The sequence below is a fragment of the Nonomuraea sp. NPDC049646 genome (assembly GCF_044465525.1).
In the GTDB taxonomy this organism is placed as follows: Bacteria; Actinomycetota; Actinomycetes; order Streptosporangiales; family Streptosporangiaceae; genus Nonomuraea.
In genome coordinates, this window is the sequence record NZ_JBITLU010000021.1 from 56131 (window position 1) to 110166 (window position 54036).

Consider the following 54036-nt stretch of genomic DNA (forward strand, 5'->3'; position numbering starts at 1 on the left):
CGAACACCCTGCGCTACCGGCTGCGCCGGGTCCGCGAGCGCTTCGGCGTCGACCTCGACGACCCCGACACCCGGCTGCTGCTCACGCTCGCCGTCCGGCTGGCCGCCTGACCTGGGGCTCCGGATTTTCCTTGGCCGAGTGGACAAAGCCGCATACGGGCTTTGTCCGCCCGGCTGAAGACTTGGCCTGCGGTCATGGCCGAATCTCGTCTGGCCCCCTCCGAAACTCCCTCTTTCCCGATGCATCCAGGAGCCTTGGACGTGATCCAGAGCAGTGCCACGCTCGCGCCCGCCCCGGCCCGCGGCACCACCGCCGAACGCGCCGCCCACGTGCTGCGCCATGCCGTGCGCGCCGGCGCGCTCGGACCGGGCGAGCCGGTCGCCGGCTTCGTCGACACCGCCGGCGTGCGGGACTCGGTCAGGGCGTTGCACGAGGCGTTCGGCGAGGTCCCGGACGTGCTGCACACCTTCGCCGCCAAGGCCGCGTCGCTGATCCCCGTCCTGCGGCTGCTGGCCGCCTCGGGCATGGGGTGCGAGGTCGCCAGCCCCGGCGAGCTGCGGATCGCGCTGGAGGCCGGGTTCGCGCCGGGCACGATCGTCTTCGACTCCCCCGCCAAGACCCGCGAGGAGCTGCGCCAGGCCCTGTCGCTGGGCGTCGCGGTCAACGCCGACAGCCTGGCCGAGCTGCGCCGCATCGACGAGCTGCGCGCGCCGGACTCCTCCTCGGTGCTGGGATTGCGGGTGAACCCGCAGGTCGGCACCGGCACGATCGGCGCGATGAGCACCGCGACCGCCACCTCCAAGTTCGGCGTCGCGCTGCGCGACCCGGGGGCCCGCGAGGCCGTCGTCCGCGCCTTCGCCGAACGGCCCTGGCTGACCCGGCTGCACGCGCACGTCGGCTCGCAGGGCTGCCCGCTGGAGCTGATCGCGGCGGGCATCGCCGAGACGTACCGGCTGGCCGAGGAGATCAACGCGACGCTCGGGGACCGCCAGATCACCAGCATCGACATCGGCGGCGGCCTGCCGGTGAACTTCGACGGCGACGAGGTGGCCCCCACCTACGCCGACTACGTCGCCACGCTGCGCGCGGCCGTCCCCGGGCTGTTCGACGGCCGGTACGCGCTGGTCACCGAGTTCGGCCGGTCGCTGCTGGCCAAGAACGGCTTCGTCGCGGCGCTGGTGGAGTACACCAAGGACGCGGGCGGGCGGCGGGTGGCGATCACCCACGCGGGCGCGCAGGTCGCCACCCGCACGGTGCTCATGCCGGACGCCTGGCCGCTGCGGGTCGGCGCGTACGGCCCGGCGGGCGACCCCAAGGACGGCCCGCTGCTCGCCCAGGACGTCGCCGGCCCGTGCTGCTTCGCCGGTGACGTGGTCGCGCACGCCAGGGAGCTGCCGGAGCTGGCCGAGGGCGACATCGTCGTGCTGCACGACACCGGCGCCTACTACTTCTCCACCCCGTGGGCCTACAACAGCCTGCCCTATCCGGCGGTGCACGGCTTCACCGTCACGGCGGACGGCGACGTCCGGCTGAGCGAGGTGCGCCCGGCGCAGACCCTGGACGAGATCGCCGCGGCCAGCGGGCTGGCGCAGGCCGACGCGCTGACCGGTCTCCTGGCGGCCACCGCCTGACGCCTGCCGTCCCAACTATGGCGGTATGTCCTGGTTTGCGAGGATTGTTTTCGCGGGTGGGGGTATGTCTACCAGCGAGTATGGAGTTCTCGCTCCATTTCGGGGGAACCTTCCGGGCCGTCGCCCGGAAGGCGCGACAGGCGGCTCTCCGCCTTGAGGGCCGCCGGATCCGGGGGAACCCACATGCGCAAGACGCTCACCGGCCTGGGGATGGCATTCTGCTTGGCGCTGGCCCCGGCCGCCACCGCTGTGGCGGACACGCCCGTCGTCCAGAGCCAGGCGACGCCGAGCCCGCAACCGACCGAGACCAGACACGACGAGGGCGGCGGCAACGGCGGTCTGTGGGGCCTGCTGGGGCTGCTCGGCCTGCTGGGGCTGGCGGGCCTGCGCAAGGGCCGCAACCCGGCGGGGACGGCTGAGCACATGACCACGCGTCCCACGGGAACCACCGGCACCACCGGCACCACCGGCACCACCGGCACCACGGGGACCACGGGGACCGCGACGGGGACCACCGCCAACCCCACCCGCCCGCAGCGTCCGTAACGCAGGACGCGGGCGGTGCCCGGCACGCTCCGGCGCGCCGGGCACCACGCTGCCCGGCCCCCCTGGGGCCGCCACAGCACCGCGCCGCCCGGCCCGCCGTGGTCCGGTTCGCGTGGGTACGGGCCTCAGGCCGGGCGGGTGGCGATGACGGCGGTGGCGTCCAGTTCCTCCGAGACCGTGGCCCGCGCCGGGAGCCCCGCCGCCACCGCGGCCCGGACGGTGGCCGCGGCCTGCCGTTCGCTGGTCTCCACCAGCAGGTGCCCGCCCGGCGCGAGCCAGCCGGACGCCCCCGCGATCACCCGCCGCACCACGTCGAGCCCGTCGCCGCCGCCGTCGAGCGCCATCAGCGGCTCGTGCAGGCGCGCCTCGGGCGGCAGCAGGCCGACCGACTCGGTGGGCACGTAGGGCGGGCTGGCGATCAGGATGCCGACGCGGCCGCGCAGCGAGCCGGGCAGGGCGTCGTACAGGTCGCCCTGGTGGACGTGGCCGCCGGGCAGGTTGAGCCGGGCGCAGCGCACGGCGGCGGGGTCGAGGTCGGCCGCGTGCACCTCGGTCTCCTCCCCCAGCGCCGCCGCGACCGCGGCCCCCATCGCGCCCGTGCCGCAGCACAGGTCGAGCACGACGGGCGGACGGCCGGCCCGCCGGGCCAGCGCGACGGCCTGACGGATGAGGAACTCGGTGCGCGGACGCGGCACGAACACGCCGGGCTCGACGGCGACGCGCAGGCCGCAGAACCGCGCCCAGCCCAGGACGTGCTCGAGCGGCAGCCCGCCGGCCCGGCGCTCGACCATCCCGGCCAGCTCGGCGGGGGTACGGGCGGTGGAGACCAGCAGCTCGGCCTCGTCCTCGGCGAAGACGCAGCCGGCGGCGCGCAGCCGGGTGACGACGGCGGACACGGGGATCGGGGAGGGGGACATGGGGAGCCTTTCGGGATGCCGATGGGCGCTCCCCGCGGTCACCTGGCCCAGGCGGGCCGGACGTGTGCCGGAAGGGAGCCCCAGCCTGACGAAGCGGTAATGGGTCTCACCTCCTGCGGACGATCTCGGCCAGAGACCGTCACAGTACCAGAGCCGATCCGGCCCGACGCGGGCGGCTGCCGGGGATCTCCCCCGGTCACGCGCACGCCGCCACACGGATGATCATGTAGTAAAATGTCCGGGAGCTCGGCCGCGGAGATCGTCCCGGCGAGCAGGAAGCGGCCGCGGGAGCCGCGCGACACCTCCCGCCGATCAGCTGACACAGACGAAGCGCACACCGCTACGGTGTGCGCTTTTTGCTGTGCCCGAAACCGGACCGCAGTGAGAGGAACCAGGCACGCATGCCGCACCACGACGACGACAACAAGATCAGCCTGCCCCGCCAGTTCGCCCGCACCCGGCGCTTCACCCTGGGCGCCCCCTCGGCCTTCACCGTCTCGGCGGACGGCTCCGTCGTGCTGTTCCTGCGCAGCCGCGCCGGCGACGACCCGGTCACCTGCCTCTGGGCCCTGGACGCCGGTTCCGGCGAGGAGCGGCTGGTCGCCGACCCCGCCGCGCTGACCGGCGGCGGCGCCCAGGGCATCGGCTCCTACGCCACGGACGACGCGGCCGGCCTGGCGGTGTTCACCCTGGCGGGCGCGCTGTGGGCGGTGGACGTCCCGACCGGCGCGGCCCGCACGCTGCCGGTGCCCGGCACGCCCGGCGACCCGCGGCCCGACCCGACCGGGCGGCTGGTCGCCTACCTCTCCGGCGGCGCGCTGCGGGTGATCGGCGCGGACGGCGCCGGCGACCGGGCCGTGGCCGAGCCCGACGGGCCGGACGTGCGGTTCGGCGTGGCCGAGTACGCCGCCTCCGCCTCGATGGGCCGCTCCCGCGGCTACTGGTGGTCCCCCGACGGCGCCCGCCTGCTGACGGCCCGGGTGGACGAGGCCCGCGTCGCGCTCTGGCACGTCGGCGACCCCGCCGATCCCGCGCGCCCGCCCAGGGCCGTGCGGTACCCGGCGGCCGGCACCGCCAACGCCGACGTCACCCTCTGGATCGCCAGAGTGGACAGCGGGGTGGACGGCGGGCTGGACGGCGGGCGCGTCGAGGTCTCCTGGGACCGGGCGGCCTTCGAGTACGTGACGGCCGCCGGCTGGGACGCCCACGGCCCCTACCTCTCGGTGCAGAGCAGGGACCAGCGGACGGTCCGGGTGCTGGCCGCCGACCCGGACTCGGGCCGGACGCGGTTGCTGGCCGAGCAGCACGATCCGCACTGGGTGCAGCTCGTCCCGGGCACGCCCGCCCGTACCGGCTCGGGCCGCCTGGTCGCCCACGCCGACCTGGACGGCACGCGGCGGCTCACCGTCGGCGGCGTCCCGGTCACGCCGCCCGGCCTGCACCTGGAGGCGGTTCTCGGCGTGGACGGCCAGGACGTGCTCTTCACCGCCTCCGACGACCCCGCGCAGACCCACCTGTGGCTGCACACCCCGGCGGCGGGCGCCCACCGGCTCAGCGTCGCGCCGGGGGTGCACGGCGGGGTCCGGCGCGCGGGCACCCTCGTCCACGTCACCCGCACCGCCGAGCAGCCGGGCGAGCGCGCCCGCGTGGAACGACCCGCGGCCGGGGCGGCGTCCCCGGCGCGGAGCGGGGTCGAGGTGGCCTCGGTGGCGCAGCGGCCGGTGCTGGCGCTGCGCCGGTTGTCGCTCGTCACCACCGAGCGCGAGCTGCGCAGCCACCTGCACCTGCCCTCCTGGCACCGCCCCGGCGACCCGGCGCTGCCGGTGCTGCTGGACCCGTACGCGGGGCCGGCCGGGCGCCGGGTCACCGACGAGCAGGCGCCGATGATGTTCGTCTCGCAGTGGTTCGCCGAGCAGGGGTTCGCCGTCCTGGTCACCGACGGGGCCGGCACGCCGGGCCGCGGCCCCGGCTGGGAGCGCGAGGTGCACGGCGACATGTTCGGCCCCGTGCTGGCCGACCAGGTGGCCGCCCTGCACGCGGTCGCCGCCCGCCATCCGGAGCTGGACCTGCGCCGGGTCGCGATGCGCGGCTGGTCGTTCGCGGGCACGCTGGCCGTCATGGCGGTGCTGCGGCGTCCGGACGTCTTCCACGCCGCCACCGCCGGGGCCGGCACCAGCGAGCAGCGCCTGTACGACACCCACTGGCGGGAACGCTTCCTCGGCCACCCGGACCGCCACCCCGACCGCTACGACGCCTGCTCCACCCTGGTCGAGGCGCACACTCTGGCCAGGCCCCTGCAGCTCGTCCACGGCCTGTCCGACGACAACGTGTTCCCGGCGGGCACGCTGCGCCTGTCGTCCGCGCTGCTGGCCGCGGGACGCCCGCACGAGGTGCTGCCGCTGTCCGGCGCGTCCCACGCCCCCACCTCGGACGAGGACGTCTTCGAGGGCCTGCTCCTCCTCCAGCTCGATTTCCTCCGCCGCCACCTGAACCGGTAGCGGGCGGCCGTCGCCGGGGGGGGCGCCGATCGCCCCCCGTCAGCGGCGGGCCGGGCGGATGAGCAGGCGGCCGTAGGGGAGGTCGCCGGTCACCTGGACGTGCGGGTGGCCGGGGCGGGGCCGGCCGGGAACCTTGCAGGTCACCCGCCCCCACTCGGACCGCACCCCGTCGGCGTTCGCGGTCGCCCCCGCGGGCAGGACGATGGTGGCGCTGCCGTACGCCAGCAGCAGCTCGATGTCGACGCGCGCGTACGGCACGTGGGCCCGCGACAGGTCCAGCCGCACCCGGCCGTACTTGCTGTCGACGCACAGGCGGCGCGGGACCTCCCAGTCGCCGGTCCTGGTGACCGCGCCGCCGGTGGAGGCCAGCCGGACCACCTCGTCCGGCAGGTCGGCGACGATCGGCGCCAGCTCGCGGGCCGAGGTGGCGGTGAGCGCCAGTTCGAGCCGCCGCTCCAGCTCGCCGGGGTCGAGCCGGCCCTCCGCGTACGCCTGCTGGACCAGCTCGACCGCGCGCTCGCGGTCCGCGCCGAAGACGGCGCTCATCGGCTGACGGCCCTGTTGTACAGCCGCGTGGCCAGCGGCACGAACACGGCCAGCAGCAGCACGGACCACAGCAGCGACACCGGCACGGCGTGCCGCAGCGGCCAGGCGGCGGGCTGGGGCAGGGCGGCGCTGGTGTTGCCGAACAGCTCACGCGCGGCCTGGACGAGCGTGGAGACCGGGTTCCACTCGGCGATCGGCCGCAGCGGGCCGGGCAGGCGCGTGCTGTCGGCGAACGCGTTGGACAGGAACACCAGCGGCAGCGACGTGAGGGTGGCGAGGTTGTTGAACACCTCGGGCGTGCGCAGGGCCAGCGCGACCGTGGCCGTCACCCAGGAGAAGGCGTAGGCGAACAGCAGCAGCATCGCGAACCCGAGCACCGCCTCCGGCGGCGAGCTGTGGACGCGCCAGCCGACCAGCAGGCCGACGAGCGCCATGGTGGCGATGCTGGTGACGTTCATGATCACGTCGCTGACGGTCTGGCCGGTGAGCACCGCCGTGGGGGACATCGGCAGGGTGCGGAACCGGTCGAAGATGCCCTTCTGCAGGTCCTGGGTGAGGGTGTAGCCGGTGATCTGCGCGCTGGTGACGATCGTCATGACGAAGATCCCGGGCAGCAGGTACTCGCCGTAGGACATGCCGGGCAGCTCGATCATGCTGCCGAAGACGTAGGTGAACAGCACCACGAACACGATGGGCAGCATGATCACGCCGCCCAGCAGGTCGGGGGCTCTGCGGATCTTGAGCGCGTTGCGCCTGGCGATGGTCAGGCCGTCGGCGGCGGCCAGCCGGAGGACGTTCATCGGACGGTCTCCTTGCTCTTCTCGGCGGCCTGGCGTCCGGTGAGGGTGAGGAACACGTCGTCGAGGGTGGGCCGGCGCAGCCCGGCGTCGCGTACGGCGATCCGCTCGGCGGCCAGGTGGCCGAGCGCCCGGGTCAGGGCGGCCGCGCCGCCGGTCACCGGGATCGTCATGCGCAGGGCGGCGGCGTCGACCTGCATCTCCCCCAGGGCCAGCGGCGCCAGGGCGCGGGCGGCGTGCTCCAGGCTCGCCGCGCTGGTCACCGAGAGCTGGATGCGGTCGCCGCCGACCTGGTCCTTCAGCTCCTCGGCCGTGCCGCGGGCGATCACCCGCCCGTGGTCGACCACCGCGATGCGGTCGGCGAGCCGGTCGGCCTCCTCCAGGTACTGGGTGGTGAGCAGGACGGTGGCGCCCTCCCGGACGAGCTCGGCGATGACGTCCCACAGGGCGATCCTGGCGCGGGGGTCGAGACCGGTGGTGGGCTCGTCCAGGAACAGCACGGGCGGGTCGGCGACCAGGGCCCCGGCCAGGTCGAGGCGCCGGCGCATGCCGCCGGACCAGCCGCGCACCGGCCGGTCGGCGGCGTCGGCGAGGTCGAAGCGGTCCAGCAGCTCGCGGGCGCGTTCGCGGCTGCGCCGGGCGCCCAGGTGGTAGAGGCGGCCGACCATCTCCAGGTTCTCGGCGCCGGTGAGGTGGTCGTCCACGGCGGCGTACTGGCCGGACGCGCCGATGCGGGCGCGCAGCCTCCGGGCGTCGCGGACGACGTCGAGCCCGGCCACCGTGGCGTGGCCGGCGTCCGGTCGCAGGAGCGTGGTGAGGATCCTCACCGTGGTGGTCTTGCCGGCGCCGTTGGGGCCCAGCAGTCCTAACACCGTCCCCTCCGGGACGGTCAGGTCGACGCCGTCGAGGGCGGACACCTCGCCGTACCTCTTGGTCAGCCCCTCGACCACGATCGCGTCTGGCATGTCGGTCTCCTCGGTCGTCAGGAACGGTGGATGTCGATGTCGCCGTGCGTGGTGTGTGCGTGGATCTCGACGGTCCGGGCCGCGTCGCCGGGGTCGTCGCCGGGGTCGAGGGCGACGTTCACGGTGCCGTAGCGGGAGCTGACGTCGAGCCAGGCGGAGGTGCCCTCGCCGACGCCGACGTCAAGGCCGCCGCCGGTGGTCTCCATGACGACCGTGCCGGACCTCACCTCGCGGATCTCCACGCCGGCGTAGGCGGTCTTGGCGACGACGCCGGCCAGCGGGCGCTCCACGGTGATGTCGCCGTGGGCGCTGTTGAGCCGCAGCTCGCCGGTGACCTCGCCGAGGCGCACGTCGCCGTGGGCGGTCTTGACCGCGGCGGTGCCGTCGATCTCGCCGACGCGGATGTCTCCGTGGTTCGTGGTGATCTCGGCGTGCCCGCGCGCCCTGGTGACGGAGACGGCGCCGTGGGTGCTCCTCAGGCGCAGCCGGCCCGCCTCCTCGACGCGGATGTCGCCGTACGTGCTGGTCGCCGTGACGTCGCCGAGCGGCCCGCGGCACGACAGGCCGCCGGACGTCCTGGCGTCGAGCCGGGACCCGGCCGGCAGCTCGATCGTCACCTCCACCGAGCCCGTGCCGAGCAGCAGCGAGCGCGCCCAGTCGGCGGGCGACTCGACGAGCTTGCCGAGCGAGAGCCCCCAGCCGGGCGCCGGCGCCCCCTGCTCCTTGCCGGCGGCCACCGTGAGCCTGCCGTCGGCGTAATGGACCTGGACGTGCCGGGCGGCCTGGACGTCGGCGTCGTTGTGCTCGTCGCTCGGGCGGACCTCGACCACGGTCTCGGCGCGGTCGCCCGCGACGACGCGGACGGCGGCGGTCGCCAGGTCGAGGACGGCGACGATGGGGCTGGGCGTGTCGAAGGCCGGCATTCCGATCTCCCTGTCATCGGTCGGCATGGTCATCAGCGCACCCAGCCGCTGTAGCGGTTGCCGGTCTGCGGGGCCGGGCGCCGGGTGGCGCGGCGGGTGGCGTCGCCGGGGTCGAGCGCCGCGGAGACGGCGCGGACCAGCCAGGCGTTGACGGACAGCCCGTCGCGCGCGGCGGCCTCCTCGATGCGCGGCTTGAGCGCCTCGGGGACCCGGAGGGAGATCCGGGACGTGCCGCCCTCGTCGGCCTCGGGGGGCGGCGGCGCGGACGGCCGGTCGGCGGGCCCGGCGCTCCCGGGCGTTGCGTCCTGGTCCGGGAACGGGTGGGCGGCGGGCGGTGACGTCACGACGAAGGCGGGGTCGCGTCCGCGCAGCCGCACCTCGACCGAGCCGGGCGCGAGGTCCTGGGTGATCTCGTCGGCGGCGGCCGACAGGGCCTCCAGCAGGGCGAGCCGGGCGGCCGACTCCAGGCTCGCGGCGAAGCGCTCGGCCAGCGCGCGGGCCTCCTCGCCGCCCGTGCCGGCGGCGAGCATGAGCTCGCGCCGGAGTTGATCGACATACGGGGCAAGGTCCATGACGCCATCATGACATGCGAGATGACGCCATCGCAATGCCATGATGACGCCATGATGGCGTCACATGACGCCTCAGGCGGGCGGCGGCCCGGACAGCGCGGTGACCACGCGGTGGCGCAGCAGCTCGTACTGCTCGCGGCACCGGCGCGGCGCGTCCGGGGGACGGTGCTGGAGCTGCGGGTTCACGACGACCTCACCCGGGTGGAACTGGTCGGCGGTGAAGTCGACCTCGGTGCCGCCGGGCAGCACGTTCCAGTAGTGGTGACCGACCTTGACGCCGTCGGCGTGCACCTCGGCCAGGATCAGGTCGCCGCCGAGCAGGTCCTGGACCACCAGCGCGGTGATCCCGCACTGCCCCCTGGCCGGGTTGTCGGGCCGCCACTGCTCGCGCGCGGCGGTGTCGCAGGTGTCGGGCCCCCAGGCGGACAGCAACGCCGGCCGCAACAGTTCCAATATCAACATCCGGCGAGTGTCGCAGGCGGGCCCGACAGTTCACGGCCCGCTCACTCCAGGGCGCCGTCGAGGATCTTGTCGAGGAAGGCGTCCAGGTTGACCGCCGTCCTGGCGACGCGCTCGGCCACGCTCAGCGACTCGAACCGGACGCCCAGCTCGGTCTCCTTGCGGCCCCTGACGTACAGGGAGCAGGCCAGGTCGGCGCACATGTAGGCGCCCACCGTGTTGCCCTGCCGCCCCGCCGCGCCGACCCGGGGCGCGGTGAACAGCGCGACGCCGGTCCCGGCGTGCGGGGTCACGCAGACCGAGCAGAGCGTGCTCTTGGTGAAGCTCCTGCGCACCTCCTGGCCGAGCCGCAGCGCGACGCCGACCGGCGCGCCGCCGCGCTCGGCCACCAGGTACGCCCGCTCGGGCGCCCCCGGATCGCGCCAGCCCAGGAAGTCGAGGTCGGGCCAGGGCAGCTCGGGCAGCCCGCGCGGGACGGCGAGCCGCCGGGACTCGCCCCTGGAGCAGTTGACGAAGGACGAGCGGATCTCGCTCTCGGTGACGGGGTTCATGACGTGCCTGCTTTCGAGGACGGGAGGAACAGGGCGGGCAGGAGGCAGAGCGCGACGGCGGCCAGCGTGACCCAGAAGGCGGGCCGGTAGCCGCCGTGCTGGAGCAGGACGGCCACGCAGGCGGTGCCGGCCGCCGCGCCGACCTGCTGGCCGATGGCGTTGGCGGTGGTCGCGGCGGGCACCTTGGCCGGCGGCAGCGAGTGATAGAGGGTGATCATGGTGGGTGAGACCGCGAGCGCGGCCCCCACCCCGCGGACGAACAGCGCCACCGTCAGCAGCGCCGTGCTCGCGCCGGGGTCGGCCAGCGCGAACGGCAGCGTCCCTGCCGCCAGCAGGACCAGGCCCGTGACGACGATCCGGCGCGGGTTGCCGTTCAGGTCGATCAGCCGGCCGGCCGCCAGCACCGCGACGAGCATGCCGAGCCCCTGCGGCGCGAGCACCAGCCCGGCGCCGAGCGCCCCCGACCCCTCGGCCGTCTGGATGAACAGCGGCACCAGGAACACGGCGGCGAACAGGGAGAAGTTGGCCAGGAAGGCCAGCGCGGCGGAGGCGGCGAAGGCCCGGTCGCGGAACAGGCCGGGCTCGACGATCCGCGGCCCGGAGGTGCGGGCGGCCCGCCACAGGCAGGCGGCCAGCAGCAGCGCGCCGGCGGCCGCGGTCAGCGCGGCCACGGGCTCGCCGGCCCCGCTCAGCCCGTGCAGCAGCAGGGTCAGGCCGCCGCTCACGCCGAGCAGGCCGGCCACGTCGAGGCGTTCGGCCGGGCCGCCGGGCCGGGCGGTGCGCACGTACAGAGCCGAAAGGACGACGCCGGCCGCCACGAACGGGACGTTGACCAGGAACACCCACCGCCACGACAGCGTCTCCACCAGCACGCCGCCGACGACCGGCCCGAGGACGGGCGCGAACACGGCGGGCACGGCCATCAGCGCCATCATCCGGCCGAGCCGCTCGCGCCCGGCCAGCTCGACGACGATGATCCGGCTGAGCGGGAAGAGCATGCCGGCCCCGGCCCCCTGCACGACGCGGAAGGCGATGAGGCTGCCGAGCGACCAGGCCGATCCGCACAGGATCGAGCCGGCCAGGAACACGGCGAGCGAGGCGGTCCAGGCCGTCCCGGCGCCGAACCGCTGGGCCGCCCACCCGGTCGCCGGGATGACCGCGGCCAGGGCGAGCAGGTAGGCGGTCGTCACCCATTGGGTGGCGGCCAGGTCGGCGGAGAAGGCGCGGGCCAGGGTGTGCGTGGCGACGCCGACGACCGTGCCGTCGAGCAGGGCGGTGAAGGCGCCGAGGGTGAGCACCCCGGCGACCGTCAGCAGCCGCCGGTCGAGGCCGGGCCGCGTCGCGGTCGTTCCGGTCATGGGGAAACCTGCCAATGTCTCAGTGCGCTGTCGAGCGCGTCGATGATCGCGTCCCACGAGCTGCGGACGTCGCGGGAGGCCTGGAAGCCGCCGCGGGCCTCCAGGTTGGTGAAGCCGTGGAAGGTGCTGCGCAGCAGCCGGATGGCGTCGGTGTGGGCCGGCTCGGGCAGCCCGTACGCGGCCACGACCGCGTTGGTGGTGGTGAAGATGCGCTGGACGTCGGCGCACCCGGCGACGATCTCGGGGTCGAGCCGGAGCTGGGTGGCCTCGTACAGGCCCGGGTGGGCGAGTGCGAAGTCGCGGTAGGCGGCGGCGAAGGCGGCCAGCGCGTCCTTGCCCGCCTTGCCGGCGACGGCCGCGGTCAGCGCGTCGGCCTGGATGCGGGCGGCGCGCAGGGCCACCCGGACGCGCAGGTCCTGGAGGTTCCTGACGTGGGAGTAGAGGCTGGCGTCCGCGACGCCGAAGCGGCGCGCGAGGGCCGAGACCGTCAGGTTGTCGAACCCGGCCTCGTCGGCCAGTTCCCCGGCCGCCTCCGTCACGCGGTCCGCCGTCAGACCGGCCCGAGCCATCATGATCCACCTCCGCAGCAGGAAACCTAACCTTCCTAGGTTTTATCCTAGGAGTCCTAGGTTTCGCAAATCAGGAAAACTTGGGATCAGGTTGGAACGTGGCTGGAGCAGCCGTTCGTAACGTGGCGGACATGAGAGTGCTCGTCGATCTGAACCGCTGCCTGAGCTACGGCCAGTGCGTGTTCGCGGCGCCGGCGGTCTTCCGGTTCCACGGCGCCGAGTCCCTCGAGTACGACTACGCCCCGGCCGACGCGCTGCGCGAGCAGGTGCGCGAGGCCGCCGCGGCCTGCCCGGTGCAGGCGATCACCTGCTCGCCGGACGACCATGCGTAGCGCGGTGATCGTGGGCGCCTCGCTGGCCGGCCTGCGGGCCGCCGAGACGCTGCGCGCCGAGGGCTTCACCGGGGAGCTGACGCTGATCGGCGACGAGCCGTACGAGCCCTACGACCGGCCGCCGCTGTCCAAGCAGGTGCTGGCCGGACGCGCCTCGCCCGCGCACACCGCGCTCGTCGCGGCGCGGGACCTGCGGGCGCGCTGGCTGCTCGGCGAGCCCGCCACCGGCCTGGACCTGAGCACCCGGCAGGTACGCCTGGCCGGCGGGCGCGAGATCGGCTTCGACCGGGTGCTGATCGCCACCGGCACCCGGGCGCGCCCCTGGCCCGAGCCCGCCGAGGCGGCCCTGACCGGCGTGTTCACCCTGCGCGGACGCGACGACGCGGCGAGCCTGCAAGCCGCCCTCGCCGCCGGGCCGAGCCGGGTGCTGGTCATCGGCGGCGGGTTCACCGGCTCGGAGATCGCCTCCGTGTGCCGCGAGATGGGCCTGGCCGTGACGGTCGCAGAACGCGGCCCGGCCCCGCTGGCCGGCGCCCTGGGCGCGGCGGCCGGCAGCGTCGCCGCCCGGCTGCACCGCGAGCACGGCGTGGACCTGCGGGTGAACACCACGGTGATGGCGCTGGAGGGCGACGCGCAGGGCCGGTTGCGCGCGGCGCACCTGTCCGACGGCGACGTCCTGCCGGTCGAGGTCGCGGTGGTGGCGCTCGGGGCCGTCCGCAACACCGAATGGCTGGCCGGGGCGGGCCTGGCGGCCGACGCGCGCGGGGTGGTGTGCGACGCCGCCTGCCGGGCCTTCGACGCCGACGCGATCGTCACCTCCGACGTGTTCGTGGCCGGCGACGTGGCGCGCTGGCCGCACCCGCACTACGACGGCCTGCTGCTGGCCGTGGAGCACTGGGACAACGCGGTGCGGCAGGCGGCCACCGCCGCGCACAACATGGTCGCCGACCGGCCGCGCCCGCACCGGGGGCTGCCGGCGTTCTGGTCCTACCAGTTCGGCGTCAGCATCAAGTCCGTCGGCCTGCCGACGATCGCCGACGAGGTGGTGGTCACGCAGGGCTCGGTGGCCGAGCGCCGCTTCGTGGCCTGTTTCGGCCGCCAGGGCCGGTGCGTGGCGGCGGTCGCGGTGGACGCGCCGCGCTCGCTGCCCGCCTACGCCGGCCTGATCGAGGCGGCCGCGCCCTTCCCGCCCGACCTGCGGGCCGCCGACGGGCCGCGCACGCTGCTCCCGGTGCCCGCAGGACTGACCGTGGACGGCCAGTCCACGCACAGCCCGACGGCCGCGGTGACCGGGCAGGGCCCGACCGCGCGCGAGGTGCCGCGCGAGCGCGACCCCCGCTCGCCGCTGACCGCGCCGCCGCTGGAATGAGAGCCGGAGGACGACCATGGCCCACCAGGTCACGCAGAGCCTGTTCGCGCAGGTCCTGGACGAGGCGAGCCGCCCCGACCCGTACCCGCTGTACGCCCTGCTGCGCGAGAGGCCCGTCTCCCGCCAGGGGGACGACCTGTACGCGGTGAGCACGTACGCCGAGATCGTCTCGCTGCTGCACGACCCGCGGATCAGCTCCGACGAGCGCAAGAGCAGGAGCGGCTCCGGCTCGTTCGGCGCCTCCGGCAGGCTGATGGCCGGACAGGACGCCCAGGACGGCCAGGAGTCCCGCAAACCGGCGTTCATCTTCCTCGACCCGCCCGACCACGACCGGCTGCGGCGGATCGTCATGCGGCACTTCACCCCGGAGCGCGTCAACCGGCTCGGGGAGCACGTGGTGTCGCTGGTGGCCGAGCTGCTCGACCGCCGCGCCGGCCACGACTCCATGGACGTGGTGGACGACCTGGCCTACCCGCTGCCGGTCACGGTGATCTGCGACCTGCTCGGCGTGCCCAAGGAGGACGAGCCGCGCTTCCACGGCTGGGCCTCGGCGCTGGCCCGCACGCTGGACCCGCCCGAGGGGCTGTCGGAGGAGGAGGCGCGGCAGGCCGAGACCGCCGCGCCGGAGCTGCGCGCGTACCTGGTGGAGCTGGCCGCCGAGCGGCACGCCCGCCCGTCGGACGACCTGCTGTCGGCGCTGCTCACCGACCGCGCGGCCGAGCGCATGGACGCCCCGGAGATCATTGCGACGATGGCCCTGCTGCTCATCGCCGGCCACGAGACCACCGTCAACCTGATCGCCAACGGCATGCTGACGTTCCTGCGCAACCCGGAGGCGCTGGCGCGGCTGCGCGCCGACCCGGGGCTGATCGTCCCGGCCGTCGAGGAGGTGCTGCGCTACGACCCGCCGGTGCAGTTCCGCACCCGCACGACGCTGGCCGACATCGAGATCGCCGGGGTCACCGTCCCCCAGGGCGCGGACGTGGCGCTGCTGCTGGCCTCGGGCAGCCGTGACCCGGCCCGCTTCCCCGGCGCCGACCGCTTCGACCCGGCGCGGCGGGACAACCAGCATCTGGGGTTCGGCGGGGGCGTCCATTACTGCGTGGGGGCGCCGCTGGCCCGGATCGAGGCGCGGGTCGCCCTGGGCGCGCTGGTGAGCAGGCTGGTCGGGCCGGAACTGGCCGACGGGCCGCCGCCGTACCGGCACAGCGCGTCGCTGCGCGGGCCCGCGCACCTGCTGGTCGGCTTCGACCGCCTGCTCTAGCGCCCGCCTGCCCTGAGGGCCGCCCGCTCTCGCGCCCGCCTGCGCTAGCGGCCTTCGAGGACGCGGGCCAGGGCGTCCAGGGTCTCCTGCCGGGTTCCCGGGGGCGGCGAGACGCGCAGCACCGGCTCCCGCAGGTCGAGCGGGGCGCGGGCGACCGGCGCGACGCCCACCAGCAGGCCCGCCCCGGCCGCCGCCGCGGCCGTCCTGGTGGCGTCCGCGCCGCCGGGCGGGCGCAGGGTGACGATGGCCGTCGGCTCGTCGTACGGCTCCACCACCCGCCAGCCGCCCCTGCCGTCGAGCGTGCGCCGGGCCGCCGCGCCCAGCTCGGCGAGGTGGGCGCGGACCGCGTCCGGCCCCAGCGCGTGGTGCTCCAGGACGGCGACGCCGAGGCCGATCCGCGCCGCCACCGCCGACTCGGCGCTCTCGTAGCGCGCGGCGCCGGGCAGCGGCCCGGTGCGCGCCGGGTCCGCCAGCCAGACGTGGCCGCCGAGCGCGGGGGCCGCCGCGTCCATGTCCTCGGTGAGGCCGGGCACGATCAGGAAGCCGACGCCGCGCGGCCCGGCCAGCCACTTGCGGGAGGTGCCGACGTAGGCGGCGGCCCGCGCGCCGGTGACGTCGAGGTGGCCGAGCGACTGGCACACGTCCAGGACCAGGGGGACGCCGGCCTCCCGGCACAGGCGGCCGATCTCCGCGACCGGCTGCGCGGTGCCCCGGCGGGAGGGCAGGTGCGGCAGGGTGACCAGGTCCAGGCCGCGGCGCAGGGCGGCGGACAGGGCGTCCAGGTCGAGCCGGGCGTCGTCGTCGGCGGGCAGCTCGGCGAGGGTCCAGCCGCGCTCGGCGGCCAGGCGGTGCAGCAGCATGAGCGTGCTGCCGTACTCCGAGCGGGTGAAGCCGACCCGGGCGTCCGGCGGCAGCCGCCAGCCGCCGAGCAGCGCCGCCATCGCGGCCGTGCCGCTCTCCAGAAAGGCGACGTCGGCCGCGTCCGCGCCGGTCAGGGCGGCCAGCGCGGCCCTGGGCACGGCCAGTCCGGGCGCGGCGGCGTACCCGCCGAGCTCGCGTTCGCGCCGCAGGTGCTCGACCGTCGCGGCCAGCGCCCGGTCGCTGGGCACGTTGCAGCCGGCCGCGTCCAGGTGGCCGGGCGGTCCGGCCGAGCGGGCGGCCCGCCAGCGCGCGGCGATCACGCCCCGGCCAGCAGCAGCCCGAAGTCGCCGTCGGGGTCGGTCCACGAGCGCAGGACGGTGAACCCGGCCGCGGCCAGCTCCTCCCCCAGCGGCTCCAGCCGGAACTTGGCGCTGATCTCGGTCCGCATCTCCTCTCCCGCGGCGAAGTCCACGGTCAGGCCGAGCGCGCCGACCGGCACCCGCATGTCCCGGGTGGCCCGCAGCCGCATCTCGATCCACTCGTTGCGCTGGTCGTACAGGGCGACGTGCTCGAACGCCGCCGGCTCGAACCCGGCCGCCAGCTCCCGGTTCACCACGCGCAGGACGTTCCGGTTGAACGCGGCCGTCACCCCGGCGGCGTCGTCGTAGGCCGCGACCAGCCGCCCGGCGTCCTTCACCAGGTCGGCGCCGAGCAGGAACGTGTCGCCGGGCCGCAGGGTGGCCCGCACCTCCTTCAGGAACACCTCGCGGGCGGCCGGTTCGAGGTTGCCGATCGTGCCGCCGAGGAAGGCCACCATGCGCCGGCCCGAGCGCGGCAGCAGCCGCAGATGGCGCTCGAAGTCGGCGCAGACCGCCCGCACCTCCAGCCCGGGGAAGCGCCCGCCCAGCCGGCGCGCCGCCGCCTCCAGGGTGACGGCGTCCACGTCCACCGGCGTGTACGCGCGCAGCGTGCCCGCCTCGGTGAGCGCGTCCAGCAGCAGGACGGTCTTCTCGCTCGTGCCCGAGCCCAGCTCGACCAGCGTGTCGGCGCCGGAGGCGGCGGCGATCGCGGCCGCCCGCGCGCGCAGGATCGTCAGCTCGCGGCGGGTCGGGTAGTACTCGGGCAGCCGGGTGATGCGCGAGAACAGGTCGCTGCCCGCCTCGTCGTAGAACCACTTGGGCGGCAGCCACTTGGGCGTGGCCGTCAGCCCGGTCCTGACGTCGTGTTCGAGCGCCTGGCGCAGGTAGCCGGGGTCAAGGTGGCTGGTCACATGGACGGTCGGCTGGGTGACGGGCACGAGATCCTCCTGGAAGGTCACAACGGCTGGACGCGTACGTCGTCCGGCGTGGCGGTGAGCAGGCTGCGGTCGGGCGCCTCCTGCCAGCCCGGCCGGTCGTCGAGCGGCTCGCTGGCCACGTACACGCCGTCCTGGTCGGCGCGGAAGAACAGGGTGTCGCCCCAGACGGTCGCGGCCAGCGCCGTGCCGTCGCAGGCGAGCAGGTTCAGCCGGGCGGCGGGGTCCTTCTCCCCCGCGCGCACGACGACGTCGGCCAGCGCCGCGGCCAGGGCGAGACCGGCGCTGCCGCGGGCGAACACGGCGGCGGCCAGCCAGGCCGAGTCGCAGGGGCTCTCGGGCAGGTCGTCGGCCAGGTCCATGACCGCGTCGCGCTCGACCCGGCCGTTGTGGCTGAGCAGCCAGCCGCCCCCGGCGAACGGCGCGGTGGCGCTCTCCTCCACCGGCATGCCGGTCGTGGCGCACCGCACGGCCGCGAGCAGGCACCCGGAGCGGGCGATCTCGGCGAGCGCGGGCAGGTTGGCGTCGGCCCAGATGGGGATGGCGCGGCGGTAGCGCACCGGTTCCGGCCTGGCCGGGTCGTACCAGGCCATGCCGTAGCCGTCGGCGTTGACCGTGCCGTGGCGCTGCCGCCGGGGCGCGTACGACTGGGCGAGCAGGCCGTGCGCCGGCTCGTGGATCAGCGAGGTCAGCGGGCGCGGGACGCCCAGCCAGGCGGCGTGCCGGCACATCTAGGCCCGCTCGGCGTCGCGGGCGCAGCGGAAGCCGGTGAAGATCTGCCGCCGGACCGGGTAGTCCCAGTTGCGGAACGTCGTGCGCACCGCCGCCGGGTCGGCCGCCCACGAGCCGCCGCGCAGCACCCGGTACTCCTGCCCGAAGAAGACCTCGCTGTACTCCTTGTACGGGAAGCTGCGGAACCCGGGATAGGGCTGGAACCACGACCCGGTCCACTCCCACACGTCGCCGACCATCTGCTCGGCCCCGTACGCGCTCGCCCCGGCGGGGTAGGCGCCCAGCGGGGCCGGCCGGGCCGCCCGGTGACCGAGATTGGCCAGGTCGGGACGGGGGTCCTCGTCGCCCCACGGGTACTTGCGGGCGCGCCCGGCCTCCGGGTCCCAGCCGCACGCCTTCTCCCACTCGGCCTCGGTGGGCAGCCGCCGGCCCGCCCAGCGGGCGTAGGCGTCGGCCTCGTACCAGCTCACGTGCTGGACCGGCTCGTCCATCGGGACGGGCTCGGCGCGGCCGAAGCGGGTGCGCCACCACGCGTCGCCCTCGCGGGTCCAGAACAGCGGCGCGGTGGCCCCGCTCTCCTGCCGCCAGCGCCAGCCGTCCGGGTGCCACCAGCGCGGGTCGTCGTAGCCGCCGGACTCGACGAACGCGGCGTAGGCGGCGTTGCCGACGGGCAGCCGGTCGATCCAGTAGGCGGGCAGGTCCACCCGGTGGGCGGGGCGCTCGTTGTCGTAGGCCCAGGGCAGGGTGCCGGTGCCCATCTGGAAGGGGCCGGCGGGGACGTACACCTCGGCGGGGCCGGTGGCGCGGCCCGGCGGCAGGTCGCCGTCGCGGACCAGGCCGGGCTGCCGGGACAGCTGCCAGGTGGCCAGCATCGTCTCGTCGTGCTGGTGCTCGTGCTGGATGACCAGGCCGAACACGAACCCGTCGCGGTGCAGCGGGGCGGCGGCCTCCAGGTCGATGGCGTCCAGCACGTCGAGCACCCGGCCGCGCACGCCGCCGATGTACTTCCTGGCCTCGGCCGGGCCGAGGATCGGCAGGGCGGGACGGTCCTTGCGGGGGTGCTTGAAGGCGTCGTAGATGTCGTCGATCTCGGGGCGCAGCGGCGTGATGCCGGCGGCCTCGCGCAGCACCCACAGCTCCTCGTAGTTGCCGACGTGCGCGAGGTCCCACACCAGCGGCGACATCAGCGGGGAGTGCTGGCGCAGCAGGAGGTCGTCCTCGGCCTCGGTGTAGGTCAGCGAACGGTCGCGCACCGCGGTCAGCTCGGCGGCGATGCGTTCCTTGATGTCGTTCATGCCCGTCCTTCTCCGCTCAGCCAGGCCGGCAGGCGCCGTACCGGGTCCGTCATCAGCTCCATCAGGTCGGCCGCCGGGGAGCGGCCCGCGCTCACGTACCGGGCGGCGAAGCCGGACACACCGTCGACCAGGCCGGCGGGCGCGCCGAGCCGGGGCAGCGCCTCGACGGCGGCGCGGAAGGCCGCCTCGGCGGCGCGGGCTAGCCGCGGGTCGGTCAGGCCGCACCTGGCGGCCGCCTCGGCCAGGCCCGCGACGGGCTCGGCGGCCGACAGTGCGGCGTCGGCGGCGCGGTCGTCGGTGATCAGCGCGTGGGTGACGGCGACGCACACCGGCCAGTCGTCCGGGTGCTGGGCGTCGAGGTAGCGGATCTCCAGCCAGCCGCGCGGCCGGACCGGCGGGAACAGCGTGGTGGCGTGGTAGGCCAGGTCGTCGGGGGTGGGCGGGCGCTCGCCCGCGCCGTCGAGCCAGTCGCGGAAGGTCGAGCCGTCGCCGACCGCGCGGTAGCGGCGCTCGTCCTCGCGGACGAGCATGAGCCGGGCGTCCAGCAGGTACGCCGCCCAGGCCGCCGCCGGGTCGCCTGAGCCGTCGACGGAGCCGTCGCCAGGGCCGTCGACGGGGGCGGTGCGGGTCGGGTCCAGGTTCTCCCAGACGGCCTGGCGGCCCGACATCCAGCCGCAGGGGCGTCCGCGGCTCAGCGGCGAGTTGGCGAAGGCCGCGGTCAGGACGGGCCGGAGCAGCCTGGCGCGCTCCCACCGGACCGCCGGCCGCTCCCCCAGGTCCACGTTGACCTGGACGGACGCCGTCGAGCACATCATCAGCGGCCCGTACGGGCGGCCCAGGAACTCGGCCATGGCGTCGTAGCGCGGCTGGCGGAGCTGCCGCCGGGCCGGGCGCAGCGGGTCGAGCCCCACGCCGCCCAGCACCAGCCCGGCCCGCCCGAGCGCCGCGCGTACGGCGGCCACGTCGGCGGCCAGCCGTCCGATGGCCTCGGCGGGCGGCCCGGCCGGGCCCGACAGCTCGATCTGGCCGCCCGGCTCGTACGTCACCCGGCTCCCGCCGGCCAGCGCCGGGACGACCTGCTTCACCCGGTCTATCGGGACCTGCCGCGCCGGGTCCGCCCGGTCGAAGATCAGGAACTCCAGCTCGGCCCCCACCCGGTCGCCCGGGGCGGGTGCGAAGCACCGGCGTGCGAACTCCTCCACCTCCGGCACGCCCCGGAGCGGCTCGCCGGCCGCTCCCGGGGCGCCGGACCCGCCGGCCGCCGGGCCGGTCATCGCGTGGCGCATGTGCTTACAGACCCGCGAGACCCGCCAGCGTTACACGGAAATTTGATGATCTGCCGGGATTTGCCCCTTTTGCGACTCTTAGGTCGTCAGCCGCGATGGCGGCGGGCTCTGAAGGCGGACATCAGGCGGTCGCGCGTGCCGTCGGACAACTTGCGCTCCGGCGGGAGCTCGCGCAGGGCCCGGACGGTCTCGCGGAACCGGTCGAGCTGCCGCGCGCAGTCGGCGCAGGCCGCCGCGTGCGCCTCGAACGCCTCGCGTTCGGGCCGGTCAAGAGCCCCGTCAAGGTAGGCGGTGATGAGTTCTACCAGCTCGTCGCACGTGAACCGCTTCACGACGTTGACCGCCTCACCTCTGAGCGTTGAACCGTTTAACCTATTCTGACCGCTTCACGGACTGGTAGTAGCCTTCGAGCCGGTCGCGGACCGTGGCTCTTGCCCGGTGCAGGAGCACCCGTTGGTTGGCGGCCGAGATCTCCAGGATCTCGCAAACCTCCTCCGACGTGCATCCCTCCAGGTCACGCAGGGTGATGACGATCCGCTGCCGGGGCGGCAGCCCGGCCAGCGCCTCACCGATGAGACCGCGCGCCTCCGAGGCGAGCACCGCGCCCTCCGGCGTCGGGCCGTGCTCCTTCTGGGCCGGCTCGGCGGGCGGCTCGAACGCGCTCCACGGCAGCGTGCGGCTCTCGCGCAGGCCGCGTTTCTTGGCGGTGTTGACCAGGATGCGGTAGACCCACGTCTTGACCGAGGAGCGCCCCTCGAAGGCGTCGATGGCGCCGATGACCGCCAGCCACGTGTCCTGCACGACCTCCTCGGCCGAGTCGTCGGTGGACACGTAGGACCTGGCCGCCCGCAGCATCCCCCGCGACCAGGTGTCGAGGAGCGCGGCGAACATCGACTCGTCCCCGGCCCGCAGCGCCGCGACGACGACGTCGTCCGGGGGCAGCCCACCGCCCGCGAAAGGCCCCACGATCGTTTCCTCCCGGTCGAGCGTCGGGGACATCATGACATCGGGCCGCGCGTCGTCCACGCCCGGCCTGCCGCCGGGCCCGTGCGGGACGTCATGCTCCAGGCTAGCCCTCGCCTCCTCGCACCTGAAGATCGCACACCGGTCCGCGCCCGCACGTCGTACGGCGGCACCGACAGGGAACCTTCCCCGGCGGAGGCCGTCCAGCCGTGCGGGACCGGGATCGCCGCAGCTCAGTCGCGGTCGTAGTGGCAGACGGCCTCCAGCATGACGCCGTGCGGGTCGAGCCAGAACGCGGCGTGGTAGGGCGGCGGGTACTCGGGGAACTCCCTGGGCTCGTGCAGCACCTGCGAGCCGAGCTCCACCGCCCGCGCGTGCGCCTCGGCCACCGCGGACCGGCTGCGCAGCGAGAACGCGAGGTGTTGCAGGCCGGTGCGGTGCCGCGAGTAGTCGCCGGGCTCCTGCGCGAGGTAGAGGAACAGGTACGTGCCCGGCTTGTCGTTGGCCGGCATGTAGCCGATCTCCTCCTCGCTGCTGAAGAACTCCTTGAAGCCGAGGTACGGCAGGAGGGCGTCGTAGTACTCCTTGGCCGCCCGCATGTCGGGGACGTTGATGCCGATATGACCGATCATGCAGGGAGTATCGCGGCCCCCGGCGGCCGGCGGCAACGTGTCGGTCCCGGCTGTTACGGTCGCGGGCATGGTAAGAGAAGTGCCGCCGTCCGGTGGCGAGAAGGAGAGCCTGCACGCCAGCCTCGACCGGCACCGCGACGTGATCGTGTGGAAGCTCCAGGGTCTGGGCGAGGAGCAGGTCAGGCGGCCGATGACGCCGTCCGGCACGTCGCTGCTCGGCATCGTCAAACACCTGGCCGCCGTCGAGTACGGCTGGTTCTGCGCCACCTTCGGCCGCGAGGCCGAGCCGCTGTGGTTCGCCCCCGAGGACGACTTCGCGATCGGCGAGCGGGAGACCACCGAGCAGATCGTCGCCTTCTACGGCCGGGCCCGCGCCGCCGCCGACAAGGCGATCTCCGACCTCCCCCTCGACGAGCCGGGCACCTCGTGGGCGGGCCGCCGGGTGACCCTGCGCTGGGTGCTCATCCACATGATCGAGGACACCGTGCGCCACGCGGGCCACATGGACATCCTGCGCGAGCTGATCGACGGCGCCACCGGCGACCACCCCCGCTGATCGTCCTGCGCCGCCGTCACAGGGTGGTGGGCAGCACCGGGCGGCCGCGCACGCCGGGGTCGGCCGCGAACAGGGCGCCCGCCTCCGGCTGCTCCCGGGCGTCCACCCCGAGCCTCGACGTGGTGACGAACAGCCGGTCGAGGCCGGGGCCGCCGAACGTGACCGCGGTGACCTTGCCGACCGGCAGCTCCACCACGGCGTCGAGCCGCCCGCCGGGGGTGTACCGGTGCACGGCGAACCCCTGCCAGAGCGCCACCCACACCCCGCCCTCGGCGTCGACCGTCAGCCCGTCGGGCGCGCCCTGGCCGGGGTCGATCGTCACGAACGGCCTGCGCCCGGTGAGCCCGCCCGCCGGGTCGTGGTCGAGGACGTCCACCCGGCCGGTGGCGGTGTCGGCGTAGTAGGCCAGGCTGCCGTCGGGGCTGAAGTCGAGGCCGTTGGAGACGGTGACGCCGGTGATCACCGGGCTGAGCGCGCCGTCCGGACCGGCCACGTAGAGGGAGCCGGCTCCGGGGGTCTCGTCGTAGGGCATGCTGCCGATGTAGAAGCGGCCCTCGGGGTCGCAGCCGCCGTCGTTCATGCGCACGCCCGGGTCGCTCCACGCCTGGCCGAGCGGGCGCAGCGGCGCGTCGAGGTCGTCGGCGTCGGCCAGCAGCAGCTCGCGTTCGCCGGCCACCACGTAACCGCCGGACGCGCGCGGGCGCAGCGCCGCGGCGACCGGGCCGACGTGCCGCCGCCGCACGCCGCCCGCGTCGTCGAGGGCCAGCACGTCGCCGGCCAGCATGTCCACCCACCGCAGCCCGCCCCAGCGGGCGGACCACACGGGCCCCTCGCCGTGCTCGGCCACCGGCCCGGTCACGGGGTACGCCTGCACGCTCATACCGGCCTCCTCGGCCCGATCCTAGCGGCGGACGCGATCATCGTTTCCCGCCCGCGGGCACGGGGGCCTCCACCGGCTCGGGCGCGGCGCGGTGCCGTACGGGCTGGAGCTGCGCCGCGAGCAGGGCGGCGAGCACGATGACGGCGCCGGCCACCTGCGCGAGCGTGAGCCGCTGGCCGAGCACCAGCCAGCCGAGCGCGGTGGCGACGACGGGGCTGAGCAGCCCGAGGAAGGTGACCTTGGTGGCCGACAGCTCGCGGATGCCCCGGAACCACAGGGTGTAGGCCAGGGCCGAGCCGATGATCGCGAGGTAGGCGTACCCGGCCAGGTTCTCGCCGGTCAGGTGGGCGGGCGGCGGCCCCTCGACGAGGAACGTCACCGGGGCGAGCAGCAGGCCGCCGGCCGTGAGCTGCCAGCCGGTGGTGGCCAGCAGCGGCGCGGGCGACTTCCAGCGCTTGCTGAGCACGACCCCGACCGCCATCACCACCGCGCCGCCCAGCGCGGCGGCCACGCCCAGCAGGTCGAGCCGGGCGTCGGCGCGCAGCACCAGCAGGCTCACCCCGGCCACGCCCGCCGCCGCGGCGAGCGCGACGCGCCAGGTCAGCCGCTCACCCAGCAGGCCCGCCGACAACAACGCGACCAGCAGCGGCTGGATGGCCCCGACGGTGGCGGCCACCCCTCCGGGCAGCCGGTAGGCGCCCACGAACAACAACGCGAAGAACAACCCGATGTTGAGCGCACCGAGCACCAGGGCACGCCACCACCAGTTCCCCTGGGGCAGCCGCCGCGTGATCGCGATCAGGATCAGCCCCGCCGGCAGCGCGCGGATCAACGCGGCCAGCAGGGGGCGGCCGGGCGGCAGCAGCTCGGTGGTGATCAGGTAGGTGGTCCCCCAGATGGCGGGGGTGAGGGCGGTCAGCAGAACGGTTCCCGTTCGATTACTTAGCACTAAGACAAATTAACCGAAGGGTGGACGTTCCGGCCAGGTGATTTTCCTCACCGCTAAGAGACTTGTAGGCTGCGAGGGTGGCTGACCAGGTCGACTACATCCTCAGGCAGTGGCACGCGCAGCGCCCTGACCTGGACGTCTCCCCCATGGCGGTGATCGGGCGGCTGTCGCGGCTGTCCCGGCTCATCGAGGCCGAGCTCGGCCGTACGTTCGCCGGGCACGGGCTCGACCGGGCCTCGTTCGACGTGCTGGCCACGTTGCGGCGCAGCGAACCGCCCCACCGGCTGACCCCCGCCGCCCTGATGCGCGCCTCCATGGTCACCTCGGGGGCCGTCACCCAGCGGCTCGACCGGCTGGAGTCGCGGGGGCTGGTGCGGCGCACGCCCAGCGACTCCGACGGGCGCGGCGTGCACGTGACGCTCACCGCCGAGGGGCTCGCGCTGATCGACCGCGCGCTGCCCGACCATCTGGCGACCGAGCAGCGGATGCTGTCGGCGCTCACCGCGCAACGACGCGACGAGCTGGCCGCCACCCTGCGCGACCTGCTCGAATCCCTCGGCGACCAGACTTCCTGACCCACCCCGCGCCACCGGCCGGAGCGGGGGTGGCCTCCCGCCACCGCCCGGCTCCGGCCGCGCGGCGCGGGTCACTCGGGGGTGCCGCCCGCTGATCTGGTGGCCAGGGCGAACAGCAGGGCGGCGGCCGCCAGCGCCGCGCCGGTCGCGTACGTGAGGGCCGCGCCCGACGGCAGCGTGAGCCCGCCGAGCAGCGTGCCCGCGCCGATGCCCGCGTAGATCGCCGAGGAGTTGAGCGAGACCACCAGCGGCGCCTCCCCGGGCGCGGCGGCGATGAGCCGGTGCTGCTGCGGCGGCGTCTGAGACCAGCTGCTCGCCCCCCACGCCAGGACCAGCACGCCGACCAGCACCGCCGTGCCACCCGCAGAACCGGCCGCGGTGCCGTCCGCCGGGCCGACCGCCGGGCCGGCCGCCGCCATCCAGGCGAGCAGGCCCAGGCTGGCGGCCATGACCAGGTACGCGACCGGCAGCACCCGGTGGGCGCCCCACCGGTCGGTGGCGTACCCGGCGGCCAGGTTGCCGAGGACGGCGCCGAGCCCGTACAGGAACAGCATGCCCGCCGTCCCCTCCACGCCCACCGCGCGCAGGGCGGGCACGCTGTAGGCGTACACCGTGTAGCTGCCCGCCATCCCGAGCACGGTGAGCGGCAGGATGGCCGTCACCGCCGGCCGCCTCAGCACGTCCAGCCGGGCGCGCAGCGGCACCCGAGGCGCGCCCGGCAGCACCGGCATGATCGCGTACACCGCGGCGGCGACCGCCAGGCAGGCCACGGCCACCGCCCCCAGCGCGTACCGCCAGCCGAGCCGTTCACCGGCCAGGTCGCCGAGCGGCACGCCGAGCGCCGTCGCGACCGTCAGCCCGCCCACCACCACGGCCAGCGCCCGCGCCCGCAGCTCGGGCCGCACCAGGACGGCCGCCACCGCGCCCGCGCCCGGCGTGTACGCCGCCGCCCCGGCCGCCGCCAGCACCCGGCTGACCACCAGCACGGGGAACGACGGCGCCAGCGCCGAGCCCAGGTTGGCCAGCCCGAGCACGACCAGCGCCGTCACCAGCAGCACCCGCCGCGGGACCCGCGCGGCGACGGTGGCCAGCACGGGCGACAGCACCGCGTACGCGACGGCGAACACCGTCACCGACTGCCCGGCCGCCCCCTCGGTTACCTCCAGCGACGTGGCCAGGTCCGGCAGGAACCCGGCCACCACGAACGCGTCCGTCCCCACGGCGAACGTCCCGAGCGCCAGCACCAGCGTCGGGGCGAGGCCCCGGGACTCCGTCTTATTCGGGACATTCAACATCCCGATTCTCCTTCCAGATGTGCGCCCCGCGGGCGGGGTCGAGTTCAGCCGCGAAGGCGTTCGTAGTGGCGGCGCGCGCGGTCGGGGGCGTTGGCCGGAGCCGCGTCCATGAGGTCGGCGACCGTCTGGGCGGCCAGCTCGCGCCGCCAGGCGAGCTCGGCCCGGCGCATGGCCGCCGCGACCCCGCACGGGTGCGCGAACTCGCGGGCGGGCGCCTCGGCCCCCGCGCCGCGCTGCCGGATCTCGGTGCACCTGAACGCCTCGTCGGGCCCCTCGACCGCGGCGACGACGTCCATGAGCGTGATCCGGGCGGGCGGCCTGGCCAGCCTGAACCCGCCCTGCGCGCCCGGCACCGAGGCCAGGATGCCCGCGCGGACCAGCGCCTGGAGCCGCTTCTTGAGGTAGACGGGCGGCAGCTCGAACAGCGCCGCCAGCCGCCCGGTGGACAGCGGGGCCTCGTCCTCCAGCCACGCCAGCACCAGGCAGCAGTGGAGCCCCCACTCGACGCCTTCACCCATGCGCATGAAAGGGGATACTACATGTCCCTTTAACGCCGGCCGCGGCGGCCCTGCCCGCCGGGGGAACCGGCCCTGCCGCGCCGGGCGCTCGGCTCCGGCCCGGCGGCGGTGGCCGTCCAGTGGGCGGGACGGGTCAGGGCGGCGGGCAGCCTCGTGGCGGGGGTGCCCTTGGCGGCGTTGACCTGGGCCTGGGTGAGGAAGACGCAGCCGGTGAGGTCGGCCCCGGACAGGTCGGCGCCCCGCAGGTCGGCGCCGATCAGGTCGGCCAGGCGCAGGTCGGCCCCGCGCAGGTTCGCGCCGATGAGGTAGGCGCCGCGCAGGTTGGCCGCGCGCAGGTCGGCGCCCTTGAGGTTGGCGCCGATCAGATCGGCGCCGCGGTGCTCCCTGCCCCGCCGACCGGCCCTGACCAGCTCGCTCGTACGCAGCAGCAGCGTGTTGACCTGGCCCCGGTGGGCGGCCACGTCGAGCCGTTCCAGGACGCCGGGGCTCTCGCGGGTCAGGCGCTCGGTCTCCTCGTACGCCGCCCGCAGCTCGGGGGCGAGCTCCGCGGCGGCGTCGAGGGTCAGCGCCTCGGCGAGGTACCACAACAGCTCGTGGAGCTGCCGCATGACCGGGAACACGGCGAACATCTGCCCGGACGTCTCAGGCGCGGCGCGCCAGTCGCGGCCCTCGAAGGTGACCTGGGAGACCTTCTGCCCGGCGCCGAAGCAGTCGAAGACCGTGCAGCCGGGGAAGCCGCGCTCGCGGAGCTGGGCGTGGATGCCGCAGCGGAAGTCGTCGCGCAGGTTGACGCAGGGACGGCCGGCGTCCTTGGCGACGGCGAAGTCGGCGGAGGCGGCGAACGGCAGGGCCACGCAGCACAGGCCGAAGCAGCTCTCGCAGTCGGCCAGCAGGCCGAGCTCGCGCGGGGTCCTCTCGGGCAACGCTCTCCTTGTCCTGACGGGGTCTGCCCAGGGTACCGGCGGGATCAGTCCCGCACGTACGGCGTGGTCGTGGTCAGCGGGACGAACCCGAGCCCGAGCAGGATCGGCCGGCTCTGGTCGGAGGCGTCGACCTGGAGGTAGTCGTAGCCACGCTCGGCGGCCCGCCGGGCCCGCCAGGCGACCAGCGCCCGGTAGAGCCCGCGCCCCCGCCAGCCCGGCACGGTGCCGCCGCCCCACAGCCCGGCGAAGCTCGTGCCCGGGGACAGGTCGAGCCGGGCCGCGCTGACCGCCCGCCCGCCCGCCATCGCGAGGACGGGGACGACGGTGTCGTCGGACAGGCGGCCCAGCAGGTGGTCGCGCAGCCTCCCGCCGTCGGTGCCGAAGGCCAGCTCGTGCACCTCGACCAGCGCCTGCACGCCCGCCGCGTCGGTGACCGGCAGCAGGCTCACGCCGTCGGGCGGCGCCACCTCGGTGTCGAGGTCGGCGACCCGGGCGACCATCACGGTCTCGGCCGGTGCGGCGGCGAACCCGGCGGCCAGCAGCCGGTCGGCCAGGTCGGCGGGCCGGTCGTGGGCGTACAGCTTCCACTCGAAGCCGAGGCCGAGGTCGCCGAAGAAGCGCACCTGGCGGGCGACGGCCGTGTCGGCGCTCTCTTCGTCGAGGCCGGACCACAGGACGCCGTTCCAGGCGTGCGGCGGGCCGACCTGGCGGACGACGCCGGCGTCCCGCTCGACCCTGACGTCCGGCCCGTCGGGGCGCGCCTCCCGCCGCATCTGCCGGTCGAACAGCGCCAGCACCTCATCGTGATCCATTCCGCCGACCCTACCGCCGGGCCGGGTCACTCGGCGGCCGGCCAGTCGTCGCCCCAGTCGGCGTCGCGGGCCAGCCGGTACAGCTCGCCCTGCCGCTTGGAGACGACCACGTCGCGCACGCCCTCGCCGGCGGTGCACAGGCGCAGCGACACCAGGCCCTTGCGCTTCTGCGGGTGGCGCAGGACGCGTGCCGCCGCCCGCGGCCACTCCCCCCGCACGGCGGCCACGTAGGAGAACTTCTCGTCCTCGAAGCCGAGCGTGCCGGACTTGACGCGGCGGTGCAGGGTGGTGCGCGGCAGGCGTACGGAGAAGTGGCACCAGTCGCGGCCCGGCCGGATGGGGCAGGGGCCGTCGTGCGGGCAGGGGGCGACGACCGTCAGGCCGCACCCGGTGAGCGTCTCCCGGGCGGTGACGATGTTGGCGTACCCGGCGGGGGTGCCGGGCTCGATGACGATCACCATCGTCGCGTCCGCGGCCAGCCAGCGCACGACGTCGGCGTGCCGCTGCGCGGGCAGCTCGTTGAGGGCGTAGGACATGGTGACCAGGTCGGCGGCGGGCCGGTCGAGCCCCGGGTCGATCGAGGCGCGGCGCCAGGTGACGTCGCGGACGGGCGCGGTCCTGGCCAGCCGCCGGCCGAGCTCGATGATCTGCGGGTCGTGCTCGACGACGGTGACCCGCTCCAGCGAGGGCCAGACCGGCCCGGCCGCCCAGACCGCCGCGCCGGTGCCGCCGCCCACGTCGAGCTGCGTCCGCGGCGCGAAACCCGGGGTCATCGCGGCGGCCATGCGCATGGCCGTGCCCGCGGCGGCGTACGTGGCGGGCATGCGATAGGCGGCGTAGGCCGCGATGTCGGCCGGGGTGCGCAGGTGCGGCGCGGCGTCGGACGGGCCGGTGCGGTAGCGCTCGGTGAGCTGTTCCGTCGCGCGGGACAGGTCGTGCGGCGCGAAGCGGGCCAGGGCCGAGTCCAGGGCGGTCCTGAGCTCGTCGGGAAGCATGGTCATCGTGTGGTCCTGGCGGTCGGGTCGGGGGCGGGGCGGGCGACCGCTGCCAGGCGAGGAACGACCCCTCTGACCTGTCCGGCGACGTCGCGACGCAGCGTACCAAGCGGGCGGCGCACGATGGGACCGGAGCTCAAGGGCCCGGAGCTCTCCGCACCGGGCGAGGGGCGGCCCGCGGCGGCGGCGGAGCTCAGCCGGGCACCGGGGGCCGGAACAGGCGCCAGAACGACTGGGCCGCGGCGACGTCGCGGCGTCCGCCGCACACCCAGTGCGTGATCACGCCGATGAGCGCCCCGGCCAGGAAGGCGGCGTGCACGTCGGCGGGCACGTCCTCGAATCCCGCCGGACGGCTGCCCGCGGCGAAGCGGCCGGTCAGCTCCTCGGTGAGCCGCTCGCGCATCCGGGCGGCGAAGCGGGCGCTGCCCTGGCCGCCCAGCATGCGCTCGTACAGGGTGGCGTTGGCCGCCACGTGGTCGAACAGCTCCGCCAGCGGGGCCGGCGGCCGGTCGCGGGGGGCGTCGAGCGGGCACAGGGCCGCCGCCCGCGCCACGGCGGTGACGGCGTCCTCCATGGCGTCGGTGACCAGCGCGTCGACGTCCGGATAGTGCAGGTAGATCGTGGCGCGGTTGACCTCGGCGTGCTGCGCCAGCGCCGACATGGTGATGCTGCCCAGTTCCTGCCGGGCGGCCAGGTCCAGCACGGCGGCCTTGAGACGGGCACGCGTACGCCGCGCCCGCGGATCGTCCGGGTTCACGCCGCCACTATACGACACATGTTGACTAATCGACAGTTGTCGCATAGATTGCCCGGCATGCGAATCGAAGTCTGGGCGGACATGGTCTGCGGATGGGCCCACATCGGGAAGCGGCGGCTGGAGAAGGCCCTCGCCTCCTGGGAGGGCGAGCCGGTCGAGGTGGTCTGGCGGCCGTTCCAGATCGATCCGTCGGCCCCGGCGAAGGCCGAGCCGCTGGCGGAGGTGCTGAGCGACCCCATGGTCGACGAGGCGCTGCGGGTCTGCTCGCCCGGCCTGTCCCCGGCCGGCAACCGGGCGCGGGTGGCGGGCCTCGCCGCCGACGAAGGGCTCGGGCAGCAGTGGGGCGCGGCCTGGCGGCCCAACACGCTGGAGGCGCACCGGCTGATCGCCGTGGCGTACGAGGCGGGCGGCGCGGCGCTGCAGTCGGCCGTGGTCGAGCGGGTGCTGTCGGCCCACTTCGTCGAGACCCTCGACATCGGCGACCCGGCGGTGCTGTCGGCGATCGCCGCCGACACCGGCGTGCCGTGGGACGGCCGGGGCGCCGGCCTGGTGCGCGAGCTGCTGCTCACGGGCAAGGCCAAGGGCGTGCGCACGTCGCCGACCATCGTGGTGGGCGGCCGCGCCCTGGCCGGGGCCCAGCCGCCGGACGTGATCAGGGACTTCCTGGCCGACGCCGCCGGTCACCCGGTCCGGCGGCTGCCGGCCGAGGTGGAGCGGCTGCGTCACGCCGAGTCGCTGCTCGACCAGCGCGACCCGCTCGGCGCGCTCACGCTGCTGCGCCCGCTGCTCGACGAGCACGGCACGGACCGCGGGGTGCGGCTGCTGGCGGCCCGCGCGTACTTCGCCTCGGCCCAGCTCGGCCGGGCGCGTACGGCCCTGGAGAGCCTGGTCGCCGAGGCGCCCGACGACTCCTACGCCCGTCACCTCCTCGGCCGTACGCTGCACCGCCAGGGTCACCCGGAGCAGGCCGCCCCGCACCTGACCCTGGCCGCCGTGATGACCCCCGACTACGCCTGAGGCTGAGCCCGCGGCGAACGCGACCCGCTCCCGCACCCCCGCGGGAGTGGGTCGCGGGGGTGAAGATCGCCTTTGACCAGGCGGGGCCCGCGTCGGGCGACGCCGTCGTGCTGGTCCATGCCGGGGTGGCCGATCGGCGCATGTGGGAGCACCGGTTCGCGGCGCTGTCGCGGCGTCATCGGGTGATCCGCCACGACCGGCGCGGCCACGGCGGGTCCGCCGACGCCGCGGCCGTTTCAGCCGCCGTTCCGGCGGTCGGGCTCCAGGCGGCCCCAGGTGCGGCCGGTGCGGGCGGTGTCCTCGGCCAGGATCTCCCCGATGGCCGCGGCCAGCAGGTCGCGGTGGCCCGCGGGCAGCCCGGCGGCCAGCGTCTCCAGGCGGGCCGCCACCCCGTCGTGGGCGCGAACCGCGATCCCGGCGCCCGCCGGGGTCAGCTCGATCAGGCAGGCGCGGCGGTCACGCTCGTCGCGCACCCGGGCCACCAGCCCGCGCCTCTCGGCTCGGTCGACGAGCCCCGTCAGGCTCGACCTCTCCAGGCGCAGCGCCCGGGTCAGCCCGGTCATCCCGATGGGCCCGCCGACCAGCAGGCACAGGAGCCGGGCCTGCTGCGGGGTCAGGTCGTGCTCCCTGCTGACCTCGCCGTAGACCTGCTCGACCAGGTGCGCCAGGCGGACGAGCGCCTCGGTGAGGCTCAGACCCGGGGCTTCGGTGGCGACCATGCGACCAGTGTAATTGACAGTAGTTGGCGGCACGAACTAAATTTACTTCGTACCACCAACAGTTCGTACAACCAACCAATGGGTGAGCCCCTCATGCCCGACTACGGTCACGACCTGCAGTTCAGCGCCAACCTCGTCCCGGCCGCCGGGCAGGCGGACGAGGTCGTGGCCCTCGCCCAGCTCGCCGAGCGCGCCGGGCTGGACCTGGTGACGTTCCAGGACCACCCCTACCAGCCCGCCCTCCTCGACACCTGGACGCTGCTCAGCTTCGTCGCCGCGCGCACCGAGCGCATCCGGCTGGCCGGCAACGTGCACCCGCTGCCGCTGCGCCCGCCGGCCGTGCTCGCCCAGGCGGCGGCCAGCCTCGACCTGCTCAGCCACGGCCGGTTCGAGCTGGCGCTCGGCGCGGGCGGCTACTGGGACGCCATCGAGGCCATGGGCGGACCCCGGCGCACCCCGTCCGAGGCCGTGGCCGCGCTGGAGGAGGGCATCGGGATCATCCGCGCGGTCTGGGACGCCGGCACGCGCGGCGGCGTCCACCACCGCGGCGAGCACTACCGGGTGGACGGCCTCAAGCGCGGCCCGCGACCGGCCCACGACATCGGGATCTGGCTCGGGGCGTACAAGCCGCGCATGCTCCGGCTCACCGGGCGGCTGGCCGACGGCTGGCTGCCCTCGCTCCCCCGCCTCCAGGACGTCGCCGCGCTCGGCGAGGGCAACGCCGTCATCGACGAGGCCGCGGTGGAGGCCGGGCGGTCGCCGTCCGACGTGCGGCGGCTGCTCAACCTGGGCGGGCCGCTGCCCGCGGCGCAGCTCGCCGAGCTCGCGCTCGTCCACGGGGTGAGCGTCTTCATCCTCATGTCCGGCGAGCCGCGCGAGATCGAGCGCTTCGCCGCCGAGACCGCCCCGGCCGTACGGGAGCTGGTCGCCGCCGGGCGCGGCCACTCCCCGGAACCGGACCACCACGCCGGAACCAGCGCCGGAACCCGCGCCGCGGTCCAGGTCTGGGACGAGGCCACCAGGCCCACCGCGCCCGACCCCGCCCCCGGCCGCCGGTACACCCCGGCGGAGCAGGCAGCCGGGCAGCACCTCGTGGACGTGCACAACCACCTGCGCGCCGAGCTGGCCCAGCTCCGCGACCTCGTCGAGCAGGTGGCCGCGGGCACGATCGACGCGGGCGCGGCCCGTTCGCAGATCGCGACCATGACGATGCGGCAGAACAACTGGACGCTGGGGGCGTACTGCGAGTCGTACTGCAGGCTCGTCACCATGCACCACACCGGCGAGGACAGCATGGTCTTCCCGAAGCTGCGCCGCGCCGAGCCGGGGCTCACGCCCGTCCTGGACCGGCTGCAGGAGGAGCACGAGGCGATCCACAAGATCATCGAGCGGGTGGACCGGACGCTGGTCGCCTTCGTCGGCGAGCCCGGCGGCGGACTGGGCGACCTGCGCGCCGCCGTCGACCTGCTCAGCGACGCGCTGCTGTCCCACCTGTCGTACGAGGAGCGGGAGCTGGTGCCGCCGCTGTCGAGGCACGGCTTCTAGCGGCGCCCGCGCGGGCGGCCGGGCCTCCGGCACCCGCGCCGCCGTGCGCCGCGTCGCCGGGGGCCGGGCTTCCGGGGGCCGCGTCGCCGGGGGCGGGGAAGGCGTGGCGGCGGGCGGCGGCGACGACCGCTAGGGCGGCGAGCGCCACCGGGAGGGCGGTCCACGGCAGCGCGCCCGCCCCCGCGCCCTCCAGCACCAGCCCTCCGGCGAGCGACCCGGCCGCGATGCCCGCGTTGTAGACGGTCGTCTGCATCGACGTGGCCACGTCGGCGTTCTCCGGCCCCGAGGCGATGACCAGCGCGGTCTGCAGCAGCGTCGGCGCTCCCCCGAACGCCGCGCCCCACAACGCGACCGCGCCCAGCAGCACCCCGGCGGACCCGGCGTACAGGCCGAGGGCCGTCATGGACGCGGCCACCGCGGCCAGCACCGCGAGCAGGGTGGCCCGCGGGCGCCTGTCGATCACCGCGCCGACCACCCAGATGCCCGCCACCGTGGCCACGCCGAACACCAGCAGCACGGTCCCCGGCCGGCCGAACCCCGCCTGCTCGGCGAACAGCGCCAGGTACGTGTACATCGCCTGGTGCCCCAGCAGCACCAGCACCGTCACCGACAGCACGGTCCGGACGCCGGGCACGACCGCGACCCGCCGCAACGGCACCCGCCGCGCCGCCGGCTCGCCGGGGAAGGGCGGCACCTTCCACAGCACCCAGCCCACCAGGACCACCGCCACCGCCGACAGCGACCCGAACGCCGCCCGCCATCCGACCGCCGCCGCGAGCTGCGTCCCCGCCGGGATGCCCGCGCACAGCGCCACCGTGATCCCGGCCGAGACGATCGCGATGGCCCGCCCGCGGCGCTCGGCGGGGACCATGCGGGCGGCGTACCCGACGAGCATGGCCCACAGGATGCCGCCCATCGCCCCCGCGCCCACCCGCGCCGCGAACGTCACCGCGTACGACGACGAGACCGCCGTGACCGCGTTGAGCAGCGCGAACCCGAGCAGCGCGGCCACCAGCACCTGCCGCCTGGGCAGCCCGCGCAGCAACGCGGTGAGCGGGATCGCGGCCAGGAAGGAGGCGACCGCGTAGGCGGTCACGAGGAACCCGGCCGTCCCCTCCGGCACGCCGAGGGCGGCGGAGAGCTGCGGCAGCAGGCCCGCCGGGAGGAGTTCGGTCATGACGGCCGTGAACGCCGCCGTGAACAGCGCGAGCAGCCCCGCCCACGGGAGTTTCGCAGGAGACATGCCGCCTATGCTGGAACCTTCACATCAGTGTGAAGGCAAATCCTCCGAGGGAAGCATGAAGATCGGACAGTTGTCCCAGCGTACGGGCGTGCCGACGCGCATGCTGCGCTACTACGAGGAGCAGGATCTGCTGCATCCCGACCGCGCCGTCAACGGCTACCGGGACTATCCCGAGTCGGCGGTGTACCGGGTCCAGCAGATCCGCGGCCTGCTCGACTCCGGGCTCACCACGGAGATCATCCGCCGCATCCTGCCGTTCCTCAACAAACCGGACGAGATCCACCTGCATCCGGAGTGCCTGACGCCCGAACTGGCCGAGCTGCTGCGGGCCGAGGCGGGCCGCATCCAGCAGCGCATCGACTGCCTGTCCCGCAACCGGGACGCCATCCACGCCTACCTGGCCGCCGTACGGTCCGCCGCGGACGGAGGCGCGGCCTCGGCCTGATCGTTCCGCCGCGAATCCGGTCTGCTGGAATGAGGGCATGGAGACCCTGGCCGACCTTCTCTCGGACGCGGCGGCGGGCCGCCCGCCCGCCCCCGACGGCAGCGTGACCGTCCTCCCCCAGCCGTCGGAGCGCGACGCGGGGATCATCGCCTTCACCGCCCACACGGTGGTCTTCGCCGACGTCGATCCGGCTCGGGTGCACGCCCTGCTGCCCGCCGGCGACCTGTCGGCGCCGCTCATGCCGGCGTTCCTGACGGCGATGGAGGCCGCGACCGGCAGGCGTACCGGCAACCTCGACCTGCTCGCGCTGGCCGCCCCCGCCCCCGGGCCGCCCCCGCTCCCGCTGGAGGAGCTCACCGCGGGCGACCACCCGCGCGTCGTCCGGGCCCGCCGCTACCGGGACGCCGTGCGCGTGTGGATCACCGGCGACGGCGCCGGCCTGGTCACGCTGGGCCGCGGCGTGGCGGGCCGCTGGGAGGCGGCCGTCGAGGTGGAGCCCGAGCACCGCGGGCGCGGGCTCGGCAGGTCGCTGGCCGCGGCGGCCAGGCACCTGACGCCCGGCCCGCTGTGGGCGCAGATCGCGCCGGGCAACGCCGCGAGCGTACGGGCGTTCCTGGCCGCCGGTTACCTGCCTATGGGGGCCGAGGTGCTGCTCGTCCCGGAGGACGGAGGGCTCTGAGGCGGCCCGCGCCCGGGGTCCGCTCGGGCCGGAACGCCGTGCGGAAGGCCCGTGCGCCCTTGCCAGGCCGGGGTCGCCGGTGTCCGGGAGTTTGCTGGTAGGGGGCCCGCTGTTGGGGGAAACCGGGTGTGGCGCTGCGGAGGGCGTCCAAGATCGCTACGTATAGTGATGGCCGATGTCACTTCGTGATTACAGGGGGAGCTCATGAGAGGTAACCTCATCGCCGCCGGCGGTGCACTGCTCGTCGCGGCCGCGGTGTTCAGCATGGCCGGCGTGGCCGCCGCGGACGCCTGGTCCGACGAGAGGCACTGGCACCCGGACAACTGCAGCCTCGGAACGAACGACGACTCCACGTACCACCACGTCACGAAGTACGGCCGGTTCGCCGGCACCCGTGACGCCGACGCCTGCAAGGGCGGCGAGCACGGGCACGACTCCGACGACGGCTGGGGCTGGAAGAACGACCACGGCCGCCACAACTGGCCGGGCAGCGGCAACGGCAACTGGATCGGCCACGGCTACGGCCCCGGCGCGGGCGTGGGGGTCGGCGGCTAGGGCCGCGCCCTCACCCACCTCGATCCCGGCGCCCCAGCGAGGCGCCGGGATCGACGCATGCCCCGCCCCTCCCGGCTCTCGCCACCGCGGCGGGAGCCGCCGCCTCCGCTGATATCTTCTGCCGTAAAGAGATCCGGGGGCAGAGGAGAGTCGTACTGTGGTCGTCTTCGCCGGGCAGGGGGACGCGCGCCGTTCGATGGCGTTGCTGTGGCGGACCGAGGAGCCGGGCGAGTCGCGTCCCGGCCCCAAGCCGGGCCTGAGCGTGGACCTGATCGTCGACGCCGCCATCGCCGTCGCCGACGCCGAGGGCATGGCCGCGCTGTCCATGCGCAAGGTCGGCGAACGGCTCGGCCGCACCGGCATGGCCCTCTACACCTACGTCCCCAGCAAGGGCGAGCTGGTGGACCTCATGTACGACAAGGCCCTGGGCGAGCTGCCCACCGTCCACGACCTGGCCGGGGGCTGGCGGGCGGCGGTCACCGCGTGGGCCGGGCACCTGTGGCACTTCTACCAGCGCCACCCCTGGGTGCTCCAGGTGTCGCAGGCCCGTCCGGTGCTCGGCCCCAACGAGTTCGCGCTGTTGGAGAGCCTGGTCGCGATCCTGCGCGAGACCGGCCTGCGCCCGCCCGCGCTGCGCGGCGTGGTGTCGTTGCTGTTCGACTTCGTCCGCGGCGCGGCCCGGACGGTCGCCGAGTCGCGGCAGGCCCCGTCGGCCACCGGCGTGTCGGACGAGGAGTGGTGGCACACCCGTTCCCGCCTGCTGGAGGAGGTCGCGCCGGGCTTCGCGGCCCGCTTCCCCATGGTGGCCTGGATCGAGAGCGAGCCCAGCGTCCCCGGCGAGGACGAGCCGTACCTGGAGCATCAGGTGAACGAGGCGTTCACGGTCGGGCTCACCGTGCTGCTCGACGGCGTGCAGGCCGCCGTCGAGCGGACCGGTCCGCACGCCGGGCCGGTCAGCGCCCCTTGAGGAAGGCCGCCCAGGCTTCCAGGCCCGGTTCGGGGTCGGCGCGGCCCACGCCGAGGCGGAACCGGTCGTCCGGCGTGGACGTGAGCTCCGAGCGGTAGACGCCCGCGGGCAGCAGCAGCACGCCGGCCTGTTCGACCAGCTCGGCGCAGAACGCCTCGACGCCGTCCGGCCCCAGGTAGCGGGGGAAGGTGACGCAGCCGCCGTCGGGCGCCCGCCACTCGAACAGGTCGCCGAACTCGCCGAAGAACGCCTCGAAGCGCGGCAGGTTGGCGGCGATGATCCCGCGGTTGCGCGCCAGGATGCGGTCCCGCGCCCTGATCGCGATGCGGGCGAGCAGCTCGCTGGGCGCGGAGTTGCAGATGGTCGTGTAGTGCTTGGCGCGTTCGAGGCGGGCGCGCAGCTCGCGGTCGCGGCAGGCGATCCAGCCGATGCGCAGGCCGGGCAGGCCGAGGGACTTGGAGGTGACGTTCAGCGAGAGCGCCGCCGGCGACAGGTCGGCGGCCTGCGGCAGCGTGCGGGCGGGGTCGAGCTCCAGGCCGCGGTAGACCTCGTCGCTGAACAGGTGGATGCCGCGCTCCTCGCACAGCGCGGCCAGCCGGGCGAGGTCGGCCGCGCCGATGACCTTGCCCGTCGGGTTGTTGGGGAAGTTGACCGACACCACGCGGGTGTTCGGCCGGATCGCGGCCGCCACGGCGTCGAGGTCGAGCGCCCAGTCGCGGGCGGGGTCCAGCGCGACGCCGGTGACCTCGCACAACGCCATCGGCACCGTCTCGGCGGACTGGTAGCACGGCGTGACCACCACGGCGTGGTCGCCGGGGCCGAGCAGCACCTGCATGGCCAGGTACAGGGCTTCCTGGGCGCCCGCGAAGACGAGCACGTCGTCCGCGCCGACGTGCTCGTAGGTGTCCGCGACGGCCTGGCGCAGCCCCGGGTCGCCGAAGGTCTCGGTGTAGCCGAGCGACAGCGTCTCCCAGGCGTGCCTGTCGTCGTCGCCGGCCAGGGCGAGCAGCTCGGCCATGGTCATGGTCTGCGCGTCGGAGGCGGCCAGGTGGTGGCGGGCGGTGAACTCCCAGCGGGAGAAGTAGACCTCCAGCCGGAAGTCGGGAAGCGGGGTCACGGTCGGCTCCTCCTGAGCTCGGCGAGCAGGGCGTAGAGGGTGGAACGGGACGTCCGCAACGCCCCGGCGACGACGGACGGCGCCCGCCGGACGGTGAAGACCCCGGCTTGGTCCAGCTCGGCCAGCACGGCGAGGCGGTCCTCGCGGGTGAGCCGGTCCACCGGCCGGCCGTGCTCGCGGACGTAGGCGCCGACGATCTGCTGCACGCGCTCGGTCCAGTCCTGCTCGAACAGCGCCTCGGGCCGGGGCGCGGACGGCGCGGCGAACGCGGCCAGCAGCGCCGCGGCCTGCTCCAGCGGGGTGCGGTCGAGGTTCACGCAGAGCACGGCGGACGGCTCGCCGCCGGGGTCGCGCAGCACGGCGCTCACCGACGACAGCCGCCGCCCGTCGGCCAGCAGCTTCTCGTAGGGGCCGTAGACGCCGCCGGGCGAGGGGTCGAGCCGGTCGAGCTCGCCGAGCAGCGACGGCGCGCCGGGGCCGCGCCCGGACATCGGGTTCCACACTCCGAGGACCTGGTCGCCGCGGACGTCGTGCAGGACCACCTCGGCGTACGGGGCCAGCAGCGCGGCCACCGCCTCGCACACCGGCGACCACAGCCGCACGCGCTCATCCGTGTTCGTCACGCTCGGATGGTATGTCCAGTTCGGACGCTTTGTCCAGCCAGCTCCGCCGGTCCGGACGCTCAGGCGTGCGCGCCCACGGTGACCGGGCCAAGGGTCAGGCGCGGCCTGCCCTCCAGGATCTCCGCCACCCGTTCGACCTGCTCGTCCAGCTCGGCGCGCTGGGCGGCGGTCAGGCCGGACAGCAGTTCGACCGTGACGTCGATCCGGCCGCCGGAGCGCCGCTGGTGCCAGACCCCGCGCACCTCGCCGTCCACGAGCAGCACGGGGAAGTTGCCCGCCTGCCCGCCGGACAACGCCCGCTGCCAGGCCGGGCCCGGGTAGAGCAGCTCGCGCGGCCGGCCCGCGATCAGGTAGGCGTCGAAGTACGGCAGCAGGCGCACGCCGCGCGGCGGCCCGTCCGGCACCGCCGTGTCCCCCGGCAGCACCCGTGCCGGACACCCGTCGAACAAGACCTCCTCGGTCTCCACCGACGCGAACGCCTCCGCCGCCCACCGCACCGGCGCCCCGATCCACTGGGCGAACTGGGCCGGGGTGGCCGGTCCGTACGCGGCCAGGTAGGCCCTGACCAGGCCGGCCCGCCCGTCCGGCGGCACGGACCCGGCCGGCGCGGCGCGGTAGGTGACCTTGCGCCCTCTGACCGGCCCGAACACGAACGCCCCGCGGTGCGCCGCGGTGGCCATCGCCTGCCGCCAGCGCGGCCACATGCCCTGGAACGCGGGCATGACCAGGTCGCCCGCCCACGGCCCGGTGGCCGCGACGACCGCGTCGCTCAGCTCGTCGATCGTCAGGTCGGCCCCGGCCAGCACGTCGCGGACGGCCTGGACGACCTGGTCGGTCTGCTCCGCCGTCAACCGGACGCCCTGCGCCCCGCCGGGCCCGGCGGGCAGCGACGACAGGGCGCCCAGCCACATGGGCAGGTCGGCCGCCGGCAGCAGGTGCACGGTTCCGCGCGGCCCGTACGTCTTGACCAGGGTCCCCTCGTCCCACAACGCCTCGCGCACGTGGGCGCGGGTGACACCGTCGAGCCGCAGGCCGATCGAGAGCTCGGCCGCCGACATGACCTGGGCGTGCGCCCCGCACATGGCGGCCACGACGGCGGCCTGGCCCTTGTCGGCGGCGGGGGCGGCCAGGTGCGCCCGCTCCAGACGCCGCGCGCTGACCTGCGGCCACGACAGTTCGATCACGAATTCCTCCTCGGTGCGTTCCCCTCACCGTAGAAGGACAGGCGGACAGGTTCGTTCCGCTCAGCCGAGGTCGCCGGCCCTGCCGAGCAGGTAACGCCGCTCGACCTGGTTCGCGGTCAGGCCGGCTGCCCGGCGGTAGAGCGCGGCGGCCCGCGTGGTGTCGCCGGTCATCTGGAGCAGGTGGGCGCGGACCGCGTGCTCCCGTTGCCTGGTGAGCGGGTGCCGGTCCAGGTGGTGGCGGCGGTTGAGGTCGTCCAGGAGCGCCAGGCCGCGGGCCGGTCCGTAGGCGTGGGCCACCGCCACCACCCGGCTGAGCTGGACCGGCGCCGTGGGGGTGAGCCGTTCGAGCCACACGTACAGCATGGCGATCTGGGGCCAGTCGGTCCGCTCGGGCGCGGCGGCCGCGGAGTGCACGGCGGCGATCGCGGCCTGGAGCTGGTAGGGGCCCGCCGGGCCGCGGTTCCAGACGCCGTCGATGAGGGCGGTGCCCTCGTCGATGAGGTCGCGGTCCCACCGGGTGCGGTCCTGCTCGTCCAGGGGGACCAGGTCGCCGCCGTCCGTACGGGCTGCGCGCCTGGACTCGGTGAGCAGCATCAGCGCCAGCAGGCCGGTCACCTCGGCGTCGTCGGCGAGCGTGGCGTGCAGCATGCGGGTCAGCCGGATGGCCTCGCGGGTCAGGTCGACCCGGGCGAGCCGGTCGCCCGCGGTGGCGGTGTAGCCCTCGTTGAAGATCAGGTAGAGCACCCGCATCACGGCAGTCATCCGGCTGTCGCGGTCGGCGTCGGTGGGCGGTGTGAAGCGGGCTCCGGCGCGGGCCAGCCGTTGTTTGGCGCGGCTGATCCGGGCGCCCATGGTGGGCTCGGTCGTGCCGTGGGCGTGCGCGATCTCGGCGGTGGTCAGGCCGCCGACCGCGCGCAGCGTGAGCGCCACCTGGGAGGCGGGGTCGAGCGCGGGATGGCAGCACAGCAGCAGCAGGGTCAGGCTGTCGTCGCTCCCGGCCGCGGGGTGTGCCCGGCGTCCGGGTTCCTGCATGGCCAGGTCGGCCACTCCGGCCCGCAGCTCGCGGCGGTGGCGGGCCTGGTCGGAGCGGAGCAGGTCCACCATGCGCCGGTACCCGACGCGGATCAGCCAGCTGCGCGGGTTGTCCGGGACGCCCTCGATCGGCCAGGCACGGCCGGCGGTCAGCAGCGCCTCCTGCACCGCGTCCTCGGCGATGTCGAAGCGGCCGAAGCGGCGGACCAGCGCGCCGAGCACCTGCGGCGCCTCGGTGCGCAGCAGGTGCTCAAGCTCGCCGTTCACGCCCCGAAGTCCGCACCCATGATCGGGCGGATCTCGATCGGCTCGCCGAGCGCCTCGACGATGCGCGCGGCGATCTCCACGGCCCGCTCCTTGCCGGCCACGTCGATCACGGCGAAGCTGGCCAGGACCTCCTTGAGCTCGGCGAAGGGCCCGTCGGTGGCGACCACCTCGTCACCGACGCGGTGGACGGTGGTGCTGACCGCCGGGTGTCCCAGGCCCTCGCTGCTGACGAACTCGCCGGAGGCGATCAGCTCCCGCTCCAGCTCCTGGTAGGCCGCGAAGGCGGCCAGCGCCTCCTCGGAGGGGACGTCGGCGGCGGCCGCGTCCCACGCGGCGGCCGGGGTGTAGCCGAGCAGCAGGTATTTCATGGTCAATCCCTTGATCGTCGTAGCCGATGTTACGTTCCCCTCAGGCGGCGCGCCGCAGCGACACCGCGAGGACGGTCGTCCACGTGAAGGCGACCAGCCCGTTCACCGCGATCTGGACGCTCATGCGGTCGGGCGACATCGGCACCAGCAGCACCAGCGCGGCGACGGCGCTCAGCACGGCGCTCGCCACCGCCCGGCGGCGGGCGCACCGGACGCTCATCACGGCGGCCGCGGCGGCCAGCGCGGTGAAGGCCACGGCGGCGGCGACCGAGTGCGCGACGCCGTGCCAGGACATCTGCGCGACCGGCCCGTCAGGCGTGCCCGCCGGGAAGCCCTTCTCGGGGTCCATGGTGAAGATCCCGGCCGCCACCAGCCCGGCGCCGAAGACGCCCACCAGGATCGGCAGCGCCCGCCGCCCGATCCCTTCGGTGAGCGTGCGCCCGATGCCGGCGGCCAGCGCCAGCGCCCCCGTCCCCGCGAGGACGAAGGTGAGGATCTGGATCCACCCCAGGTCGCCGGTGGCCAACTGGCTGATGGGGTGGCGGGTGAGGTCGAAGCCCTCACGGGTGAGCATCTGCGTGGTCGCCGAGGCGAAGAAGATCGGCCCGGCCAGCGCCCCGGCCAGCAGCAGGCGTCCGGACGTCCGGGCGCTCCTGCGGACGGGAACGCCGGTTGCGGTGGTGGCGGTCATGAACGTCCTCCCTTGTCGGTGGGTTTCCCGCTCGTTACCTCGGACCCGGATCGGGGTTCTTGACGCCGGTGGAGTGTGATTCACATCACAGCGACTCTCTGTCAAAGCCCGGCAGACGCCTCCGAGGTACCGGTGAAGCACCCACGAAGGAGGACAACATGATCGAGACCCAGCAGCCCAGCCCCGAGTTGAAGGCCCTGGACCGGCTGGTCGGCACCTGGAAGGTCACCGGCGGCGCCGAGGGGACCGTGCGCTACGAGTGGCTGCCCGGACGGTTCTTCCTCGTCCAGCACGTCGAGCTCACCCAGTTCGGCGAGCCGGTCACCGGCATCGAGGTCATCGGCAACCTGCGTCCGTTCGGCGAGCCGACCGGGGCTGACGTGGTGTCCCGCTACTACGACTCGGCGGGCAACACCTTCGACTACGTCTACGAGCTGGACGGCGACCGGCTGACCATCTGGGCCGGGGCCAAGGGCGGCCCGGCCTACTACCAGGGCGTCTTCGACGCCGACGGCGCCACGCTCACCGGCGAGTGGGTCTACCCCGGCGGCGGCGGGTACGCCTCCACCTCGACGCGCGTCTGACGCCTGACCGGAAGGAACCCGCGGTGGCGGCGAGCCGTTCGAGACGGCCCGCCGCCACCGGCCCAGGGCGAGCCGTTCCGGCCTCACCACACAATGCGCGCCCGTACGGCCCTCGCCGGAAGCGTGGACCAGACGCCCACACCGGTCCGGCGGCATCCGAAGAGATCCGATCATCTGGAGGACAAATCGTCATTTCCGTCGCAATACAAGCCAGCAAGAGTGAATTGATCGGATGAAACGTGACCTTGGCGTGATCGCCTTCGTCTGAGGGGTTGGCCACAATGAGGGCCATCCCCCGACTGGAGGCCCTTGTGCGCCATGGCAAGCCCTGGCGGCTGCTCCTCGCGGCGGCTCTCGCCGCGACCGGACTGACCGCTCTCACCCCCGCCTCCGCCCAGGCGGCCGGCACCGTCTTCCACGTCTCCCCCGACGGCGACGACGGCGCCGCCGGCACCGAGGCGGCGCCGTTCCGTACGATCGAGCGCGCCCAGCGCGCGGTGCGCGCGGTGCTGCCCACCGCGCCCGAGCCGCCCCGGGTACGGGTCCGCGGCGGCGTCTACCACCTCGCCGAGCCCCTCACCTTCACCCCCGCCGACTCCGGGGCCGTCTACGAGGCCGCCGCCGGCGAGCAGGTCGTGCTCAGCGGCGGACGCCGGCTGACCCCCGCCTGGACCCCGTACCAGGGCGCGACCCTGGTGGCCGACATCGGCGCGGGCCTCGACTTCGACGAGCTCTTCCTCGACGGCGCCCGGCAGGTCCTGGCCCGCTACCCCAACGCCGATCCCAAGGAGGCCGTGCTCGACGGGTACGCCGCCGACGCGATCTCGCCCGAACGGGTGGCCCGCTGGAAGAACCCCACGACCGCGCTGGTCCGGGGGCTGCACCAGGGCGAATGGGGCGGGAACTCGTTCAAGGTGACCGGCGTCGGCGCCGGCGGCGTCCCGATCCTGAAGTGGGTCGGCGACAACAACCGGGGCGACGGCCTGCATCCGCAGAAGCGCATGGTGGAGAACGTCCTGGAGGAGCTGGACGCCCCCGGCGAGTGGTTCTACGACAAGGACGCCGGCCGCCTCTACCTCCAGCCGCCCGCGGGCCTGGACCCGGCCAAGGCCCGCGTCGAGACCGCCGAGCGCGAGGAGCTCGTGCGGGTCGTCGGCGACTCGCCGTCCGCGCCGGTGCGCGACCTCACCTTCACCGGGTTCACCTTCACCCAGACCCACCGCACGCTGTTCAGCCGCCCGTACGAGAGACTGCAGCTCGGCGACTGGGCCATCGTCCGCGCCGGCGCGGTCTACCTGCGCAACACCCAGCGGGTCGCCATCCGCGACGCGCGGTTCGACCAGGTCGGCGGCAACGCCGTCTTCATGGACGGCTACGCCGACGGCAACGTCGTCTCCGGCGGCGAGTTCCGCGAGTCGGGGGCCAGCGACGTGGCGGTCGTCGGCTCGCCGGCGGCCGTCCGCGAGCCGTCCACCTGGGACGACATGCGGCGCACGATCACCGACACCACGCCGGGCCCGAAGACCGAGGACTACCCGCGCGACATCACCATCAGCGGCAACCACATGACCCGCAACGGCCGGTTCGAGAAGCAGAGCTCGGGTGTGCAGATCTCGATGAGCCGCCGGGTGACGGTGTCCGGCAACACCGTGCACGACGGCCCGCGCGCCTGCGTCGACGTCAACGACGGCACCTGGGGCGGCCACGTCATCGAGGACAACGACATCTTCGACTGCGTGAAGGAGACCTCCGACCACGGGCCGATCAACACCTGGGGCCGCGACCGCTTCTGGCCGCTGACCGCCGGGGACGCCCAGAAGAAGGCGTACGCCAAGCTCGACGCGATGGAGACGACGAAGATCCGGCACAACCGGATCCGGCACTCCTCCCACTGGGACGTCGACCTCGACGACGGCTCCTCCAACTACGAGGTCACCGGGAACCTGCTGCTCAACGGCGGGGTGAAGCTGCGCGAGGGCTTCTTCAGGACCGTGCGCGGCAACATCTTCGTCAACGGCGGCGGCCACTTCCACGTCTCCTACGCGAGCAACGGCGACGTCGTGGAGAAGAACATCTTCGTCACCGACGACCCCTACGACTTCATCCAGAGCGACCCGTCCACCTCCGGGACCGTCTACGACGACAACCTGTTCTGGAACAACGGCAAGCCGGTCGCCGACATCACCGCCGCCTGGCGGGCCCGCGGGCTGGACACCCGCTCGGTGGTCGCCGACCCGCTGTTCGAGGGGCAGAGCCCGTACGCCGACCCGGCCAAGCTCGACTACACGCTCAAGGCCGGCTCCCCCGCCCTCGCGCTGGGCTTCCAGCCGTTCCCGATGACCGGGTTCGGCAAGCCCGGCTCGCCCACGCCGCCGCCGCTCACCTGGCGCGAGCCCGAGACCGGCATGACGATCGGCAACCTGGCCGAGCCGCTCATGGGCGCGACGGCGACCGAGGTCCACAGCGACGAGGTGAAGTCCTCGGTCGGGCTCACCGACTACGACGGCCTGTTCCTGGCCGCCGTCCCGGCCGGGTCCCACGCCCACGGGCAGGGGCTGCGCACCGGCGACGTGATCAGGGAGATCGCGGGGACCAAGGTCACCGGCCGCGACAGCTTCTGGAAGGTCTACAACCGCACGCCCGCCGGGCGTCCGGTGCCGCTGAAGGTCTGGCGCGCGCAGGCGCTGACCGACCTGAGCCTGACCAAGGCGTACGGCGTGGAGACCATCGACAACGTCTCCGGCGTCACCTATACCGGCGAGGGCTGGGACTGGAAGAACGACCGGCGCGGCGGCGGCGGCTCGACCCTCGACGACCTGCACGCCACCCAGACCGACGGCGACTCCTTCGAGCTGGCCTTCCACGGCACCGGCGTGGAGTACATCGCCCAGGTCAACTCCGACGAGGGCAAGGTCGACCTCTACCTGGACGGCAAGCTCGACGCCACCATCGACAACGGCAACCCGACCCGGGAGTACCAGAAGGTCGTCTACACCAGGACCGGGCTGGCGCCCGGCCCGCACACGCTCAAGGGCGTCAAGAAGGACGGCTCGTACTTCATCGTGGACGGCTTCAAGATCCACTCCGCTCCCGCGAACGAGGACGGCGAGCCGCCGGTGACGACAGCGTCCGGGGTGCCCGCCGGCTGGTCGGACGGGCCCGTGGAGGTCGTCCTGACCGCCGCGGACGCGGGCTCCGGCGTGGCGCGCACCGAGTACCGGCTCGGCGACGGCTCCTGGCAGCCTTACACGGCCCCGGTCCGGGTGGACCGCGAAGGGGAGAGCGTGCTGGCCTTCCGCAGCGCCGACCAGGCGGGCAACGTCGAGGAGCCGAAGTCGGTCACCGTCCGGATCGACGCGACGGCCCCCACCCTGACCGTCACGCCGGACCCCGCCCGGCTGTGGCCGCCGAACCGCAGGCTGGCGCCGGTGAAGGTGGCGCTGAAGGCGTCCGACGCCGGGCCCGTCACCGTCACCCTGGTCTCGATCACCAGCTCCCAGGGCGATGCCCGGGACGACGTGCGCGAGGCCGCCACCGGCACCGCCGACACGTCCTTCGCCCTGCGCGCCGAGCGGGACGGCGGCCAGGACCGGATCTACACGATCACCTACCGGGCGGTGGACCGCGCGGGCAACGCCACCGAGACCCGCGCCCAGGTCACCGTGGGACGCGCCGGCTAGGAAAGCGGACGGACCGGCTCCTTCGAGCTGGTCTGTCCGACTTCCGCCGTCATGCGCATGGCGGGCTTCCTGTCAGGGCAGGACCCCGCCATGACGTCTGCGCGAGGCTTCGGCGGCGGGTCCGGGATATTCCGCCGCAAACCGGTAGAACAGATCGCCACCGAGCATGAGGGCGAGCTCAACCGCGTGCTCGGGCTCTGGCAGCTCACCGCGATCGGGGTGGGCGGCATCATCGGCGCCGGCATCTTCGCGCTGGCCGGCGCCGTCGCCAACCAGACCGCCGGGCCCGCCGTCGTGATCTCGTTCCTGATCGCCGGCATCGCCAGCGCCGCCGCCGCGTTCTCCTACGCCGAGTTCACCGGCATGATCCCGAAGGCCGGATCGGCGTACACGTACGGCTACGCGGTGCTCGGCGAGATCGTCGGCTGGTTCATCGGCTGGGACCTGCTGCTGGAGTACACCGCCATCGTCGCGGTCGTGGCGATCGGCATCTCGGGGTACTTCGGCTTCCTCGTCGGCCAGCTCGGCATCGACCTGCCCGCCTGGATGCTCGGCGCGCCGGGCACCGGGCCGGGACACGTCGTGGACCTGTTCGCCGGGATCCTGTGCCTGTTCATCGCGTTCCTGCTCAACCTCGGCATGCGGTCGGCCGCCCGGTTCGAGACGTTCGTCGTCGCGATCAAGGTCGCGGTGGTGCTGCTGGTGATCGTGGTCGGCTTCTTCTACATCAAGACCGCCAACTACACGCCGTTCTTCCCCTACGGGTTCGGCGGGGCGGTGACCGGCGCGGCCACCGTGTTCTTCGCCGTCTTCGGCTACGACGCCATGAGCACGGCGGCCGAGGAGTCGAAGGACGCCCAGCGGCACATGCCCAAGGCCATCCTCTACTCCCTGGCCATCTCGATGGTCCTGTACGTGCTGGCCTGCCTCGTGCTCACCGGCATGCAGAACTACCAGGACATCGACCCCGAGAGCGGCTTCTCCTCGGCGTTCGCCTCCGTCGGGCTGACCGGGCTGGCCAGCGTCATCGCGGTGGGCGCCATCGTCGGCATCCTGACCGTCATGTTCACGTTCATGCTGGGCGTCACCCGCGTGTGGTTCGCGATGAGCCGGGACGGGCTGCTGCCGTCCTGGTTCGCCAAGCTCCACCCCGTACGGCACGTGCCGTCCAGGGTGACCTGGATCGTCGGGGTCGGCTCCGCGCTCATCGCCGGGTTCCTGCCGATCAGGGAGGCGGCGGAGCTGACCAACATCGGCATCCTGCTGGCCTTCGTGGTGGTCTGCGCGGCGGTGATCGTGCTCCGCTACCGGCGTCCCGACCTGCCGCGCGGCTTCCGCATGCCGGGCATGCCGGTGGTGCCGGCGATCGGGGTGCTCTTCTCCCTGTGGCTGATCACGTTCCTGGAGCCGCTGACCTGGCTCAGGTTCGTCGTGTGGTTCGTGATCGGGCTGGTGATCTACTTCGCCTACGGGCGCCGCCACTCGGCGCTGAACCGCCGCGACTGACGTCCGGCTCCGGGGTCAGTTCGTGTCCTGGTAGACCTTGGGGCCGATCGCCTTGTACGCGGCCTTGGAGGCGTCCTTGAGCCACGGCCGGGTGCTGGTGGAGTTGGCGCGGTTGGTGTAGACGGCCATGGTGTGCAGCAGGTAGCGGTGGGTGTAGCCGACCCATCCCCAGGTCTGGGCCCTGCTCCAGCTCGTCGAGTGGCACAGCCCGGAGCCGGGGCCCTTCCTGGGGCAGACGATCCCCCAGGCGTCGGCGTAGGCGTCGTCGAGCCGGGCGTACGCGGTGTCGGCCCGGCCGTCGTTCTTCAGCGGCACGACCCACACCGAGACCATGATGCGCTTGTTCCCCGGGGCTCCGGGGTTGACGTACGAGCCCTTGACCATCTTGGAGCAGCGCGCCTTGCGCAGGACCGAGCGGACGTTGGCCGCGTGGTAGGCGTCCGGGCACTTGTCCACGCCGCTCGACCGGAGGGTGTAGCGCACGCCCTTGGCCGTGGTGAAGGAGCCGGGCAGCAGGGCGCTCGGGGTGATCGGGGTCGGGTCGGTGTCCTGGCGGTCGAGGTCCCCCGGGTCGAACGGCTCCTCGGTGGGCGGCTCAAGCGTGGGCGTGACGGTGGGCTCTTCGCTCTGCCCCGGATCGGCCGATGACGGCGACGGCGACGGCGTGGGGACGACCGCGTCCGGCGAGCCGGAGGACGCCACGGTCAGCCCGCTGCCCCCGCGCCCCGCGCCGAGATCCTTCACCACGGAGACCACGAACACCGCAGCCGCCACAGCAAGCACCACCCCGACCACTCCCACACCAGCCCCGAGCCCGACCTTCATCCCCGTACTGAGACCAGCACCGGACGGGCGCGGCCCCCCAGCCCCGGAAAACGGCGGCCTCAAAGGCCCCTGCGGCGGCGGCAGCGGCGACGGCGGCACAAGCGGCGGCCCCTGCGGCGGTACCGGCGGCAGGACTGAGGGCGAGGGCGGCGGCAGATGCGGCGGCCCCTCCGATGGCGCCGATGACAGCAGCGAAGGTGACGGCGGCGGCAGAAGCGGTGGGCCCTGCGGCGGTGCCGGTGACAACCACGAAGGGGACGACGGCGGGGATGACGGCGGGGGCGCCAGTGGAGGTGGCGGCGGAGGTGGCGGTGGCAGGTGCGGGGGTCGTGGAGGCGGTGCCTGGGTGGGCGCGGTCGTGGCCGACGAGGCGGCCTGCCGCAGCTCCTCTGCCCACCGCTCCGGACGCGGCCGCTCGTCCGCTGGCCCGTGAAGGGCCGCCGCCGCGAGATCCGCCGCCCCGGGGGCGACGGCGGCCAGCCGGCCGGGGTCCGTGGAGGTCCGGTCGCGGGCCAGGAGCCGTACCGCCAGCAGCGCGAACCTGTAGGCGTCAGCCTGCGGCGTGCCCTCGGGCTCGTCGGCGGGGATCTCCCAGCCGGGCGTCTCCACCTCGGGTAATGCCGTAGCCCCGGCGAGCCGCAGCGCGTCGCAGCCGATGAGGAAGCACTCCCGGGGGCCCTCCGTGGCGAACAGCAGGTGCTCGGGCGACAGGTCGCCGACGACGATGCCCATCGTGTGCAGGCGGGCGAGCGTGTCAGCCAGATCGGCCAACAACAGCAGGCGGTCACGGTCACCAACCCGCCGACCGATGCCACCGCCGTGAGCACCGTCATGGGCGCCGTCATGGGCGCCGGTGTAGGCGGGGTCGTCAGCGCCTACGTGCGCAGGGCCGTCGGCGCCGACGTGGGCAGGGCCATCGGTGCCGACCTGGGCAGGGTCGTGAGCAGGGCCGTCGGCGCTGACATGGGCAGGGTCGTGGGCGAGGTCGTGGGCGTCGTCGAGCAGGAGCTGCATCGTGGCTGGTCGGCGCTCGGTTCCCGATGGCGTGCGCAGGTCGAAGGAGAACCGGTGGGGCGCCGAGCGCATGAGGAAGCCGCGGACCGCGCCGTCGGACACGACGATCTCGGCGGGCCAGGCGGCCTTGTCGCACAACCAGGCCGCGTCCCATCCGGGTAGCCGCCCGATCAGTCCGGCCATCTCGGTGAGGACGTCCGCGTCGAGTCCGGGCAGGACGGCGGGGTCGTACTCCTTGTAGACGACCTCGAACTGGCCGTTGATCCGGCGGCCGGGCAACTCATGGACCGTGCCCCTGCTGCCCTGCGCGAGACGCCGTCCGAGGACGAGATCCGCCCGGTCAGTGCCGCTCGGGGGGCCGTTCGCCGGGCCGTTCGCCGGGCCGTTCGCCGGGCGGTCGTTTGTCGAGTCGCTCATCGGGCCGCGTCCCTCGGCCACGGGGCCAGCGGCGTGCGGTCACCGTCGAACGCCTTCCCGGAGAAGCCGGGCAGGTGCGCCAGCCGCAGCGGGGACGGCGGCTCGGCCAGATGCTCGGCGAACAGCGCACCGACCCGGACGTCCCCGTCGCCCAGCGGATCACCGAAGCCGTCGGTGCCCACCAGCAGGACCTGGCCGGACGTCAGCGTGCCGGACCACCGCTCGGGCTGCTCGGGCACCCCCGGCAGCGCGCCCACCGATACGGAGACCGCCGCAGGGGCCGATGCGGTGGCCGGTGCAGCACCCGGTGGTGCAGCCGGTGGTGGAGCGGCCGAAACCGACGTCATGGCGGGGGCCGAGGCGAGGTTCGACGCGGGGTCCGAAGCAGGGTCCGAAGTGAGGGCCGGAGCGGGAGCAGGGGCGGCGGTCGAAGCGGGGGCCGGTGTAAGGGCGGCGTCGGCTTCCGGTTTCGGGCGTAGCGGCTCGGCTTCCGGGTCCGGGGCGTTGAGGGCGATCCGTTTCCAGGCGTGGATCCGGTCTGCCGTCTCCGGTGCGTGCCGCACGTGTGCTCACCGCCCTTCAAGCCCCGCCCTTTTTTCGGAGGATATCAGCGTCTATTTGCTGAAGATCAAGGATTTGTGGAGCCGGATCTGCCGGTGCCCCCGGCATACCGTGGCGTTATGGAAATTTGTGAGCTGTTCGCCTGACCTCCCTGGGTGACAGCTTTAATCAAGCCCCAGCCAAAGGGCTCCTTCGATCCCCACACCCCCGGGGACATGTGAGAGGAGTCACCCAGAGTGAACAGCACGTTCAAGTCGGGCGCCATCGCCGTATTGGCGGCGGCGGCCCTTACCGCCTCGATGACAGGCGCCGCCGGCGCCACCTCGCAGGCGCACTTATCCACCGCGGCGACCACCGTCGCCAAGGCAGAACCCCCGGCGTTCGCGCCGGCGGACGCCAAATCGCGCGACCGCGCGAAAGTGAACGCCGACGCGGCACTCGCCGCCGGAGCCGAACGCCTGCACAAGGGCTCCGGCGACGCCTTCACTCTCTCGTCCAACGTCGCCGGAACCTACGGCCTGCAATATCTGACCTACGAACGCACCTACAAGGGCCTGCCCGTCTACGGCGGCGAGGTCGTCGTGGGCACCGACCGGGCCGGCCAGGTGATCCAGCAGGTGGTCACCGGCCAGACCGCGAAGATCAAGGTCGGCACCGACGCCTCGGTCACGGCCAGGCAGGCGGCGGCCACCGCCAGAGCCCTGCTGCCGCAGGTGGACGAGGTCACCACGGCGAAGCTGGTCGTGCACGCCACCACCGCCACCCCCAAGCTGGCCTGGCGGGTCCAGGTCACCGGGCGGACGGCCACCGGCAGGCCCAGCATCCTCGACGTGTTCGTGGACGCGCGCTCCGGCTCGCTGATCGACAAGTTCGACAAGGTGCACGAGGGCACCGGCCGCGGCTTCTACGACGGCACGGTGACGATCGACACCAGCGGCTCGGCCGGCTCGTACCGGATGGTGGACACCACCAGGCCGGGCCTGCAGTGCGGCGGCCAGAACGGGTCGGCCTACACCAAGAGCAGCGACTCGTGGGGCAACGGCTCGGGCACCGACCTGGAGACGGCCTGCGTGGACGCGCTGTACGCCGCCCAGATGGAATGGAACATGCTGCGCGACTGGCTGGGCCGCAACGGCCACAGCGGGACGGGCCGCTCGTTCCCCATCCGGGTCGGGCTGAACGACGTCAACGCGTTCTGGAACGGCTCGTACACCACCTTCGGTCACAACCAGGCCGGCAACCAGCAGGCCACCCCGATGGACGTCGTCGGCCACGAGTTCGGCCACTCGGTCTTCACCAACACCCCCGGCGGCGACACCGGCAACAACGAGGTCGGCGGCCTGAACGAGTCCACGGGCGACATCTTCGGCGCGCTGACCGAGGCGTACGCCAACAACCCGAACGACCCGCCGGACTACCAGGTGGGCGAAGAGGTCAACCTCGTCGGTAACGGCCCGATCCGGTACATGTACAACCCGTCGCAGGTCGGCGACCCCAACTGCTACAGCACCGCCATCCCCACCACCGAGGTGCACGCGGCGGCCGGGCCCCAGAACCACTGGTTCTACCTGCTGGCCGAGGGCAACAACCCCGGCGGCGGCAAGCCCAGCAGCCCGATCTGCTCCGGCGGACCGTCCTCGGTGACCGGCATCGGCATCCAGAAGGCCGGCAAGATCTTCATGGGCACGCTGCAGGCCAAGACGCAGCCGTGGACCCACGCCAAGGCGCGGGTGGCCTCGCTCAACGCCGCCAAGGCGCTGTTCCCGAACAGCTGCGTGGAGTTCAACGCGGTCAAGTCGGCCTGGGACGCCGTGAGCGTCCGGGGCACCAGCGACCCGACCTGCGTGGCCAACCCGGACACCTTCTCGCTGCAGGTGAGCCCCGGCTCCGGCGCGGCCGACCCGGGCGGCTCGGCCGCCACGACCCTGAGCACGGTGACGACCGGCGGCAACGCCCAGCAGATCCAGCTCAGGACGGGCACCCTCCCGGCGGGCGTGACCGCCCAGTTCAACCCGGCCACGATCCAGTCGGGCCAGTCGTCCACGCTGACCCTCGACGTGGCGGCGAACGCGACCCCCGGGACGTACACCGTCCAGGTGACCGCGCAGGGCACGGCCCAGACGCAGACGCAGAACTACTCGCTCACCGTCAACCGGCCGATCCCCGACCAGTTCTCGCTGGCGCTCAGCCCCACGTCGGGGTCCGTGGACGCGGGCGGCAGCACCGCCTCGACGCTGACCACCACGACCACGAGCGGCAACGCCCAGCAGATCCAGCTCAGGACGGGCACCCTCCCGGCGGGCGTGACCGCCCAGTTCAACCCGGCCACGATCCAGTCGGGCCAGTCGTCGGCGCTGACGCTCGCGACGGCGTCCTC

Annotated in this window: 55 protein-coding genes (2 of these 55 cut by a window edge); 19 read left to right on the top strand and 36 right to left on the bottom strand. The window is 74.4% G+C overall.

Annotation, left to right across the window (positions count from 1 at the left end):
• From ACIBQ8_RS43105 to ACIBQ8_RS43115, 3 genes are all read left to right on the top strand, one after another.
• Positions 1 to 110: the final stretch of a PucR family transcriptional regulator gene (locus ACIBQ8_RS43105; protein WP_397195019.1), read on the top strand. 1501 nt of this gene lie to the left of the window's left edge; 110 of the gene's 1611 nt are visible here — the last part of the coding sequence; its start codon lies beyond the left edge, outside the window; it ends in the stop codon at positions 108 to 110.
• 150 nt (positions 111 to 260) lie between these two features.
• The gene (locus ACIBQ8_RS43110) at positions 261 to 1631 is read left to right on the top strand and encodes a diaminopimelate decarboxylase (protein WP_397195020.1); all 1371 of its coding nucleotides are present in this window, start codon (positions 261 to 263) and stop codon (positions 1629 to 1631) included.
• Between the two features lie 183 nt (positions 1632 to 1814).
• Positions 1815 to 2177: a WGxxGxxG family protein gene (locus tag ACIBQ8_RS43115; RefSeq protein ID WP_397195021.1), complete on the top strand. Its 363-nt coding sequence runs from the start codon at positions 1815 to 1817 to the stop codon at positions 2175 to 2177.
• A gap of 125 nt (positions 2178 to 2302) precedes the next feature.
• Here ACIBQ8_RS43115 and ACIBQ8_RS43120 read toward each other — a convergent pair whose 3' ends face one another.
• Complete coding sequence (locus tag ACIBQ8_RS43120; RefSeq protein ID WP_397174461.1) at positions 2303 to 3094, bottom strand: putative protein N(5)-glutamine methyltransferase; 792 nt, start codon at positions 3092 to 3094, stop codon at positions 2303 to 2305.
• A 401-nt stretch (positions 3095 to 3495) separates the two neighbouring features.
• Between ACIBQ8_RS43120 and ACIBQ8_RS43125 the strand changes: the two genes are divergently transcribed.
• Entirely contained in the window at positions 3496 to 5592 is a 2097-nt protein-coding gene (locus ACIBQ8_RS43125; protein ID WP_397195022.1) for a prolyl oligopeptidase family serine peptidase, read from the top strand.
• Between the two features lie 39 nt (positions 5593 to 5631).
• On the opposite strand, the gene ACIBQ8_RS43130 is transcribed toward ACIBQ8_RS43125, so the two are convergent.
• From ACIBQ8_RS43130 to ACIBQ8_RS43170, 9 genes are all read right to left on the bottom strand, one after another.
• A complete protein-coding gene (locus tag ACIBQ8_RS43130) occupies positions 5632 to 6138 on the bottom strand; it encodes a DUF1707 domain-containing protein (protein WP_397174458.1) in 507 nt (168 codons plus the stop codon).
• Entirely contained in the window at positions 6135 to 6938 is an 804-nt protein-coding gene (locus tag ACIBQ8_RS43135; protein WP_397195023.1) for an ABC transporter permease, read from the bottom strand. The genes ACIBQ8_RS43130 and ACIBQ8_RS43135 overlap by 4 nt, the downstream gene beginning before the upstream one ends.
• Positions 6935 to 7900: an ATP-binding cassette domain-containing protein gene (locus tag ACIBQ8_RS43140; protein ID WP_397195024.1), complete on the bottom strand. Its 966-nt coding sequence runs from the start codon at positions 7898 to 7900 to the stop codon at positions 6935 to 6937. Before ACIBQ8_RS43140 ends, ACIBQ8_RS43135 begins: the two co-directional genes overlap by 4 nt.
• A 17-nt stretch (positions 7901 to 7917) precedes the next feature.
• Complete coding sequence (locus tag ACIBQ8_RS43145; protein ID WP_397174453.1) at positions 7918 to 8850, bottom strand: DUF4097 family beta strand repeat-containing protein; 933 nt, start codon at positions 8848 to 8850, stop codon at positions 7918 to 7920.
• A gap of 5 nt (positions 8851 to 8855) precedes the next feature.
• On the bottom strand, positions 8856 to 9395 hold the full coding sequence (locus ACIBQ8_RS43150) for a toxin-antitoxin system HicB family antitoxin (RefSeq protein WP_397195025.1): 540 nt from the start codon (positions 9393 to 9395) through the stop codon (positions 8856 to 8858).
• Between the two features lie 72 nt (positions 9396 to 9467).
• On the bottom strand, positions 9468 to 9857 hold the full coding sequence (locus tag ACIBQ8_RS43155; protein WP_397195026.1) for a hypothetical protein: 390 nt from the start codon (positions 9855 to 9857) through the stop codon (positions 9468 to 9470).
• A gap of 41 nt (positions 9858 to 9898) precedes the next feature.
• The gene (locus ACIBQ8_RS43160) at positions 9899 to 10405 is read right to left on the bottom strand and encodes an FBP domain-containing protein (RefSeq protein ID WP_397174448.1); all 507 of its coding nucleotides are present in this window, start codon (positions 10403 to 10405) and stop codon (positions 9899 to 9901) included.
• Positions 10402 to 11763, bottom strand: coding sequence for a DHA2 family efflux MFS transporter permease subunit (locus ACIBQ8_RS43165; protein ID WP_397174446.1), 1362 nt, complete (start codon positions 11761 to 11763; stop codon positions 10402 to 10404). Before ACIBQ8_RS43165 ends, ACIBQ8_RS43160 begins: the two co-directional genes overlap by 4 nt.
• Positions 11760 to 12332: a TetR/AcrR family transcriptional regulator gene (locus tag ACIBQ8_RS43170; protein WP_352327684.1), complete on the bottom strand. Its 573-nt coding sequence runs from the start codon at positions 12330 to 12332 to the stop codon at positions 11760 to 11762. Before ACIBQ8_RS43170 ends, ACIBQ8_RS43165 begins: the two co-directional genes overlap by 4 nt.
• A gap of 131 nt (positions 12333 to 12463) precedes the next feature.
• On the opposite strand from ACIBQ8_RS43170, the gene ACIBQ8_RS43175 reads away from it, so the two are divergent.
• Genes ACIBQ8_RS43175 through ACIBQ8_RS43185 form a run of 3 tightly spaced genes read left to right on the top strand, consistent with a single transcriptional unit; the run spans position 12464 to position 15297 of the window.
• The gene (locus tag ACIBQ8_RS43175; protein WP_352355003.1) at positions 12464 to 12664 is read left to right on the top strand and encodes a ferredoxin; all 201 of its coding nucleotides are present in this window, start codon (positions 12464 to 12466) and stop codon (positions 12662 to 12664) included.
• Positions 12657 to 14033, top strand: coding sequence for an NAD(P)/FAD-dependent oxidoreductase (locus tag ACIBQ8_RS43180; RefSeq protein WP_397195027.1), 1377 nt, complete (start codon positions 12657 to 12659; stop codon positions 14031 to 14033). The genes ACIBQ8_RS43175 and ACIBQ8_RS43180 overlap by 8 nt, the downstream gene beginning before the upstream one ends.
• Positions 14034 to 14049: 16 nt before the next feature.
• Positions 14050 to 15297, top strand: coding sequence for a cytochrome P450 (locus tag ACIBQ8_RS43185; RefSeq protein WP_397195028.1), 1248 nt, complete (start codon positions 14050 to 14052; stop codon positions 15295 to 15297).
• A 44-nt stretch (positions 15298 to 15341) separates the two neighbouring features.
• Here ACIBQ8_RS43185 and egtE read toward each other — a convergent pair whose 3' ends face one another.
• The 8 genes from egtE to ACIBQ8_RS43225 all read right to left on the bottom strand — a co-directional run bounded on the left by egtE (position 15342) and on the right by ACIBQ8_RS43225 (position 22360).
• Positions 15342 to 16478, bottom strand: coding sequence for an ergothioneine biosynthesis PLP-dependent enzyme EgtE (gene egtE / locus ACIBQ8_RS43190; RefSeq protein WP_397195029.1), 1137 nt, complete (start codon positions 16476 to 16478; stop codon positions 15342 to 15344).
• Positions 16475 to 17455: an L-histidine N(alpha)-methyltransferase gene (gene egtD / locus ACIBQ8_RS43195; RefSeq protein ID WP_397195030.1), complete on the bottom strand. Its 981-nt coding sequence runs from the start codon at positions 17453 to 17455 to the stop codon at positions 16475 to 16477. Before egtD ends, egtE begins: the two co-directional genes overlap by 4 nt.
• Before the next feature lie 17 nt (positions 17456 to 17472).
• On the bottom strand, positions 17473 to 18183 hold the full coding sequence (gene egtC / locus ACIBQ8_RS43200) for an ergothioneine biosynthesis protein EgtC (protein ID WP_397174437.1): 711 nt from the start codon (positions 18181 to 18183) through the stop codon (positions 17473 to 17475).
• Entirely contained in the window at positions 18184 to 19479 is a 1296-nt protein-coding gene (egtB, locus tag ACIBQ8_RS43205) for an ergothioneine biosynthesis protein EgtB (RefSeq protein WP_397195031.1), read from the bottom strand.
• Complete coding sequence (gene egtA, locus ACIBQ8_RS43210) at positions 19476 to 20765, bottom strand: ergothioneine biosynthesis glutamate--cysteine ligase EgtA (RefSeq protein WP_397195032.1); 1290 nt, start codon at positions 20763 to 20765, stop codon at positions 19476 to 19478. Before egtA ends, egtB begins: the two co-directional genes overlap by 4 nt.
• An 86-nt stretch (positions 20766 to 20851) precedes the next feature.
• Positions 20852 to 21097, bottom strand: coding sequence for a zf-HC2 domain-containing protein (locus tag ACIBQ8_RS43215; RefSeq protein ID WP_397195033.1), 246 nt, complete (start codon positions 21095 to 21097; stop codon positions 20852 to 20854).
• Between the two features lie 40 nt (positions 21098 to 21137).
• Positions 21138 to 21731: an RNA polymerase sigma factor gene (locus tag ACIBQ8_RS43220; RefSeq protein ID WP_397174432.1), complete on the bottom strand. Its 594-nt coding sequence runs from the start codon at positions 21729 to 21731 to the stop codon at positions 21138 to 21140.
• Positions 21732 to 21961: 230 nt separating this feature from the next.
• Positions 21962 to 22360 carry a VOC family protein gene (locus ACIBQ8_RS43225; protein WP_397195034.1) on the bottom strand — a complete coding sequence of 133 codons (399 nt, stop codon included), beginning with the start codon at positions 22358 to 22360 and terminating at the stop codon, positions 21962 to 21964.
• A gap of 67 nt (positions 22361 to 22427) precedes the next feature.
• On the opposite strand from ACIBQ8_RS43225, the gene ACIBQ8_RS43230 reads away from it, so the two are divergent.
• Positions 22428 to 22916, top strand: a complete 489-nt coding sequence (locus ACIBQ8_RS43230; RefSeq protein WP_397174428.1) for a DinB family protein — start codon at positions 22428 to 22430, stop codon at positions 22914 to 22916.
• 16 nt (positions 22917 to 22932) lie between these two features.
• On the opposite strand, the gene ACIBQ8_RS43235 is transcribed toward ACIBQ8_RS43230, so the two are convergent.
• Both ACIBQ8_RS43235 and ACIBQ8_RS43240 read right to left on the bottom strand, forming a co-directional pair.
• The gene (locus ACIBQ8_RS43235; protein WP_397195035.1) at positions 22933 to 23796 is read right to left on the bottom strand and encodes an SMP-30/gluconolactonase/LRE family protein; all 864 of its coding nucleotides are present in this window, start codon (positions 23794 to 23796) and stop codon (positions 22933 to 22935) included.
• Positions 23797 to 23833: 37 nt separating this feature from the next.
• The gene (locus tag ACIBQ8_RS43240) at positions 23834 to 24745 is read right to left on the bottom strand and encodes an EamA family transporter (protein ID WP_397174425.1); all 912 of its coding nucleotides are present in this window, start codon (positions 24743 to 24745) and stop codon (positions 23834 to 23836) included.
• Between the two features lie 77 nt (positions 24746 to 24822).
• Between ACIBQ8_RS43240 and ACIBQ8_RS43245 the strand changes: the two genes are divergently transcribed.
• Positions 24823 to 25320: a MarR family winged helix-turn-helix transcriptional regulator gene (locus ACIBQ8_RS43245; RefSeq protein WP_397174423.1), complete on the top strand. Its 498-nt coding sequence runs from the start codon at positions 24823 to 24825 to the stop codon at positions 25318 to 25320.
• A gap of 71 nt (positions 25321 to 25391) precedes the next feature.
• Here ACIBQ8_RS43245 and ACIBQ8_RS43250 read toward each other — a convergent pair whose 3' ends face one another.
• From ACIBQ8_RS43250 to ACIBQ8_RS43275, 6 genes are all read right to left on the bottom strand, one after another.
• On the bottom strand, positions 25392 to 26615 hold the full coding sequence (locus tag ACIBQ8_RS43250) for an MFS transporter (protein ID WP_397195036.1): 1224 nt from the start codon (positions 26613 to 26615) through the stop codon (positions 25392 to 25394).
• Positions 26616 to 26659: 44 nt separating this feature from the next.
• Positions 26660 to 27139, bottom strand: coding sequence for an RrF2 family transcriptional regulator (locus ACIBQ8_RS43255; RefSeq protein WP_397174419.1), 480 nt, complete (start codon positions 27137 to 27139; stop codon positions 26660 to 26662).
• Between the two features lie 23 nt (positions 27140 to 27162).
• Positions 27163 to 28056 (bottom strand): pentapeptide repeat-containing protein, encoded by an 894-nt coding sequence (locus ACIBQ8_RS43260; RefSeq protein ID WP_397195037.1) that lies wholly within the window; start codon positions 28054 to 28056, stop codon positions 27163 to 27165.
• Between the two features lie 44 nt (positions 28057 to 28100).
• Positions 28101 to 28868: a GNAT family N-acetyltransferase gene (locus tag ACIBQ8_RS43265; RefSeq protein WP_397195038.1), complete on the bottom strand. Its 768-nt coding sequence runs from the start codon at positions 28866 to 28868 to the stop codon at positions 28101 to 28103.
• 26 nt (positions 28869 to 28894) lie between these two features.
• Complete coding sequence (locus ACIBQ8_RS43270; RefSeq protein WP_397174414.1) at positions 28895 to 29869, bottom strand: small ribosomal subunit Rsm22 family protein; 975 nt, start codon at positions 29867 to 29869, stop codon at positions 28895 to 28897.
• Positions 29870 to 30056: 187 nt separating this feature from the next.
• Positions 30057 to 30620 carry a TetR/AcrR family transcriptional regulator gene (locus ACIBQ8_RS43275; RefSeq protein WP_397195039.1) on the bottom strand — a complete coding sequence of 188 codons (564 nt, stop codon included), beginning with the start codon at positions 30618 to 30620 and terminating at the stop codon, positions 30057 to 30059.
• Between the two features lie 57 nt (positions 30621 to 30677).
• Between ACIBQ8_RS43275 and ACIBQ8_RS43280 the strand changes: the two genes are divergently transcribed.
• Positions 30678 to 31637, top strand: coding sequence for a DsbA family protein (locus ACIBQ8_RS43280; protein ID WP_397174410.1), 960 nt, complete (start codon positions 30678 to 30680; stop codon positions 31635 to 31637).
• Between the two features lie 236 nt (positions 31638 to 31873).
• Here the strand turns inward: ACIBQ8_RS43280 and ACIBQ8_RS43285 are convergent, their stop codons facing one another.
• On the bottom strand, positions 31874 to 32356 hold the full coding sequence (locus ACIBQ8_RS43285; RefSeq protein ID WP_397195040.1) for a MarR family winged helix-turn-helix transcriptional regulator: 483 nt from the start codon (positions 32354 to 32356) through the stop codon (positions 31874 to 31876).
• A 78-nt stretch (positions 32357 to 32434) separates the two neighbouring features.
• On the opposite strand from ACIBQ8_RS43285, the gene ACIBQ8_RS43290 reads away from it, so the two are divergent.
• Complete coding sequence (locus ACIBQ8_RS43290) at positions 32435 to 33901, top strand: LLM class flavin-dependent oxidoreductase (RefSeq protein WP_397195041.1); 1467 nt, start codon at positions 32435 to 32437, stop codon at positions 33899 to 33901.
• Here ACIBQ8_RS43290 and ACIBQ8_RS43295 read toward each other — a convergent pair.
• Positions 33825 to 35144, bottom strand: a complete 1320-nt coding sequence (locus tag ACIBQ8_RS43295) for an MFS transporter (protein WP_397174405.1) — start codon at positions 35142 to 35144, stop codon at positions 33825 to 33827. The genes ACIBQ8_RS43290 and ACIBQ8_RS43295 overlap by 77 nt on opposite strands.
• A gap of 55 nt (positions 35145 to 35199) precedes the next feature.
• Between ACIBQ8_RS43295 and ACIBQ8_RS43300 the strand changes: the two genes are divergently transcribed.
• The 4 genes from ACIBQ8_RS43300 to ACIBQ8_RS43315 all read left to right on the top strand — a co-directional run bounded on the left by ACIBQ8_RS43300 (position 35200) and on the right by ACIBQ8_RS43315 (position 37790).
• Positions 35200 to 35589: a MerR family transcriptional regulator gene (locus ACIBQ8_RS43300; protein ID WP_397174403.1), complete on the top strand. Its 390-nt coding sequence runs from the start codon at positions 35200 to 35202 to the stop codon at positions 35587 to 35589.
• Between the two features lie 37 nt (positions 35590 to 35626).
• Positions 35627 to 36268 (top strand): GNAT family N-acetyltransferase, encoded by a 642-nt coding sequence (locus ACIBQ8_RS43305; RefSeq protein WP_397174401.1) that lies wholly within the window; start codon positions 35627 to 35629, stop codon positions 36266 to 36268.
• A gap of 204 nt (positions 36269 to 36472) precedes the next feature.
• A complete protein-coding gene (locus tag ACIBQ8_RS43310) occupies positions 36473 to 36823 on the top strand; it encodes a hypothetical protein (RefSeq protein WP_397174400.1) in 351 nt (116 codons plus the stop codon).
• 157 nt (positions 36824 to 36980) lie between these two features.
• Positions 36981 to 37790: a TetR/AcrR family transcriptional regulator C-terminal domain-containing protein gene (locus ACIBQ8_RS43315; RefSeq protein WP_397174399.1), complete on the top strand. Its 810-nt coding sequence runs from the start codon at positions 36981 to 36983 to the stop codon at positions 37788 to 37790.
• On the opposite strand, the gene ACIBQ8_RS43320 is transcribed toward ACIBQ8_RS43315, so the two are convergent.
• The 6 genes from ACIBQ8_RS43320 to ACIBQ8_RS43345 are packed head-to-tail and all read right to left on the bottom strand — an operon-like array spanning position 37777 to position 43072.
• Positions 37777 to 38907 (bottom strand): aminotransferase class I/II-fold pyridoxal phosphate-dependent enzyme, encoded by a 1131-nt coding sequence (locus ACIBQ8_RS43320; protein ID WP_397195042.1) that lies wholly within the window; start codon positions 38905 to 38907, stop codon positions 37777 to 37779. The two genes, ACIBQ8_RS43315 and ACIBQ8_RS43320, sit on opposite strands and share 14 nt — an antisense overlap.
• Positions 38904 to 39530 (bottom strand): transcriptional regulator, encoded by a 627-nt coding sequence (locus tag ACIBQ8_RS43325; protein WP_397174396.1) that lies wholly within the window; start codon positions 39528 to 39530, stop codon positions 38904 to 38906. Before ACIBQ8_RS43325 ends, ACIBQ8_RS43320 begins: the two co-directional genes overlap by 4 nt.
• Positions 39531 to 39589: 59 nt before the next feature.
• Complete coding sequence (locus tag ACIBQ8_RS43330; RefSeq protein ID WP_397195043.1) at positions 39590 to 40714, bottom strand: winged helix DNA-binding domain-containing protein; 1125 nt, start codon at positions 40712 to 40714, stop codon at positions 39590 to 39592.
• A gap of 60 nt (positions 40715 to 40774) precedes the next feature.
• Positions 40775 to 42013, bottom strand: a complete 1239-nt coding sequence (locus tag ACIBQ8_RS43335; RefSeq protein ID WP_397174394.1) for an RNA polymerase sigma factor — start codon at positions 42011 to 42013, stop codon at positions 40775 to 40777.
• Positions 42010 to 42381, bottom strand: coding sequence for a YciI family protein (locus ACIBQ8_RS43340; protein WP_397195044.1), 372 nt, complete (start codon positions 42379 to 42381; stop codon positions 42010 to 42012). The genes ACIBQ8_RS43335 and ACIBQ8_RS43340 overlap by 4 nt, the downstream gene beginning before the upstream one ends.
• Positions 42382 to 42421: 40 nt before the next feature.
• Entirely contained in the window at positions 42422 to 43072 is a 651-nt protein-coding gene (locus ACIBQ8_RS43345) for a DUF998 domain-containing protein (RefSeq protein WP_397195045.1), read from the bottom strand.
• Between the two features lie 158 nt (positions 43073 to 43230).
• On the opposite strand from ACIBQ8_RS43345, the gene ACIBQ8_RS43350 reads away from it, so the two are divergent.
• The 3 genes from ACIBQ8_RS43350 to ACIBQ8_RS43360 all read left to right on the top strand — a co-directional run bounded on the left by ACIBQ8_RS43350 (position 43231) and on the right by ACIBQ8_RS43360 (position 48842).
• Complete coding sequence (locus tag ACIBQ8_RS43350) at positions 43231 to 43656, top strand: hypothetical protein (RefSeq protein WP_397174389.1); 426 nt, start codon at positions 43231 to 43233, stop codon at positions 43654 to 43656.
• 311 nt (positions 43657 to 43967) lie between these two features.
• Positions 43968 to 47336, top strand: coding sequence for an OmpL47-type beta-barrel domain-containing protein (locus ACIBQ8_RS43355; protein ID WP_397195046.1), 3369 nt, complete (start codon positions 43968 to 43970; stop codon positions 47334 to 47336).
• Positions 47337 to 47426: 90 nt separating this feature from the next.
• Positions 47427 to 48842: an amino acid permease gene (locus tag ACIBQ8_RS43360; RefSeq protein WP_397174385.1), complete on the top strand. Its 1416-nt coding sequence runs from the start codon at positions 47427 to 47429 to the stop codon at positions 48840 to 48842.
• A gap of 15 nt (positions 48843 to 48857) precedes the next feature.
• Here the strand turns inward: ACIBQ8_RS43360 and ACIBQ8_RS43365 are convergent, their stop codons facing one another.
• Both ACIBQ8_RS43365 and ACIBQ8_RS43370 read right to left on the bottom strand, forming a co-directional pair.
• Positions 48858 to 51098, bottom strand: a complete 2241-nt coding sequence (locus ACIBQ8_RS43365; protein ID WP_397195047.1) for a hypothetical protein — start codon at positions 51096 to 51098, stop codon at positions 48858 to 48860.
• Positions 51095 to 51355 carry a hypothetical protein gene (locus ACIBQ8_RS43370; RefSeq protein ID WP_397195048.1) on the bottom strand — a complete coding sequence of 87 codons (261 nt, stop codon included), beginning with the start codon at positions 51353 to 51355 and terminating at the stop codon, positions 51095 to 51097. The genes ACIBQ8_RS43365 and ACIBQ8_RS43370 overlap by 4 nt, the downstream gene beginning before the upstream one ends.
• 540 nt (positions 51356 to 51895) lie before the next feature.
• On the opposite strand from ACIBQ8_RS43370, the gene ACIBQ8_RS43375 reads away from it, so the two are divergent.
• On the top strand, positions 51896 to 54036 hold the 5' portion of the coding sequence (locus tag ACIBQ8_RS43375; protein ID WP_397195049.1) for a M4 family metallopeptidase. 865 nt of this gene lie beyond the right edge of the window; only the first 2141 of its 3006 coding nucleotides appear in the window; its start codon is at positions 51896 to 51898; the stop codon falls past the right edge of the window.

Excerpts from the sequence above, each read along its gene's own strand:
- ACIBQ8_RS43115 (WP_397195021.1), top strand. The coding sequence starts at position 1,815 with ATGCGCAAGACGCTCACCGGCCTGGGGATGGCATTCTGCTTGGCGCTG.
- ACIBQ8_RS43120 (WP_397174461.1), bottom strand. The coding sequence starts at position 3,094 with ATGTCCCCCTCCCCGATCCCCGTGTCCGCCGTCGTCACCCGGCTGCGC.
- ACIBQ8_RS43125 (WP_397195022.1), top strand. The coding sequence starts at position 3,496 with ATGCCGCACCACGACGACGACAACAAGATCAGCCTGCCCCGCCAGTTC.
- ACIBQ8_RS43130 (WP_397174458.1), bottom strand. The coding sequence starts at position 6,138 with ATGAGCGCCGTCTTCGGCGCGGACCGCGAGCGCGCGGTCGAGCTGGTC.
- ACIBQ8_RS43135 (WP_397195023.1), bottom strand. The coding sequence starts at position 6,938 with ATGAACGTCCTCCGGCTGGCCGCCGCCGACGGCCTGACCATCGCCAGG.
- ACIBQ8_RS43140 (WP_397195024.1), bottom strand. The coding sequence starts at position 7,900 with ATGCCAGACGCGATCGTGGTCGAGGGGCTGACCAAGAGGTACGGCGAG.
- ACIBQ8_RS43145 (WP_397174453.1), bottom strand. The coding sequence starts at position 8,850 with ATGCCGACCGATGACAGGGAGATCGGAATGCCGGCCTTCGACACGCCC.
- ACIBQ8_RS43150 (WP_397195025.1), bottom strand. The coding sequence starts at position 9,395 with ATGGACCTTGCCCCGTATGTCGATCAACTCCGGCGCGAGCTCATGCTC.
- ACIBQ8_RS43155 (WP_397195026.1), bottom strand. The coding sequence starts at position 9,857 with ATGTTGATATTGGAACTGTTGCGGCCGGCGTTGCTGTCCGCCTGGGGG.
- ACIBQ8_RS43160 (WP_397174448.1), bottom strand. The coding sequence starts at position 10,405 with ATGAACCCCGTCACCGAGAGCGAGATCCGCTCGTCCTTCGTCAACTGC.
- ACIBQ8_RS43165 (WP_397174446.1), bottom strand. The coding sequence starts at position 11,763 with ATGACCGGAACGACCGCGACGCGGCCCGGCCTCGACCGGCGGCTGCTG.
- ACIBQ8_RS43170 (WP_352327684.1), bottom strand. The coding sequence starts at position 12,332 with ATGGCTCGGGCCGGTCTGACGGCGGACCGCGTGACGGAGGCGGCCGGG.
- ACIBQ8_RS43175 (WP_352355003.1), top strand. The coding sequence starts at position 12,464 with ATGAGAGTGCTCGTCGATCTGAACCGCTGCCTGAGCTACGGCCAGTGC.
- ACIBQ8_RS43180 (WP_397195027.1), top strand. The coding sequence starts at position 12,657 with ATGCGTAGCGCGGTGATCGTGGGCGCCTCGCTGGCCGGCCTGCGGGCC.
- ACIBQ8_RS43185 (WP_397195028.1), top strand. The coding sequence starts at position 14,050 with ATGGCCCACCAGGTCACGCAGAGCCTGTTCGCGCAGGTCCTGGACGAG.
- egtC (WP_397174437.1), bottom strand. The coding sequence starts at position 18,183 with ATGTGCCGGCACGCCGCCTGGCTGGGCGTCCCGCGCCCGCTGACCTCG.
- egtB (WP_397195031.1), bottom strand. The coding sequence starts at position 19,479 with ATGAACGACATCAAGGAACGCATCGCCGCCGAGCTGACCGCGGTGCGC.
- egtA (WP_397195032.1), bottom strand. The coding sequence starts at position 20,765 with ATGCGCCACGCGATGACCGGCCCGGCGGCCGGCGGGTCCGGCGCCCCG.
- ACIBQ8_RS43225 (WP_397195034.1), bottom strand. The coding sequence starts at position 22,360 with ATGATCGGTCATATCGGCATCAACGTCCCCGACATGCGGGCGGCCAAG.
- ACIBQ8_RS43230 (WP_397174428.1), top strand. The coding sequence starts at position 22,428 with ATGGTAAGAGAAGTGCCGCCGTCCGGTGGCGAGAAGGAGAGCCTGCAC.
- ACIBQ8_RS43235 (WP_397195035.1), bottom strand. The coding sequence starts at position 23,796 with ATGAGCGTGCAGGCGTACCCCGTGACCGGGCCGGTGGCCGAGCACGGC.
- ACIBQ8_RS43250 (WP_397195036.1), bottom strand. The coding sequence starts at position 26,615 with ATGTTGAATGTCCCGAATAAGACGGAGTCCCGGGGCCTCGCCCCGACG.
- ACIBQ8_RS43255 (WP_397174419.1), bottom strand. The coding sequence starts at position 27,139 with ATGCGCATGGGTGAAGGCGTCGAGTGGGGGCTCCACTGCTGCCTGGTG.
- ACIBQ8_RS43265 (WP_397195038.1), bottom strand. The coding sequence starts at position 28,868 with ATGGATCACGATGAGGTGCTGGCGCTGTTCGACCGGCAGATGCGGCGG.
- ACIBQ8_RS43270 (WP_397174414.1), bottom strand. The coding sequence starts at position 29,869 with ATGACCATGCTTCCCGACGAGCTCAGGACCGCCCTGGACTCGGCCCTG.
- ACIBQ8_RS43280 (WP_397174410.1), top strand. The coding sequence starts at position 30,678 with ATGCGAATCGAAGTCTGGGCGGACATGGTCTGCGGATGGGCCCACATC.
- ACIBQ8_RS43285 (WP_397195040.1), bottom strand. The coding sequence starts at position 32,356 with ATGGTCGCCACCGAAGCCCCGGGTCTGAGCCTCACCGAGGCGCTCGTC.
- ACIBQ8_RS43290 (WP_397195041.1), top strand. The coding sequence starts at position 32,435 with ATGGGTGAGCCCCTCATGCCCGACTACGGTCACGACCTGCAGTTCAGC.
- ACIBQ8_RS43295 (WP_397174405.1), bottom strand. The coding sequence starts at position 35,144 with ATGTCTCCTGCGAAACTCCCGTGGGCGGGGCTGCTCGCGCTGTTCACG.
- ACIBQ8_RS43300 (WP_397174403.1), top strand. The coding sequence starts at position 35,200 with ATGAAGATCGGACAGTTGTCCCAGCGTACGGGCGTGCCGACGCGCATG.
- ACIBQ8_RS43305 (WP_397174401.1), top strand. The coding sequence starts at position 35,627 with ATGGAGACCCTGGCCGACCTTCTCTCGGACGCGGCGGCGGGCCGCCCG.
- ACIBQ8_RS43310 (WP_397174400.1), top strand. The coding sequence starts at position 36,473 with ATGAGAGGTAACCTCATCGCCGCCGGCGGTGCACTGCTCGTCGCGGCC.
- ACIBQ8_RS43340 (WP_397195044.1), bottom strand. The coding sequence starts at position 42,381 with ATGAAATACCTGCTGCTCGGCTACACCCCGGCCGCCGCGTGGGACGCG.
- ACIBQ8_RS43345 (WP_397195045.1), bottom strand. The coding sequence starts at position 43,072 with ATGACCGCCACCACCGCAACCGGCGTTCCCGTCCGCAGGAGCGCCCGG.
- ACIBQ8_RS43350 (WP_397174389.1), top strand. The coding sequence starts at position 43,231 with ATGATCGAGACCCAGCAGCCCAGCCCCGAGTTGAAGGCCCTGGACCGG.
- ACIBQ8_RS43360 (WP_397174385.1), top strand. The coding sequence starts at position 47,427 with ATGACGTCTGCGCGAGGCTTCGGCGGCGGGTCCGGGATATTCCGCCGC.
- ACIBQ8_RS43365 (WP_397195047.1), bottom strand. The coding sequence starts at position 51,098 with ATGAGCGACTCGACAAACGACCGCCCGGCGAACGGCCCGGCGAACGGC.